The 57,671-nt window shown below is 59.5% G+C and carries 53 protein-coding genes (1 of these 53 running past the window's edge); 48 read left to right on the top strand and 5 right to left on the bottom strand.

Going from position 1 to position 57,671, the window contains the following annotated elements; translation table 11 throughout:
• The 18 genes from AADX97_RS22815 to AADX97_RS22730 all read left to right on the top strand — a co-directional run.
• On the top strand, window positions 1-845 hold the 3' portion of the coding sequence (locus tag AADX97_RS22815; RefSeq protein ID WP_374236347.1) for a putative sugar O-methyltransferase. It extends 223 nt beyond the left edge of the window; the window shows 845 of its 1,068 coding nt (coding positions 224-1,068); its start codon lies beyond the left edge, outside the window; it ends in the stop codon at window positions 843-845.
• An 8-nt stretch (window positions 846-853) separates the two neighbouring features.
• The gene (gene pseF, locus AADX97_RS22810) at window positions 854-1,561 is read left to right on the top strand and encodes a pseudaminic acid cytidylyltransferase (RefSeq protein ID WP_374236399.1); all 708 of its coding nucleotides are present in this window, start codon (window positions 854-856) and stop codon (window positions 1,559-1,561) included.
• Entirely contained in the window at window positions 1,558-2,586 is a 1,029-nt protein-coding gene (pseG, locus tag AADX97_RS22805) for a UDP-2,4-diacetamido-2,4,6-trideoxy-beta-L-altropyranose hydrolase (protein WP_374236348.1), read from the top strand. The genes pseF and pseG overlap by 4 nt, the downstream gene beginning before the upstream one ends.
• Window positions 2,587-2,618: 32 nt before the next feature.
• Window positions 2,619-3,515 carry a DapH/DapD/GlmU-related protein gene (locus AADX97_RS22800; RefSeq protein ID WP_374236349.1) on the top strand — a complete coding sequence of 299 codons (897 nt, stop codon included), beginning with the start codon at window positions 2,619-2,621 and terminating at the stop codon, window positions 3,513-3,515.
• 59 nt (window positions 3,516-3,574) lie between these two features.
• Window positions 3,575-4,360: a phosphoadenosine phosphosulfate reductase family protein gene (locus tag AADX97_RS22795; RefSeq protein ID WP_374236350.1), complete on the top strand. Its 786-nt coding sequence runs from the start codon at window positions 3,575-3,577 to the stop codon at window positions 4,358-4,360.
• On the top strand, window positions 4,357-4,941 hold the full coding sequence (locus tag AADX97_RS22790; RefSeq protein WP_374236351.1) for a hypothetical protein: 585 nt from the start codon (window positions 4,357-4,359) through the stop codon (window positions 4,939-4,941). The genes AADX97_RS22795 and AADX97_RS22790 overlap by 4 nt, the downstream gene beginning before the upstream one ends.
• Complete coding sequence (locus tag AADX97_RS22785) at window positions 4,938-5,873, top strand: ketoacyl-ACP synthase III (RefSeq protein WP_374236352.1); 936 nt, start codon at window positions 4,938-4,940, stop codon at window positions 5,871-5,873. The genes AADX97_RS22790 and AADX97_RS22785 overlap by 4 nt, the downstream gene beginning before the upstream one ends.
• Entirely contained in the window at window positions 5,866-6,090 is a 225-nt protein-coding gene (locus AADX97_RS22780; RefSeq protein ID WP_374236353.1) for an acyl carrier protein, read from the top strand. Before AADX97_RS22785 ends, AADX97_RS22780 begins: the two co-directional genes overlap by 8 nt.
• A gap of 16 nt (window positions 6,091-6,106) precedes the next feature.
• Window positions 6,107-7,228, top strand: a complete 1,122-nt coding sequence (gene pseI / locus AADX97_RS22775; protein WP_374236354.1) for a pseudaminic acid synthase — start codon at window positions 6,107-6,109, stop codon at window positions 7,226-7,228.
• A 156-nt stretch (window positions 7,229-7,384) separates the two neighbouring features.
• Window positions 7,385-7,780 (top strand): hypothetical protein, encoded by a 396-nt coding sequence (locus AADX97_RS22770; protein WP_374236355.1) that lies wholly within the window; start codon window positions 7,385-7,387, stop codon window positions 7,778-7,780.
• Between the two features lie 100 nt (window positions 7,781-7,880).
• On the top strand, window positions 7,881-8,339 hold the full coding sequence (locus tag AADX97_RS22765) for a hypothetical protein (RefSeq protein ID WP_374236356.1): 459 nt from the start codon (window positions 7,881-7,883) through the stop codon (window positions 8,337-8,339).
• A gap of 3 nt (window positions 8,340-8,342) precedes the next feature.
• A complete protein-coding gene (locus AADX97_RS22760; protein WP_374236357.1) occupies window positions 8,343-9,485 on the top strand; it encodes an N-acetyl sugar amidotransferase in 1,143 nt (380 codons plus the stop codon).
• On the top strand, window positions 9,478-10,098 hold the full coding sequence (gene hisH, locus AADX97_RS22755; RefSeq protein WP_374236358.1) for an imidazole glycerol phosphate synthase subunit HisH: 621 nt from the start codon (window positions 9,478-9,480) through the stop codon (window positions 10,096-10,098). Before AADX97_RS22760 ends, hisH begins: the two co-directional genes overlap by 8 nt.
• 13 nt (window positions 10,099-10,111) lie before the next feature.
• Window positions 10,112-10,867 carry a HisA/HisF-related TIM barrel protein gene (locus tag AADX97_RS22750; protein WP_374236359.1) on the top strand — a complete coding sequence of 252 codons (756 nt, stop codon included), beginning with the start codon at window positions 10,112-10,114 and terminating at the stop codon, window positions 10,865-10,867.
• Window positions 10,864-12,096: an N-acetyl sugar amidotransferase gene (locus AADX97_RS22745; RefSeq protein WP_374236360.1), complete on the top strand. Its 1,233-nt coding sequence runs from the start codon at window positions 10,864-10,866 to the stop codon at window positions 12,094-12,096. The genes AADX97_RS22750 and AADX97_RS22745 overlap by 4 nt, the downstream gene beginning before the upstream one ends.
• Window positions 12,097-12,515: 419 nt before the next feature.
• Entirely contained in the window at window positions 12,516-12,809 is a 294-nt protein-coding gene (locus AADX97_RS22740; protein ID WP_374236361.1) for a hypothetical protein, read from the top strand.
• Between the two features lie 6 nt (window positions 12,810-12,815).
• Entirely contained in the window at window positions 12,816-13,118 is a 303-nt protein-coding gene (locus AADX97_RS22735; protein WP_374236362.1) for a hypothetical protein, read from the top strand.
• A 798-nt stretch (window positions 13,119-13,916) separates the two neighbouring features.
• Window positions 13,917-14,927 (top strand): hypothetical protein, encoded by a 1,011-nt coding sequence (locus AADX97_RS22730; RefSeq protein WP_374236363.1) that lies wholly within the window; start codon window positions 13,917-13,919, stop codon window positions 14,925-14,927.
• A 134-nt stretch (window positions 14,928-15,061) separates the two neighbouring features.
• Here the strand turns inward: AADX97_RS22730 and AADX97_RS22725 are convergent, their stop codons facing one another.
• Window positions 15,062-16,393 carry an IS4 family transposase gene (locus tag AADX97_RS22725; protein ID WP_374236364.1) on the bottom strand — a complete coding sequence of 444 codons (1,332 nt, stop codon included), beginning with the start codon at window positions 16,391-16,393 and terminating at the stop codon, window positions 15,062-15,064.
• 149 nt (window positions 16,394-16,542) lie between these two features.
• On the opposite strand from AADX97_RS22725, the gene AADX97_RS22720 reads away from it, so the two are divergent.
• From AADX97_RS22720 to AADX97_RS22605, 24 genes are all read left to right on the top strand, one after another.
• Window positions 16,543-17,499 carry an IS1595 family transposase gene (locus AADX97_RS22720; RefSeq protein WP_374236365.1) on the top strand — a complete coding sequence of 319 codons (957 nt, stop codon included), beginning with the start codon at window positions 16,543-16,545 and terminating at the stop codon, window positions 17,497-17,499.
• A 49-nt stretch (window positions 17,500-17,548) separates the two neighbouring features.
• The gene (locus tag AADX97_RS22715; protein ID WP_374239325.1) at window positions 17,549-17,752 is read left to right on the top strand and encodes a hypothetical protein; all 204 of its coding nucleotides are present in this window, start codon (window positions 17,549-17,551) and stop codon (window positions 17,750-17,752) included.
• A 378-nt stretch (window positions 17,753-18,130) separates the two neighbouring features.
• Window positions 18,131-19,069, top strand: a complete 939-nt coding sequence (locus AADX97_RS22710; RefSeq protein ID WP_374236367.1) for a methyltransferase domain-containing protein — start codon at window positions 18,131-18,133, stop codon at window positions 19,067-19,069.
• 436 nt (window positions 19,070-19,505) lie between these two features.
• Window positions 19,506-21,320 (top strand): ABC transporter ATP-binding protein, encoded by a 1,815-nt coding sequence (locus tag AADX97_RS22705; RefSeq protein WP_374236368.1) that lies wholly within the window; start codon window positions 19,506-19,508, stop codon window positions 21,318-21,320.
• Between the two features lie 1,749 nt (window positions 21,321-23,069).
• Window positions 23,070-24,011, top strand: a complete 942-nt coding sequence (locus AADX97_RS22700; RefSeq protein ID WP_374236369.1) for a methyltransferase domain-containing protein — start codon at window positions 23,070-23,072, stop codon at window positions 24,009-24,011.
• Between the two features lie 41 nt (window positions 24,012-24,052).
• The gene (locus AADX97_RS22695; protein WP_374238855.1) at window positions 24,053-25,321 is read left to right on the top strand and encodes a glycosyltransferase family 4 protein; all 1,269 of its coding nucleotides are present in this window, start codon (window positions 24,053-24,055) and stop codon (window positions 25,319-25,321) included.
• Window positions 25,322-25,522: 201 nt separating this feature from the next.
• The gene (locus AADX97_RS22690; RefSeq protein WP_374236371.1) at window positions 25,523-26,248 is read left to right on the top strand and encodes a glycosyltransferase family 2 protein; all 726 of its coding nucleotides are present in this window, start codon (window positions 25,523-25,525) and stop codon (window positions 26,246-26,248) included.
• Window positions 26,249-26,278: 30 nt separating this feature from the next.
• Complete coding sequence (locus tag AADX97_RS22685; RefSeq protein ID WP_374236372.1) at window positions 26,279-27,232, top strand: glycosyltransferase family 2 protein; 954 nt, start codon at window positions 26,279-26,281, stop codon at window positions 27,230-27,232.
• Between the two features lie 23 nt (window positions 27,233-27,255).
• Window positions 27,256-28,641 carry a glycosyltransferase family 4 protein gene (locus AADX97_RS22680; RefSeq protein WP_374236373.1) on the top strand — a complete coding sequence of 462 codons (1,386 nt, stop codon included), beginning with the start codon at window positions 27,256-27,258 and terminating at the stop codon, window positions 28,639-28,641.
• A 58-nt stretch (window positions 28,642-28,699) separates the two neighbouring features.
• Window positions 28,700-29,755 (top strand): glycosyltransferase, encoded by a 1,056-nt coding sequence (locus AADX97_RS22675; protein WP_374236374.1) that lies wholly within the window; start codon window positions 28,700-28,702, stop codon window positions 29,753-29,755.
• Complete coding sequence (locus AADX97_RS22670; protein WP_374236375.1) at window positions 29,746-31,110, top strand: glycosyltransferase; 1,365 nt, start codon at window positions 29,746-29,748, stop codon at window positions 31,108-31,110. The genes AADX97_RS22675 and AADX97_RS22670 overlap by 10 nt, the downstream gene beginning before the upstream one ends.
• Window positions 31,111-31,128: 18 nt before the next feature.
• Window positions 31,129-31,968: an FkbM family methyltransferase gene (locus tag AADX97_RS22665; RefSeq protein WP_374236376.1), complete on the top strand. Its 840-nt coding sequence runs from the start codon at window positions 31,129-31,131 to the stop codon at window positions 31,966-31,968.
• 1 nt (window position 31,969) lies between these two features.
• On the top strand, window positions 31,970-33,100 hold the full coding sequence (locus AADX97_RS22660; RefSeq protein WP_374236377.1) for a glycosyltransferase family 4 protein: 1,131 nt from the start codon (window positions 31,970-31,972) through the stop codon (window positions 33,098-33,100).
• Window positions 33,101-33,112: 12 nt separating this feature from the next.
• Window positions 33,113-34,414, top strand: a complete 1,302-nt coding sequence (locus tag AADX97_RS22655) for a hypothetical protein (RefSeq protein WP_374236378.1) — start codon at window positions 33,113-33,115, stop codon at window positions 34,412-34,414.
• 156 nt (window positions 34,415-34,570) lie between these two features.
• Window positions 34,571-35,620 carry a glycosyltransferase family 4 protein gene (locus tag AADX97_RS22650; protein WP_374238641.1) on the top strand — a complete coding sequence of 350 codons (1,050 nt, stop codon included), beginning with the start codon at window positions 34,571-34,573 and terminating at the stop codon, window positions 35,618-35,620.
• Window positions 35,617-36,294, top strand: coding sequence for a class I SAM-dependent methyltransferase (locus AADX97_RS22645; protein WP_374236380.1), 678 nt, complete (start codon window positions 35,617-35,619; stop codon window positions 36,292-36,294). Before AADX97_RS22650 ends, AADX97_RS22645 begins: the two co-directional genes overlap by 4 nt.
• Entirely contained in the window at window positions 36,249-37,514 is a 1,266-nt protein-coding gene (locus AADX97_RS22640) for a glycosyltransferase (protein ID WP_374236381.1), read from the top strand. Before AADX97_RS22645 ends, AADX97_RS22640 begins: the two co-directional genes overlap by 46 nt.
• An 86-nt stretch (window positions 37,515-37,600) precedes the next feature.
• Window positions 37,601-38,686 (top strand): glycosyltransferase, encoded by a 1,086-nt coding sequence (locus AADX97_RS22635; protein ID WP_374236382.1) that lies wholly within the window; start codon window positions 37,601-37,603, stop codon window positions 38,684-38,686.
• Window positions 38,687-38,713: 27 nt separating this feature from the next.
• A complete protein-coding gene (locus AADX97_RS22630; protein ID WP_374236383.1) occupies window positions 38,714-39,289 on the top strand; it encodes a putative colanic acid biosynthesis acetyltransferase in 576 nt (191 codons plus the stop codon).
• The gene (locus tag AADX97_RS22625) at window positions 39,286-39,918 is read left to right on the top strand and encodes a class I SAM-dependent methyltransferase (RefSeq protein ID WP_374236384.1); all 633 of its coding nucleotides are present in this window, start codon (window positions 39,286-39,288) and stop codon (window positions 39,916-39,918) included. The genes AADX97_RS22630 and AADX97_RS22625 overlap by 4 nt, the downstream gene beginning before the upstream one ends.
• Window positions 39,919-39,931: 13 nt before the next feature.
• Window positions 39,932-40,558 carry a hypothetical protein gene (locus tag AADX97_RS22620; protein WP_374236385.1) on the top strand — a complete coding sequence of 209 codons (627 nt, stop codon included), beginning with the start codon at window positions 39,932-39,934 and terminating at the stop codon, window positions 40,556-40,558.
• Window positions 40,555-42,516, top strand: a complete 1,962-nt coding sequence (locus AADX97_RS22615; protein WP_374236387.1) for an acyltransferase family protein — start codon at window positions 40,555-40,557, stop codon at window positions 42,514-42,516. The genes AADX97_RS22620 and AADX97_RS22615 overlap by 4 nt, the downstream gene beginning before the upstream one ends.
• A 272-nt stretch (window positions 42,517-42,788) precedes the next feature.
• Window positions 42,789-43,643: a glycosyltransferase family 2 protein gene (locus AADX97_RS22610; protein WP_374236388.1), complete on the top strand. Its 855-nt coding sequence runs from the start codon at window positions 42,789-42,791 to the stop codon at window positions 43,641-43,643.
• A 237-nt stretch (window positions 43,644-43,880) separates the two neighbouring features.
• Window positions 43,881-44,645, top strand: coding sequence for a YdcF family protein (locus AADX97_RS22605; protein WP_374236389.1), 765 nt, complete (start codon window positions 43,881-43,883; stop codon window positions 44,643-44,645).
• Between the two features lie 618 nt (window positions 44,646-45,263).
• Here AADX97_RS22605 and AADX97_RS22600 read toward each other — a convergent pair.
• The 3 genes from AADX97_RS22600 to AADX97_RS22590 all read right to left on the bottom strand — a co-directional run bounded on the left by AADX97_RS22600 (window position 45,264) and on the right by AADX97_RS22590 (window position 48,383).
• Window positions 45,264-46,220 carry a hypothetical protein gene (locus tag AADX97_RS22600; protein ID WP_374236390.1) on the bottom strand — a complete coding sequence of 319 codons (957 nt, stop codon included), beginning with the start codon at window positions 46,218-46,220 and terminating at the stop codon, window positions 45,264-45,266.
• Between the two features lie 501 nt (window positions 46,221-46,721).
• On the bottom strand, window positions 46,722-47,237 hold the full coding sequence (locus AADX97_RS22595) for a hypothetical protein (protein ID WP_374236391.1): 516 nt from the start codon (window positions 47,235-47,237) through the stop codon (window positions 46,722-46,724).
• 213 nt (window positions 47,238-47,450) lie between these two features.
• Complete coding sequence (locus AADX97_RS22590; protein WP_374236392.1) at window positions 47,451-48,383, bottom strand: hypothetical protein; 933 nt, start codon at window positions 48,381-48,383, stop codon at window positions 47,451-47,453.
• 400 nt (window positions 48,384-48,783) lie between these two features.
• Between AADX97_RS22590 and AADX97_RS22585 the strand changes: the two genes are divergently transcribed.
• The 6 genes from AADX97_RS22585 to AADX97_RS22560 all read left to right on the top strand — a co-directional run bounded on the left by AADX97_RS22585 (window position 48,784) and on the right by AADX97_RS22560 (window position 56,941).
• Window positions 48,784-49,065 (top strand): YdcF family protein, encoded by a 282-nt coding sequence (locus AADX97_RS22585; protein WP_374236400.1) that lies wholly within the window; start codon window positions 48,784-48,786, stop codon window positions 49,063-49,065.
• Between the two features lie 442 nt (window positions 49,066-49,507).
• Window positions 49,508-50,269 carry a glycosyltransferase family 2 protein gene (locus tag AADX97_RS22580; RefSeq protein WP_374236393.1) on the top strand — a complete coding sequence of 254 codons (762 nt, stop codon included), beginning with the start codon at window positions 49,508-49,510 and terminating at the stop codon, window positions 50,267-50,269.
• A 738-nt stretch (window positions 50,270-51,007) separates the two neighbouring features.
• Entirely contained in the window at window positions 51,008-51,688 is a 681-nt protein-coding gene (locus AADX97_RS22575; RefSeq protein WP_374236394.1) for a polysaccharide biosynthesis/export family protein, read from the top strand.
• A gap of 70 nt (window positions 51,689-51,758) precedes the next feature.
• A complete protein-coding gene (locus AADX97_RS22570) occupies window positions 51,759-54,116 on the top strand; it encodes a GumC family protein (RefSeq protein WP_374236395.1) in 2,358 nt (785 codons plus the stop codon).
• Window positions 54,097-55,464 (top strand): tetratricopeptide repeat protein, encoded by a 1,368-nt coding sequence (locus tag AADX97_RS22565; RefSeq protein WP_374236396.1) that lies wholly within the window; start codon window positions 54,097-54,099, stop codon window positions 55,462-55,464. Before AADX97_RS22570 ends, AADX97_RS22565 begins: the two co-directional genes overlap by 20 nt.
• A gap of 811 nt (window positions 55,465-56,275) precedes the next feature.
• Window positions 56,276-56,941: a hypothetical protein gene (locus AADX97_RS22560; RefSeq protein ID WP_374238879.1), complete on the top strand. Its 666-nt coding sequence runs from the start codon at window positions 56,276-56,278 to the stop codon at window positions 56,939-56,941.
• Between the two features lie 12 nt (window positions 56,942-56,953).
• On the opposite strand, the gene AADX97_RS22555 is transcribed toward AADX97_RS22560, so the two are convergent.
• Window positions 56,954-57,671, bottom strand: a 718-nt coding sequence (locus AADX97_RS22555; RefSeq protein ID WP_374239324.1) for a hypothetical protein, incomplete at its 5' end; no start/stop codon positions are given.

Here is a 57,671-nt window from a genome sequence, read left to right as displayed (position 1 = left end):
TGCTCGAGGGATTCCGTAACCGCAATCCTGCGGCCGTCAAAGCGACGCTTGCCCTGGAGCAGATGCTGAGTGGGCGTACTGCAGCTCTGGCCGACCTTCGCGTGCTGCAAGCCGCGGATGACCCAAGCCGACTACCCCATCTCCATACCTTCACTGAATCCAGGGGGGGGGGGCCGTTGGAGCAGCACTCTATCGGTGAGCGGCGCTACTCTCGCTCTGCTCTCAACTACCTGCTCGGACTCGTGATGCTGAAACGGTACATAGCCAGAGAAGTCCCGAGCGAGCCGGTGCCCCGGACGGTGCTCGAGATCGGCGGCGGCTTTGGCACACTCGGCGAGATTCTGAGCCAAGCCGGCCTAACGGACTGGCGCTACATCGACATCGATATCCCGCCAACGGCGACGGTGGCGGAATGGTACCTTCGCCAAGCCGTGGGCGATGACCGGGTGCTCGGCTACTCCCAAACCAGAGATGCCGACACACTCGAGATCGGCAACCTGCCGCCGATCTCGGTATTGATGTCCTGGCAACTGCCTAGGCTCCAGGGCACCATCGATCTCTTCGTCAACTTCATCTCCTTCCAGGAAATGGAGCCCCCGGTGGCATCCAACTATCTGCGCTTGGTCTCCAACCTTGCCCCGAGTTGGGTTCTGCTGCGCAACCTGAAAGAGGGCAAACAGCGTCGCCAGCACCCGGACTCGGTTGGTGTCGATGAGCCAATCCTCGGCGATGACTATGCGGCGATGCTGCCGGAATACGCTTTGGTTGAGCGCGGCGCCATGCCCTTTGGCTATCTCACCGTGGATGGATTTCATTCCGAGCTGCTGCTTTTCAGGCGACGGTAGTGAGCGACATGACCTGCAACAACCTCTGCGTCATCCCCGCCCGCGGCGGCAGCAAGCGCATCCCGCGCAAGAACATCCGCGACTTCAGCGGCAAGCCGATGATCGCCTGGTCGATCGCGGCCGCCCAGGAATCGGGCCTGTTCGAGCACATCATCGTCTCCACCGACGATGACGAGGTTGCGGCCATCGCTGAATCCTTGGGTGCCGAGGTCCCCTTCCGTCGTCCGGCGGCGCTCGCCGACGACCACACCGCGACCCGACCCGTGATCATTCATGCCATCCGCGAGGCGGAACGCGACTTCGGACACCCCGACCACGTCTGTGTGATCTATCCGACCGCGCCCTTCATTCAGGTCGCCGATATCCAGCGCGGTCTGGCGCGGCTGATCGCCGCACATGCCGATTTCGCGTTCAGCGCTACCAGCTTCGCCTATCCGATCCAGCGCGCTTTGAGGCTGACCCCGACCGGTGGCGTCGCCATGATCCAGCCGGAGCATTGCCAGACCCGCTCGCAGGATCTGGAGCCAGCCTTTCACGATGCCGGCCAGTTCTACTGGGGCCGGACGGAGGTTTTTCTTGAAGATCGTGCGACCTTTTCGGACGGATCGGTCCCGATCATCCTGCCGAACTGGCGCGTCGTCGATGTCGACAACGAGGAGGACTGGCAGCGTGCGGAACTCCTGTTTAGGGCGTTGAAGACCCAGCCTAACCCATGACGGTCCTCTTTCGCTGCAATGCAAGTGCTACCATCGGTTTCGGCCACCTGACGCGCTGCCGCGCGCTCGCGCAGGCCTTGAGGGAGCAAGACCAGCGCTGCGTCATGGTCGGTCCAGATAGGGCTTATGCCAAGCCAACAGATCACGAGCTTTTCGAGGACTGGATTCCCGTTCCCGACTGGCCATCCGCCTTGGCGGATGCCAACAAAGTCATCGAGCTGGCTGAGGTTCACCGGGCCGATTGGCTGGTCTTGGATGACTACCGGATCGACGAGTCCTATCAGCTCAGCGTGCGCGCGGCTGGGCGGCGATGGTTGCAGTTTGACGGTACCGCGCATAAGCCGCTTTGGGCGGATCTCGTTCTGGTACCGAATATTGCGCTCGGCGAGAGTGACTATGTTCCAGTGCTTCGCAACCCGAAGACTAAGCTCTTATGCGGCCCCCGGTACGCGTTGTTGCGGTCGGAATTCCCGCCTGCCATCCTGCGGCCGAGCGAGCGACCAATCGAGCAGGTCTTGGTGACTTTCGGTGGTGGAGATGATCGCGGCGCCATCGAGTTTGTGCTCGCGAGCCTGCTCCCAAGTACACCCCCAAGCCTCCAATTCAGCGTCTTGTCGGGCGCTCACAATCCGCGCAATCAAGCGCTTACCAACTGGATTGCCCAACATGCCGATGGACGGGTCCAATTACTCATCAACCCCGATGAGTTGGCCCAGGTATTTGCGAGCTGCGATCTTGCCATTATGGCCGGAGGAACCAGTACCTTTGAGGCTGCCTGCTGTGGATTGCCGATGATCTTGGTCTCCATTGCCGACAATCAGACCAGAAACAGTGAAACCTGGGAGCAGTTCGGGGCGGCAATCTACCTCGGCGCATTTCCAGGTATAACAATGAATCTTTTGACGAAGACTTTCTTAGACCTTTTGCGCGATGGTGATCGGTGCCGAAGCATGGCCGAATCCGGTAAAACCAAGATCGACGGTCGAGGTGCCCAACGCATTGTCCAGGCCCTATTGACATCATGAAGAGTACGTTCCCAAAACCCGTTGCCCATCGCATGCCCATCGACCAGCTGTGCGAGCGAGTCGGGCACGGTGACATCGTCAGCGGTGATCCTTCAACCATGGTCGAATACGTCGCCTCGCCGGATACGGCGGCCCCGGGCAGTCTTATCTATTGCGATCGCAAAGGGGTGATGCTTGAGCAGACCGTGAAGGACAGTCGAGCCTCGGTCATCGTGATTCAGGAATCCGGCTACTCGTCCCCAGACAAGTGCATCGTGCGAGCGCCAGATGCACTTCACTGGTTCATTAAGTCACTTCACCACTTAATGGATCTCAGCGTTTCTCCGCAAATTAGCGCTATAGCACAAATCGCTGCTGACGCCATCATCGGCCGCAATGTCTCAATCGGGCCAGGTACCTTGATTGAAGAACACTGTAGCATTGGTGATGGCACCCGAATTGGGGCCAATTGTTACATCGGTCCAGGGACTCAGATTGGCGAAAACTGTTTCATCCAGAACAACAACACCATCGGCAGCGTTGGGCTGGGCTATCACTTTCCGGCATCAGGCGAGCGTGTGTTCTATCCGCATCTTGGGGCAGTCATCATCGAGCCTGATGTCATTGTGGGCTCTGGTTGCGTCATCGTGCGGGGGCAAATGAGCGATACTCGGATCGGTCGAGCCAGCAGATTGGCCAACCTCATCAATGTCGCCCACAATGTTGCCATCGGCGCGAATACTGCGATCTCGTCCAACGTTTGTATCGCTGGGGGTGCGAAGATCGGCACAGGATGTAATATTGCCGCAGGCGTCGTCATCAACGCCAAGATTCAAATAGGCGACGACAGCATGATCGGTCTTGGTAGCGTGGTCACCAAGTCTGTACCGCAGGGAAAGGCCTTTTTTGGCAACCCCGCCCGTCCATTGCCTACGATGAGAAAGTTCTAGCATGCCGAGGTGCTAAGGTATCCTGACTTTACGCTGCCACCGGCGGAGGAGGTTCACGGATGGTGACAAGACATACCGGCTCTAGCTTCCATCGGCGTGGTTGGCTTGCGACAGATGCCGGTGAGCTTACAGATAAGTTTGCGACATTGGATGCTGTCAGCCGCATACGCGCTGCTTACCGTCTCTTCGAGGGTAAGGTCTTATTGACGACCTCAGGCGGTGAGACCTCTGCCGTCATGCTCGATTTGACCGCATCCGTGATCGGTATGGAGTACCCTGTGGTCTTCGTCGATCACGGCTACCATACAGATGCTACCTACCAAATGATCGATGGATTCAGACGTAAAGGGCATGATGTCCACGTGTTCCGCAGTCGTCTCAGCCCGAGCGAGGTTGATCGGCAGTATCCCGGTTGGCGGGAACCCGGTTCGCCGCTGTTCGAACAGGTGACCCGTCTGATCAAGCACCAACCGCTGAACCAGGCCTTCACGACGTTTCGGCCCAAGGCTTGGCTGCGTGGCATCATGCGGTATGAAACGTCGGACCGTGCGCGCGCAAACTTCGTGCAGCGGCGCAACGGGCTGTTTCAGATTCACCCCATCCTCGATTGGAGTCCAAGTGACGTCAACTATTACATTGCAGAACGCCAGTTGCCTGTCAATACAGGACATTGGGATATAACAAAAGGGCGAGAACAACGGGCCGAGTGTCGAATCGGGGAGTTTTGCGGCACGGCGCCCGAGCGCGATTTACAAGTCGATGCTGCAGTCAGGGCGCAGGCAGCGTTAGCCTCTTTGGCACTGAACCAAACAGTAGCGGTTGATGCGCGCGAGGAGAAACGATGATCGACTTCCAGCTTAAATTCAAAGGCACGCGCAATTATCTTCAAGGCGGCGATATTTACAACGCGATCGCCGAGGCGCTGTCGGCGCGCTTCGGTGGGCATCTCGTGCGCCTCGCCTTCAAACACTTCGCTCGCAATCAATGTCAACTGCTGTTCCAGCACCCTGCGGAGACCGGCAAGGTGATGGGCAACGGCACTTGGCAAGCGGCAAGTGGTGAGATGCAGCGCTTCTGGCTGTGTGAGACCGACCGTCCAGTCACCGAGTCCTACCCCTTTGACGAAGACGCCATCACCGCTCCTGCGCAGCTTGAGGGTGAAGCCATCGTGGGGCATCGCTCCAACGACTACTCGGTCATCGAGAACGTGATCGCACTGACCAAGCGTCTCAACTATTCATTGTCGCCAGATGTCGACGGAAAATGGTTATTCGGTCAACTCGACCTCACTGCGGGTCTGCCTGACACCTGGCAAACGATCCGCATCGATCGTATGGTATGCGTCGGGGACAGTTTCAGCCGCAACCGCATCCTCATCGATGGGACTGACTACGGGGAAATCCGCTTCATCGGGGGGCAGCCATGATTGGCATCCGCGCCATAGCCAGCTATTTGCCTGAAACCCGCCTCGACAACCTACGTCAAGCCGAGAAGTTCGGAGAAACACCGGCCTTCATCAACGATAAGATTGGTGCGATAGCACTGCCCGTCAAGGATGCGGGGCAGGAAGCCTCGGATCTCGCGGTCAAGGCCGTTGAACGGCTGTGCAGTCAGCATGGACTTGCAAAGGTCGCTATCGATGCGCTCGTGGTGGTGACGCAAAATCCGGATGGGGCCGGCCTGCCGCATACGGCGGCGATCCTGCAGCGAAAGCTCGACTTGCCGACGACGGTCGCGGCCTTTGATATTTCGCTCGGCTGCTCTGGCTTCGTCTACGGACTCAGCATCGTCCGCGGTCTCATGGACCAGGCGGGCTTGAAGAATGGCGTACTGGTCACCGCCGACCCTTACTCGCGCGTCATCGACCGCGAAGATCGCATCACCTCGCTCCTCTTTGGCGATGCGGCGACCGCGACTTGGCTTTGCGAGGACAGTCCTTGGACCTTTGGTCGTCCACTGCTCGAGACAGATGGCAAAGGGGCCGATACGCTCTTTGTCGATCAAGGGCGGCTGCGCATGAATGGTCGTGAAGTGTTCAATTTTGCTGCAGTACGCGTTCCGCAACAGATTAGCCGCTGGTTGAGCGATAACGATCTGGAGCCAAACGACATCGACCTGTATTGCCTACACCAGGGCAGCGCGTCCATTGTCGATGCCATCTCCCGGCGCTTTCCACAGGTCCGCGACCGCTTTCTGAAAGACATCCGCGAGACGGGTAATACCGTCTCCTCATCGATCCCACTCCTGCTCGAAAAATATGTGCTCGGAAGTGCCGCAGACCGAGTGCTCATCTGCGGGTTCGGCGTGGGACTCTCCTGGGCAACAAATTTGATCCAAAAGGTGACTCAAGATGATTGATCAATCACAGCTCCTCGCACTTCTGCAAAAATCTGGTAGCGATGTCGAGCCGGCCCTGGAAGACTTCGATAAGGCTTTCAATGAGATTGGACTCGACAGTCTCGACGTCTACAACTTTCTTAGTGAAATTGAAGTCGAGCTCGGAAAAAAGGTCAGCGACGAGGACTTTCAAAGGTTCAACTCGCTGAATGACGTTTTGGCGTTCCTCAACGGCTGAGACGAAGACAGCGTCCATGAACCTTAGCACGCAGTCCATCGGCACAGGCCACCGCCCGTTTGTGATTGCCGAGATGTCCGGTAACCATAACCAGTCGCTGGATCGTGCTTTCGCCATCGTCGACGCAGCCGCCGAGGCTGGCGCGCATGCAATTAAGCTGCAAACCTACACCGCGGACTCCATGACCTTGGATCTGTCAAAGGGGGAGTTCATGATCAGCGATCCTGCATCCTTATGGGCAGGCCAATCCGCGCATACCCTGTACGGTCAGGCCTACACCCCCTGGGAATGGCACGCCCCGATCATGGCACGCGCAAAGTCAATGGGCCTGATCTGTTTCAGCTCGCCCTTCGACGAATCCGCGGTGGACTTTCTCGAAACGCTGGATGTCCCCGCCTACAAGATCGCCTCCTTCGAGTGCGTCGATCTGCCCCTGATCCGCAAGGCGGCCTCGACCGGCAAGCCACTCATCATCTCGACCGGCATGGCCACCATCCCGGAGATCGGGGAGGCGGTGGAGACAGCGCGGAGCGCGGGCTGCAAGGATCTGGTCCTGCTCAAGTGCACCAGCACCTATCCAGCCTCGCCCGAGAACAGCCATGTGCGCACCATCGCCCACATGCGCGCGCTGTTCGGCTGCGAGGTGGGGCTGTCGGACCACACCTTTGGCATCGGCGCGGCCATCGCCGCCGTGGCCTTCGGCGCGACCCTCATCGAAAAGCACTTCACGCTCTCGCGCGAGGAGGGTGGTGTTGACGCCGCCTTCTCCCTGGAGCCGCATGAGCTGGCCGCCCTTGTCACCGAGACAGAACGCGCCTGGCAGGCGATCGGCGAGATCCGCTATGGGCCGACCGAGGCCGAGGAGAAGGCCCGGCTCAGGCGGCGCTCGCTCTACATCGCGCAGGATCTCCAGTCGGGCGATGTCCTGACACCGCGAAACCTGCGACGCATCCGCCCGGGACTGGGACTAGCGCCGAAGTTCTACGACATGCTGATCGGGCAACGCGTCACCAGGGCAATCAAGGCTGGGACGCCGATGTCGTGGGCGCTTGTGCTGAGCGGAGGGCCGGAAAGAGATGGGAGCCTAGTAATCGAGGTCAAGACCGGTGGCGGAATCACCTTCGGAGGATCCACTTGACCCGTTTGCGTTAATCGATTAATGGACCGACATATGGACCTGAGTAAACCGTTCACAAATTACCAAACAATATCTTGCGAAAGAGATGCCGATCTGAAGCATTGTGAAGTTACCTATCGTTCGCACATAAAAAAAGCAATTGGTGCCTGAAATCGCATGCAACTCACAACCGAGCAATTAGGCCTGCTCATGCGGGGCATGCGTTCCGCGTTCGCTCGGGGCGAAAACGCTATGTCATATGCTCGAGAACTGTTAAGCAAGATGGGTATGGACGAAAGGGAGAATCTCCTGCAGGCGACTTTAATCGCATATGACCTCCAAAGTGGGGCCTATGTAAAGGCAGCGAAGAAAGATCCTGAAAGTAAACGCATCTGGTGTACGCAGATTGCGGGGCTAATTGAACCCTTACTCCCGCAGGGTGGGCGAGTATTGGAAGTTGGTGTCGGCGAAGCGACCACACTGGCCGGGGTGCTGAAAATATTAACCGACAAGTGCAGCGAAGCTCTAGGCTTTGACATCAGTTGGTCAAGAGTATCCGTCGCAAACTCATAGATGAGAGTGCAGGGCCAACAGGCCGACCTGTTTGTCGCAGATCTCCTGCGTATTCCTTTCGCGGCCAACAGTGTCGATGTAATTTAGAGCTCGCATTCACTTGAGCCAAAATGGTGGACGTGAATCACAAGCAATAGCGGAATGTTTACGTGTTGCTCGCCACGGTGTCGTTCTAGTCGAACCGCTCTACGAACTTGCTTCGCCAGATGCCCAATCTCGGATGCGCCATCATGGCTACGTTCGTGGATTGAGGCAGGCCGTGGAGAGTCTAGGCGCAGAAATAGTTGATTATCGTCTATTGGATTACACAGCGAGGTACAATAATCCGAGTGGTGTTCTCTCGTTACGAAAGAGTAAAAACGATATTCCCGCAGCGATACTTAAGCAAGCAATTGACAAAAGCATGATCTGGATCTGTCCTCTTACCGGGGCAGAATTGCAGCGATATGACAATTTCTTCTACGCCGCTGATATCGGGATTGCATACCCCGTTTTTCAAGACATTCCACTGATGCATGTCGATCATATGATCATTGCAAGCCAGTTAAGGGTAGGATAGCGGATGCGGTACTGTAGAAAATGTCTCGAGCCGGATACCAGGCCGAATAGTGTTTTTGACTCTGAGGGAGTATGCGTTCCCTGTTCATTTAGGGAGACTGAGGCCGAAGAAAATTATGAACAACGCCTTCTCGAGTTAAAAAGTTTGATAAAAAAGATAATGAGAAAAAAGAAAAAGCACCAAAAATGGGATTGCATAGTAGGGGTGAGTGGAGGTAAAGACAGTACAAGGCAAGCTTTGTGGGTGAGAGAAAAGCTGGAAATGAATCCGCTACTGGTATCTGTCGTCTATCCACAAAAGCAAATGACATATAATGGTGCTGACAATTTATCGAATCTCGCCAATCTAGGATTCGATGTTCTGACAATTTCGCCAGCGCCGCAGTTATCTCAAAGACTTGTACGGGAAGCTTTTCTTAAGTTCTGCAATTGGTGTAAAGCTACGGAGATGGCATTGTTTGCCGGGGTCCCAAGGGTTGCAGTAGAAAAGGGAATCCCTTTAGTCTTTTGGGGCGAAAATCCAGGACTCCAAGTCGGAGATGCTGCAGTGGTAGGGGAGTCGATCTGGGATGGCACCAAGCTGGTTAATTCTAATACGTTGGCGGGAGGGGATCTTTCATGGTTCGCTGACGTCGCTGGGGGACGTCAGCGATTGAACATGTACATGTTTCCAACGAGAGAGGAATTGAACGCAGCAGGCGTATACACGATATTTCTAGGACCAGCGTGGAAAGATTGGGGGGCCATAACTAACTCTAAGGTCGCGTTGTCGCATGGCTTGAGGTTTCGAAATGCAGATCCGAGTGATACAGGAGACCTCTTGGGCACGCGGATGGTTGACGAGGATTGGACAATTGTTAACTTTCTTTTGAAGTTCTATAAGCTCGGTTTCGCCCGGGGCACAGACCATGCCAATGGATTGATTAGGGCAGGAGTGATTTCCAGGGAAGAAGGTATTCAGTTTGCCGAATTGTACGATGAAGCGTGTGCTTCCCGATACATTGAGTCATTTTGCTCGTACATTGGAATCACTGAAGAGGAATTCTGGATTACCGTCAAAAAATTCGCTCATAAAGAGCTCTTTGATTGCTCGGGCGCTAGGCCAAAAAAATTGTTCAATCCCGGTGTTGGTGTCGGTCATGACTAGAATTAGCGTTGTGGACTATGGCAGTGGCAACACCGGAAGCTTATTGGCAGTTTTTCATTCACTTGGAATAGTCAGCCGGATATGCGACCCATGTGCCAGCAAAAGACTGCTTGATAGCGATCTTGTCGTTCTCCCAGGAGTGGGTTCTGCCGGACGTGCGATGAGCGAGATCAACAACTCGGGCCTGCGTCAGATGCTCGATCAATGTCATCAATCGGGAAAACCAATAGTCGGAATATGCCTGGGTGCACAGTTGTTTTTTTCAGAACTAGAAGAATGCACCTGCAACGGGCTGGGCTGGATTAGTGGAGCGGTGAAGTCATTTCCGCAATTCCCATTTTACAATACAGGATGGTGCGAATTAGATGTCGAGAGACTAAAGAGAGTGGGACTCGGGAGAAGTATAAGAAAACAGGCAACCTTTTATTTCAATCATAAATATCTTCTGCCAACCGCAAGCGTCTATTCCAAGGCAACTCTTTCGAGTGAAATAAAGATACCAGCTATCCTCGCTGATAAGAACCTTGTTGCTCTGCAGTTTCATCCTGAAAAGAGCCAATCTTACGGCAGAATCCTACTCAGGAACGTGATTGAGGACTATTATGGTTTATAAGAGAATAGTTGGAGTGCTGACTGTTAAGAAAGGATCCTTGGTTAAGTCGTATGGCTATAACAGTTGGCGGCCTGCCGGCTCCCTATCAACTGGTCTGCGCAACCTTGATTCATGGGGTCTCGATGAAATAATCGTCCTGGATATTTCCCGGGCCGGAGGTATTGACCCGAACGTATTGGGTCAGATTCAAAGCTCACAGATTCTGACTCCGATAGCGTATGGTGGTGGGATACGGCATGTCTCGGATGTGTTGCAACTATTGAAACATGGCTGCGACCGGTTTGTTATCGAGAGCTTATACTGGAATAACGAAAGACTTTTGCTTGAGATCGCAGAACATGTCGGTGAGCAGGCTTTGATCGCGTCGGTTCCGGTGTTCATCAATTACGACGGTGCGGCTGCTGTTAGGGCATGTTACGAGAATGATTACAGAGGCTCTTATTCGGAAGAAGGTCTCGATCACGTCCTGACTAAACTTCAGCAAGCACCGGTATCCGAACTTTTCGTTACGGACATCAAGGGTGAGGGGCACCATGGGAGATTCTCACTCTCTTGTGAGATCTTGGATAGTTTTTCCTCGTATTCTAAAGGGGTCATTTGGTTTGGTGGACTAAGTGCTGAAAGGGCAGGTGCGCTTCTACAGCATAATGTGACGGTTGGAGTTGCATTTGGGAATATTGCGCATGAGAAAGAGCTGGCGTTGTTCGATGTTAGGAATCAAATTTCGAAAGCAGCAACCGAAAGACCGGTGAGGAGGGTATATTTATGAGCTCAAGGAGCGCTGCATGCGAGCCAAGGGAGTGCATTCAGTGTTTGTATGACGGGCATCACCCTTTCGGATTGCAGTTTAACGAGGAAGGACTCTGTACGGGATGCTCTACCCACTCTGAAAAGTTTTCTCTTGATTGGGAGCAGAGGTTCTCTTTACTGGAGAAAAGGATTTCCGCGATCAAAGGCAAGAATAAGTTCTACGACTGCATCATTCCAATCAGGGGTACGCCCGAGTATTTTTATGTCGTAGATGTAGTAAAGAACAGACTAGGTCTGAATCCTCTGGCTGTCTCATACAATTCACAGTTCAACAGCCTTCTCGGAATCAAGAATTTCGCCAGGATAAAGGAAGTTTTCGATATTGATACAGTGTCGTTTAACACCAATCCGCTTGTCTACCGCAAGTTGGTTCGGGAGTCACTTGTCAGATTCGGGCACCTTAGGTGGCCGTATCTGGCTGGAGAAACCGCGTTTGCCGTTCGCGTTGCCATCGAGAAAGAAGTTCCTCTGATTATCTGGCCTCTACACCAGCCAACAGAGCAAGTGGGTATGCACTCGTATTTAGATGAGCCAGAAATGTCAAAGAGATCATGGATAGAGCACGATTTAATTCAGTATGATCCAAGCAAGCTTGCTGAAGAGAGCGAGACATTGATTCGGGCGGGAGATGTATATGACATTGTTTACCCGGAGAATCGTCTCATTGCGAAAGGGAAAATCGTAGGGATTTATCTGTCGAACTATTTGCCTTGGGACTCGAGGCGCTTTAGCGAGGAGATGGTAAGGACTCGGGGGGCTCTTTCTGCCAAGAATGCAAGAACATTCGACACATACGATCGAATCGATGATTTAACTTACATGGGCGCGCATGACCTGCTGAAGTTCGCAAACCTTGGTTATTCCCGCGTCACTGATAATCTGAACAGAGAGATCAGGTTTGGGAGGATAGACAAGTCAAGCGCGAAAGGAATTGAGACTTTCTATCAGGCTCAGTATGAGGAAAGTTATTTGACGCCATTCTTGGAATGGGTGGGTATGACCCCGGAGGCGTTTAGCTGGTTTATCAAGTTTTCAAAGTTTGGCATGTGTGATCAAAATGCGAGCGCTCCGCTAGATGCAAAACAGAGATCGTTTATTGACTCTTTCATATCGAATCATGCACCTGTGTTCGAGAGACAATGTTTTACGCTTTACGGTAAAGGCCTGGCGGTGGGCGACGAATTGTGAAGGTTATTGTGGGTCTGAGGTGATTCCTCTGTCCGCTCGACGAAGTGGTACAGAGTTGTATTTCTCCCCCCCATGACCTGCTACCTGCGTCGTCAGACGGTTTTCATACGAGGGGCGATGTCGTGCGGGTGGCTGAGGAACGACGGCAGCCCAGCGATCAGGCGAATGGCATCGTTCGAGGGGCGTGGACCCCTCGGACTTCGCCGCTTTGCCGGCGGTGCAGATCGTGGTGCCCCTGCTGGATGAAGAACAACGGGATATCGGCTCGGTCTCTAGCTTCTGCCGGGTCCTGCGTCGCCACGGGGTGGTTCGCACCGCGTCCTCGCCAAGGCCCCGAGCGCACGGGCGCGACCGACGAGTTCTATGCCAGCGAACCAAGCCCGGTCTGGTCCTGGGACTGAACCGGGCGGCCGGGACCGGTGAAAGGCACCTTCTTCTACTCGGTCATGATCATCGACCTCTTCAGGTTCAAGATCGTTGGATGGGAGGCGGTCCATAACGAGTCGGCACATCATGCCGGCCCGGTCATCGAGCGGGCGGTGCTTGCCGGGGGCTTAGTCTGTCGCCCGCTGGTCCTGCACGCCGGCAACGGCAGTCCCTTCCGGGGCGCAACCCTGCTCGAGAAGCTCCACGCGCTCAACATCACCCCGTCCCATAGCCGGCCGTGGGGCAGCAAGGACAATACCTTCGCGGGGGCGCTGTTTCGCCCCTGAAACTACGTGCCGGACTACCCCGTCGACGGCTTCGCGGACCCCCACGCCCCCCGAGCGTGGGTGCATGACGTCGCGCGTTGGTGCAACACCGAGCACTGCAACAGCGCGATCTGCTTCGTCACGCCCGATCAACGCCATCACGAGGAGGACCCGAGCATCCCAGCGCAACGCCACTCCGTCCATCAGGCGGCTCGCGACAAAAACCCGGCCCGCTGGAGCGGCAAGACCCGCAACTGGGAATCCATCGAGGTCGTGTCGCTCAGCCCGGAGCGAAAACCCGAGCGCACGCCAGCAAAAAAGGCGGCGTGAGGGAGTGGGAAATGCGACAGCATGGTTGACAACCACCGCATGCCATCGCGATCTCTTCGCTTTTGTCGTCTTCGCGACCCCAGCATGAACCCTCTGCGGCTATGGCAGGCGCGGTGCCAGTTAGCTAACCGCGCCTCCCATCGGACCTCCGGGTGGCTCTCCAGAAACCCGGAGCCTGTGCCCCGGATCGGGGATCCCGGACGGCTCAAACGCACGGCTGACGGCGAGAATGGGGTGCAGGCCCATGGCCGATTGCGCATCATCACACAGAGGACCCAGACCCGCCATCCCGTGACAAGGGACGTTCAGCACCGTGGTGTCCTGCCCACAGAGCACCACCGGATGAGACGTTCCGTCGGATCATCGGCTCGCCGTGTGGGTCCAGCAGGGGCAAGGGGTCGACGGCGATGTTGCCAAACGACCGGTGACCCCTGCGTTTGACTCGAGCCACGGCAAAACCCCAGCAGGGTTGCCGTGAACCACTCCGCCGATCAGTCCCCAGATGGATGAGCGGTGAGTTCGGCCGCGAAGCCAGCCCATGATGCCGTCGTACAAGTAAGACACCCACCAGATTACCGCTTGTCTTAATAGCGGAGTGTATTCCGCTGTCCCCAGGAGTCCCAGTACCGACCCAGGTTCGTTCCGACCGGGAGTCTCCACAGCGGACCCAACACCATCTAGCTTGCTTGCGCCATCACAGTGGCTCAGCAACTATCGGTTATCACTGGTGCCCCTTCGTTTGTCAAAAGGGCTACAGTGCACGCATCAGTCACATATCATTGCGAGGCTACGCCCGCTATGCCGTCCAGTATTGCCAAAGGTGAGTGTTCGCAGGACGTTTTGGATCACCTCGTCAAGGATCGACCCGAGCCGACGAGCGAAATATTTCGTCCAAACGCATGGTATGGGTCAGCAAGGATCCTCAAGAACTTCGCTAAATGGCCGCTTCCCCTACCCGTCGTGGTCCCTCATGGGGTATACCTAGACGATTTTCTCTGGGATGCCGAGATCACAAATGGACTACCCGCTATCTACTGTTTCGAGGCGCATCGAACGGAAATTTATCGCGCGCGTAGTGATAAAGAGATTGTTGCGGGTTGTTCCCCATGGATGTACCTTTTGCGTTGTAGAGAATCCAATGTGCGCATGAAAGTCGGAACAGTTGCTTTTCCGCCTCACTCGACTCAACACTTAGAGTCACGTTTATCTGATGAAGCGCGTTATATGGCAACGCTACAATCACTGCCGAGCTGGATGAGGCCTGTTCGCGTTTGTTTGTATTGGCGTGACATACAGTTAGGACGGCACGAAGCCTATCGAAGCGCGGGATTTGAAGTTGTGACAGCGGGTCACATGTTTGACGGGCTCTTTTTTGACAGGTTGTATGAAATCATGGACGGCTCGGAATATCTGCACACCACTGTTGTCGGCTCCCACATCTTCTACGGTGCTGCGAAAGGTTTGAAGATCGTCTTGGACAGTAGCTTTGAGCACGAAGTGGTTGCTGACGAAAGCATACTACGGCGAGATTGTCCTCCATTAGATCCTTCTCGACGGCTTATGAATTTAATCGAAAAAGCACGCTCCATCTATGGGGCGGGTGACGACGTAGAGCATCAAAAAGCCTTCGCGATCGAAATACTTGGGGGTAATAATTGGCAATCTCCTCGGGAAATGCGCCGTCTATTCTTTAGGCTCTATCTGCAAAGCCGAGCTCTGAGAGCGGCCGTGATCAGGCTAGCGCTGCATTCGCTTGGGGCGTCCATGCGTCGCCGTGCTTGCGCCCCGCTTTTTCCCCCTGAACGCTAGGCTGTTTTGTCGTCATGCCCAAGCAAGACTTGTTGGTCCGTACAGCATAAAGCCCTGCTTCTCGATGTAGCTACAGCTTTTCGGAGAGTCGGGCCCACTTCGTATTGGCTCTAATCCACCTCATTGCACACATCTCACGGGTCCTGAAGGGCATGGGCGTACTTGAGTCCGACGACGACGTCCATCACCCGCTGCAGGCCGAGCCAGAGCGTCTTCACACCGGGCTCGCCATCGCCCTTGCGCCCGAGGAGTCCGCCCATGCGGGCCATCAGGCGAATGACCTCGTTGAGTCGCGCGGCTCCCGTGGGCAACAGCGTCTTGGTCAGGATGTCGGCCGCCTTGATCTCATAGGCATTGAGCAGCAGTTCGGCGTCCAGATCGGGCAGGGTCCGCCCCAGACGCATCAACTGCATGATGCGCCAGGCGATGACCAGGTGCAGCATCAAGGCCCGCACGATGCGCTCGATACGCCCCAGTTGCAGCGCTTCGACGCGGCAACCCTCCTTGAGCGTGAAGAACAGCCCCTCGATGTCCCAACGCGCGCGGGACCAGTCGATCCGCTCGGCGGCGTCCTCCAAGCTCGACACCGAACGGCTGGTCAGCAGCCGCCAGACGATCGGCTTGACACCCGGCGGGGCATCGATCTCCTGGGCGATGAGGCAGGTCGCGCTGACCTTGCCGCCACCGCGGCGCCCGTCGGGGAAGCGCACGGACTGAGCGTAGAGCACCTGGCGCACCGTGCGGGCCTTGCGCCCACGGCCAGCGGGCAAGGTGAAGGTGACCTCGCCCAGGGGTTCGCTGGCCTGAACGCTGGACCACAGCCGCTGGCCCTTGGGCAGCACCCGGTTGTGGCGGGCGCGCACCAAATAGTCAGCGGGATGGCCGAGATCCCGTGCTATGACCATCAGTTCGCGCATGTCGGCTTCGCGGTCGCCGACATAGACCAAGCGGGTGTCTGGCAGACGCGCGGCCAGCTCAGCGACCCGTTCGTTCCCCTCGACCCAGCGCGTGCTCTCGAGGATGCCGGGGCGTATGCCGTCCGCATCCTTGAACGCGCTTGCCCACATCCAGGCATCGAGGATCCCCAGCAGCTCGCGGGCCGGGCTGACCGCCAATGTCGGATGCAGGGACATCCCCCGCTGCGCCTCATCGCTTAGCGGCCCCAGGCCCGCGATCGCCCGACCATTAAAGTTCAGCTCCGTGGTGTCCTGCAGACAGAGCAGCACCGGATGGGCCGTCATGCGCTGGATCGTCGACGCGCGGTGCGGCTCCACCAGGGCCAGCGGCGCCACGGCGTCGTTGCCCAACAACAAACCGGCCCCCTGGGTGTCCCCCCAGCCCTGGCACGCCCCCGGCAGGCTCGCCGTGGGCCGCTCAGCCAGTCGCTCCACCAGATGGATGACCCGCCGGTTGCGCCGCGCGTCGCACAGATCCAGGGCCTCAAACTCCGCCTCTGCCCAGCCCATGATGACCGCTCCCGAATCAGGAAGGCAGCATCTTTTCAAGGTGATTAGCGTCGTACCTCAGCTGGTGATTTTCGAGCCGGCAGGCTCACGGATTGAGCCACCACCGGGGGCACACTGCCACCATCTCCACCCGCAGCGAGGCGACGGCGATGCCACAGAACCCGATTCAATTTCAGCCGGGGATGTCCCTGGACGACTTTTTCGCCCGCTACGGCACCGAGACCCAGTGCGCCGCGGCCTTGGAGGCGTCGCGCTGGCCGCAGGGCTTCGCCTGTCCGCAGTGCGGGGCCACGACACACGGCCGATTCCACGCCGATGGCCGGGAGTATTGGCAGTGCGCGCAGTGCCGGGCGCAGACCTCGCTGACCTGCGGGACCCTGTTCGAGAGCACCAAACTGCCATTGACGACGTGGTTTCAAGCCTTTTACCTGGTGACCCAGAACAAAAACGATCTCCCGGCACTGTCGCTGAAGCGCCACCTCGGTGTCTGCGACCGCACCGCGTGGCGGCTCAAGCAGAAACTCCTCGAAGTGATGGCCGAGCGCGCGTCCGATCGTCTGCTCACCGGCATGGTCGTGGCCGACGACGCCGTGGTCGGGGGCACGCGCAGTGGCGGCAAGCGCGGACGCGGCGCCGAAGGCAAGGCGGTGTTCATCGCCGTGGTGGAGCTGGACGAGGACGGCCATCCGCAGCACGTGCGCTTCGATCCACTGCCCGATCTGAAGGGTGACACGTTGCGCCTTTGGGTGCGCACGGCGCTGGATCCGACCGCGCACCTGGTCACCGATGCCTACGCGAGCCTCGCCTGCGCCGGTGCGGAGGTCGCCTCCTACGCGCCGATCGTGGTCAGCCCACGTCAATCCAGCGAGATCGATGCCTTCCGCTGGGTCAACACCGTGATCTCCAACCTCAAGACCGCGATCCGAGGGACATACCACCACATCAAGGTCCACAAGTATTTGGCGCGCTATCTCGCCGCGGCGCAGTATCGCCTCGACCGCCGCTTCGATCTGCCGTTGCTGGTCGGGCGACTCCTGCATGCCAGCGTGCGCACCCCGCCCAGCCCCGAGACCTTGCTGCGCCTTGGCGCCGTGCGCACAGCGTGAAATGCTTCAGCTGAGGGACGACGCTAATCACCTCGAAGATAAGGCACAGTTGCGCCGCCGCTCGCTGCACATCGCCGAGGATCTGGCGCCCGGCGACCTACTGACCCCGCAGAACCTTCGGCGCATTCGACCCGGCCACGTTCTGGAGCCGAAATATTTCGACACCCTGCTCGGGAATCAGGTCAGACCGGCAGTGATTGCCGAAACCCCGATGGGGGGTCCCGAGATGTTGGAGGTTGGGCTGCTCGCCTGAGACGAGATCGCGAGTGAACGTCGATCTGCTGTGTTCGTCATTATCTGCTACGCCACTGCAGTGAGCGGCACAGATCTGCCGTCCGCCCTTACCTGCGACTTGTTCCGGTGACCACCTCGAATCTGTGGGGCGTTCGAGAACCTGCTTGGCCCGCTCTTCTCCTGGGCGCCTCACGGTTGTTATGAGCGCGTTCTCACGCATCTCCTCTGCCGGGCTCGCGACGGCATTGATTTGGTCGCACCCCTAGATTCCGCTTTGGGACCTGCGACCGCTTGCAGATACAGTTTCTTCTTCAATACGTTTCGACAGAGGCGAAGCTGCCATCGCGGCGCTTCCAGCCGATCCCTTTTTCAACGATCAAGCCAAAAGGAGGCGTCGATGTCTCGTGAATCAGAGCATCTTCGAAACCTGATTACCGGAATGCGTGATGCCTTTCAGCGTGGTGATAACGCAATGGCCTTCGCACGCGCGCAGTTCTCGGATGAAGCTTCGTCAGCGCTTTACGCGGGGAACCTATTGGCCGCAACTTTGATCGCTTACGATCTGCAGGCAGGTTCCTATACGGCAGCCGCGCGCGCTCATCCGAAAGCCAAGGCCCAATGGTGTGAGCAAATCGGCGCGTTGATTGCTCTAGTGCTGCCTGACGGAGGCTCTGTACTGGAAGTCGGCGTCGGTGAAGCGACCACCTTGGCGGGTGTTATCACTGGGCTTGGATCAAGGCTATCGGCTGCGTATGGTTTCGACGTAAGTTGGTCTCGGATCGCCGAGGGACGTCGTTGGCTCGCGGAAGCCCGACAAGACGCAGACCTGTTCGTCGCCGATCTCTTTCATATTCCGCTGGCCGACGACAGCATCGACGTCGTTTACAGCTCGCATTCGCTTGAACCGAACCGCGGACGCGAGTGCGAGGCGATCGCTGAGTGTTTGCGTGTGGCCCGAACAGCGGTCGTATTGGTTGAACCCCTGTATGAGTTGGCAAGTCCGGAAGCCCAAGCTCGGATGGATAGCCACGGCTATGTCCGTGGACTACGAGAAGCGGCGATCACGCTCGGAGCGACAGTTATCGCCGAAAGACTACTGAAGCAGTGCGCGAATCCATTGAACCCAAGCGGCGTGCTGTTGCTTCATAAAGGCGACGCCGTGGAGCGCGCCGACACGGTCGATCTTTGGAAATGTCCAGTAACGGGCGCCCCGCTGATACGCGACGCCGATCTGTTTTTCGCTCCTGACGTGGGTATCGCCTATCCCGTTCTGCGTGGTATTCCCATGCTTCGGCCCGAGCATGCGATCGTTGCGTCCAGCATTGGCAGGGACTGATAGAGCTGAGTGTTGGAGATCGGCGTGTTGAGCATCGGTTGTCGAAGTTGTCGGATCTGCGCGGGTAAAGGACGCCGTTGGGCTGAAAAGTCGCCGCCGGTCCGCACAGCGGGCCCTACAGGGTTCCGTGCGAAGCGTGGTTCTTTGCCCCGCATTCCGACCGCAGGGTCTGCTGTGCGGACCGTAACTGCTGGGAACGGCGACGTCCTTGGCCGTACCACACTCACCGAACTCCCTTGTAACCACTCACCCCGCACGGTAACCTCTCGCGCCCGGTGTTCGCTTTTTGAACGCCCATGACATAGATCGAATCACTGCCTCGCCTGACCCGCAACGCGACAGGGTCGGGCGGTAGCATGCCGCGGCGGGCCGCACTGACCCACGCGCGGAAAGCCCTTGCTCGATCACTCCTCACCCGCAGGACTCACCCAGCCGCATGTCTTCCGACGTCAAGCGCGATCCCCTTCGAGACATCCCGCATTATCTGCGGGTGTTCCAGACCTATCTCGGTCGGCGGATGTATCTCATCCTTGCGCTCGGGCTCGGTGCTGCCTTGGCGGAGGGCTTCGGGATCCTAATGCTGCTGCCTTTGCTTCAAAGCATGGACGGCCCTGGCGCCGAGGCGCCGTCGGGAGTGGCCAAGGTGCTTGTCGAGATGCTCGAGGCGCTCGGGTTCGGTAATTCCACCGTGGCGGTCCTCGGCTTCATCGGCGTTGCCTTTCTGATCAAAGGGGTCTTGCTGTTTGCTTCTGGCGCTTACCGTGCCTATCTGGAAGCCCAGTTGATGCGCGAAATCAAGGGCCGGCTCTTCGACGACTACGCGCGTATGAGCTATCTCTATTACACCAGCCGTGATACAGGATACTTCGTCAATATCATCAACACCCAGGCAAACCTCTTCTATAACGCTTTCAATGCCTTGGTCGGACTGGGGGGGACCCTGATTACAACGGTGATCTATCTGGGCCTGGCTTTCGTCGTGGCCTGGCGCTTCGGCGTGATGGCGTTGGTTCTCGGTGTGATCCTGCTGCTGTTGTTTCGCTCCCTCAATCTGTATCTCCGTACCCTCTCGCGGAAAACCTCGGCGGAGCAGGGGCATCTCTCGAAGCTACTGATCCAGAGCTTGCAGGCATTCAAGTATCTCACGGCGACCGCACAGACCGCCCGTCTGCGCAGCGGTGTTATGGCGGCGATTCACCGGCTCACCGGCTATCAGGCACGTAACGGCATCGCTTACAGTTTCACCAGCGCCATCCGCGAGCCGATCTCGGTGATCTTCATTATCCTCATCGTCATCGTCCAGCTCATCGTGCTGAATCAGCCGCTGGCGCCCATCATGGTGTCCATCATCCTGTTTCACCGCGGCTTGGCGTCGATACTCGCGGTTCAAGGCAGTTGGCAGGGGATGCTAGCGAACGTCGGCGCCGTGGAGATGGTGCGAGACGAGTTCAGCGCCTTGGCGCGGCATCGCGAGCACAGCGGCGAACGGGAGCTTGAGCCTCTGAAACAGGGCATCAGACTCAGCAAGGTGCATTTTGCTTACAGCGCCGCACTCGGCGATGTCATCAATGACGTCTCGCTCGACATTCCGGCGCGCACCTCCGTCGCCTTGGTCGGAGAGTCCGGGGCGGGTAAATCGACGCTGGTCGACATCTTCACCCTCATGCTTAAGCCCACTCGCGGACAGCTGTGGATCGACGGTGTGCCGGGCGAGGCGATCCGTCTCGACTCCTGGCGCCGCCAGATCGGCTACGTCTCCCAAGAGACCGTGGTCTTCGACGACACCATCGCCAACAACATCTGTCTGTGGGACGGCGATATCACACGGGATCCAGACTTGCTCGCCCGGGTGCGCGAGACGGCGCGACAGGCCCATATCGATACCTTCATCGAATCGCTACCCGATGCCTATCAGACCCTGGTCGGCGATCGCGGCGTGCGCCTGTCCGGCGGGCAGCGCCAACGTCTTTTCATCGCCCGCGAGTTGTTCAAACAGCCGAGTCTTCTGATCCTCGACGAGGCCACCAGTGCGCTTGACTCCGAGTCCGAGCAGGCCATACAGAAGAGCATTGATGCGCTGAAGGGCCGGATCACCGTGGTGATCATTGCCCATCGCTTGTCGACCATTCGCAATGTCGATCATGTCTTTGTCTTCGATCGCGGTCGGCTTATCGAGCAGGGCCCCTATCAGGCGCTGCGCGATGCCGAGGCGTCACGGTTCGGGAAGATGGTGGCCATGCAGGCGCTTTAGAATCACTTTTAAGGCACGTTGGTATGGGAGGTATTCTGATGAAGGAATGTGTTGTACATACAATCGCATCGGACGTTGGTGTAGGGAAAGGGCCTCGACGTTCTTGCGCGAGCGCTGCCGCGCTATTCGTCGGACTTATGATCAAGGCTAAAAAATTGCTTATGACATATCTCGCTGAAGTTTGAACCTTTCTCCGTGGCGTGCCGACAGATGTAGTAGCATTTTGAGCGGGTTTGCGTAGATTGCAGCAAACCCCATAGAAATTCCTCTCACTTCCACTCCAAGAGCCAGGCGGCAGGGGATTCTCAGAATCCTGATACTTCAGATCTTTCAATACGGGTGTGTGGTTATCTGCACGCGATCAATCGTCGGCTATTTTCCATGCCGATAATCGTCAGGCCGAAACGAAAACCCTCCGCTATAGGCTGCGGAAGGCTATGGGGCCTCCAATCGGGGGCTATCAAAAGAACCCGTTACACCCTCACCCGATGCACAGCATCGACGCAGGGAGAGTTAATTTAGATTATGAGTCGCGATATTGCGTCGAGCGAATATTCCGAGGACACCCTTGATGATCTAGCCAAAGATCGAAGCGAGCCTCTGGGTGAAGTATTTCCTCCCAATTCATGGTATGGATCGGCGAGGATTCTAAAGCGTTTTGCTAAATGGCCGTTTCCTCTTCCATTCGTTGTTCCCCGCGGACCATATTTAAGCCCTAGCTTTATTCGGGATCCTGAGATTGGAACGGAGTTGCCCTACTGTATACTGTTTCCCAACATACAGGACAGCGATTTATGAAACGAATAGCAACAAAGAAGTGATTGCCGGCTGTTCTCCTTGGATGTACTTGTTGCCTAATGAGGAATCTGGCTTTCGGCTAAGGAATGGTACGGTCGCTTTCCCGCCACACTCATCGCATCATGTGGAGTCGCGGCTATCTGATGAAAAACTTTACTTGGAAAAGCTGCGAGCTCTGCCGAGCTGCATGCAACCGATTCGAATTTGTATGTATTGGCGAGATATACAGTTGGGACGGCACAACGCATATCTAACGTCTGGATTTCCGGTTGTAACAGCCGGTCATATTTTCGACGAGCTTTTCTTTGATCGATTGTTTAGAATCATGGACGGAGCAGAATATCTCCACACACCAGTCGTAGGATCTCACATATTCTACGGTGCTGCGAACGGGTTGAAGATTATATTGGACCGTAGTTTGGAGACTTCAATTGTCGCTGATCGGGTTATCCTTGCGCGCGATACGAGTAAACCAGAGGTGAATTTTCTGGAAGAAGTTTTTTCAGTTTACGAGACGCTCGATGATGTAGCCCGCCAGAAAGCCGTCGCGGTCGAAATGCTTGGGGGAAGGAACCGACAGTCTCCTAGGCAATTGAGGGGCCTTTTCCTGAGGCTTTATTTTAAGGACGGACGGATGGCCAGATCTCTGATCAAGATGACCTGGAAATACATTCGAGCGCAAATTGGCGCACATTTCCGATGTTGGGGTCTGCGGATCAATCGCTCGAATAATGACGCTTGATTTCCAATTGTCGATGCTAAAGTTTATAGAATCCTTTTTTATTAATAAAATACTTCTGATGCTGGGCGATTACGAGTAACCCTTAATCGGTTATATAATCGTGCTTTAGTAACTTTCGTTTTAGAAATTGTAAGATCTCGCAGATCTTTAGTTTCGGAGAATGTTGAGATGGGCCGAATCCGCGTGGATCTGCAGGTGTTACTGTAATCATGACTGTCCAAGAGAATCCGTACCGCTCCGTGGCAGCCGTCGAGCGGAGGCAGTCGATTCATCATCACCTAGCCCAGCCGTACGTCAATCTCGCGTGCGGGTCGACCTTTGTCGAAGGTGATCCCTGGATCAATCTCGACTACGCGCCGTCAAGTGTTATGGTTCAGAGCGCGGATCTCCTTGCGCCATTGCCCTTCGCGAATGACTCGGTCGCGGTCATCTATTCTTCGCACTTCCTTGAGCATGTGCCTCGCTCACGGGTGCCGGGTCTGCTTGCGGAGTGTTTCCGGGTGTTGCGTCCCGGAGGCGTGCTGCGTTTAGTCATGCCTGACCTGGAAGAGATGTGCCGTGAATATCTGGCGCGACGTGATGCCGGCGATCATGAGAAAGCGGACCTTGTTGTCGTCGAGATGATCGATCAGTGTGTGCGTCTGACCGGTGGAGGTGAGCTGGGCGCGCTTTATCGGACCTACAGCGGGGATCCCGGTCGCTATGCAACCATGATGGACTACCTGAACTGGCGCAACGGTGAGAATCTCCGGCCAGTCTCGACGGGGCAGGCCGCAGACAGGGGCCAGGCAGTGACTGCTCCCCGTCCGACTCGATCGAGGCCGTTCCTGGAGCGGATCACAACACTGCCGAGTCGTGTCCGCAAGCGAGCGCAGAATGCCTGGTTTGCCTGGTTGCTGCAGCGTCTGCCCGCGGCATTTCGAGAGCAAAACGTCAGTTTGGCCAGTGTCGGGGAGCGGCATCATTGGCTTTGGGATCGACACCAGCTCACAGAGGCGTTGCGTGCGGCTGGGTTCGAACACATCGAGCGTTGCACATGCGACACCGGGCGTATTGATGGCTTCCCGTTCTTTCCGCTTGATGTCGACGACGATGGGCGGGCTCGTAAGGGTGCTGAATCCATGTATGTCGAGGCAAGCAAGCCATGTTGAGTCCATTGAACAGCCAATCCGAGCTTGAGCGTTGTCCCTCAATGCACATCCTCCACGTCAACCATTCTGACCTCCTCGGCGGCGCCGCCCGTGCGGCGCATCGCATCCACCGCAGTCTGATCGGAGCCGGGGTCGACTCGCGGATGCGGGTCATCCACCAAACCGCCAGTGACGATCGCGTGCAGGGCGGGCCGCCAGCGGGGATCGGGCCGATCGCGAGACGGGTACGTGCGCGTCTGGCAGGGCTGCCCATGCGGGGCTTCACGACTGCGAATCCCATTCTTCATTCGCCCGCTTGGCCGGACACCGGCTTGGGCCGTGAATTGAACGCGGGCAACGCGGACCTGCTGAACCTCCATTGGCTGGGGACCGGCACGCTTTCCGTCGAGGAGGTGGGTCGGCTGAACAAGCCGGTGGTCTGGACCCTGCACGACATGTGGGCCTTCTGCGGGGCAGAGCATTATGCCGATGAGCCGGCAGACACCCGTTTCCGCGTCGGCTATCGTGCGGACAACTGCCCCCTGGGCGAGCGCGGCAAGGATCTGAATCGCGCGACCTGGAACCGCAAGCGTAAACACTGGGCGCGGCCGATGCAGATTGTCTGCCCGAGCCGTTGGCTCGCATCCTTGGCGCGCGAGAGCGCCCTGTTCCGGGACTGGCCGGTTGACGTGATCCCGTATCCGATCGACCAAGCTGTCTGGCGGCCCATCCCCAAACCGGTCGCAAGGGGCGCCCTTGGTTTGGATCCGGACGCCCGCCTCGTCTTGGTCGGCGCCCCCGGCGGTCTGAGCGATCCGCGCAAAGGCGGCGATCTTGCCCTTGCCGCGCTCGCACGTCTGGCTGACGGTCCGAACGCACCGGACGCCCTGCTGGTCTTCGGCCAGTCGGCCCCGGCCGATCAACCCGCGCTGCCGCTGCCGACGCGATTCCTCGGGCGCCTGCAGGACGACCTCAGCCTGGTGCTGGCCTACAGCGCGGCCGATGTCTTCGTCGTGCCCTCGCGTCAGGACAATCTACCCAACACGGTGATCGAGTCCCTGGCCTGCGGTACCCCGGTCGTCGGGTTCGACATCGGCGGTCTACCCGATATGATCGACCACCGCCGGAACGGGTGGTTGGCACCGCCTTTCGACATCGATTCCCTTGCCAACGGTATCGCCTGGGTGCTGGGGGATGAGGCCCGCTGCGGGCACCTCGGCACCGCGGCGCGGGAGACCGCGGAAACGCGCTTCAGCGAAGCGGTCGTGGCCAAACAGTATGTCGCGCTGTACGCGGAGTTGCTTGCCGGCAGCCGACCTATTTCATCGTGATGGCCTGGGCCCCAAGGCTCTCCGTCGTGGTGCTGTCATGCGTAAGTGGTTGCGATTTGACGCGAGCTATCCAGGCGCTGGTCCCAAATGCAGCGGCTTTGACGCCGTAAACTGCAAGGTGTTGTCTCTCGGCACCCTTTCAATCCTTTGCTGTTCTGAAAGACTCGAAATCGGTGATTCAAGGTTGATTGCTTTCAAGATATGAAATTTACCATCATCACGGTTTGCCGGAACAGCGAAAAGACGATTCGTCGAACCATTGAATCCGTCTTGTCGCAGTCTTTTATGGATTATGAATATCTGATCGTCGACGGGGCATCCACCGATCACACGCTGGACATCATCAAAGAGTATAGCTCCGCTTTCGACGGACGCTTGCACTGGTGGTCTGCCCCCGACAAAGGTATTTATGATGCAATGAATAAAGGTTTGGAGATGGCGCGAGGGGATTATATCGGCATCTTGAATAGCGACGATTTCTATGAACCAGGCGCGTTCGGGTGCGTCAATGCCAGTCTGGAACAGCAGCCGGTTGCAGACGTCGTTTACGGTATCACGCGCTATTTGAGTGCGGATGGCGATGAAATGTTTTTGGCCAGAGGTGGTCATCGCTTCATTGTAGAGCAAGCCCCGAATCATGAAAGTGCATTCATATCGAGGCATGCCTATGAGAAGTGTGGTTTCTATGACTTGAATTATAGTTTGACTGCCGACTACGACCATATGTTACGGATGAAAAAATCCGGCATGACTTTTCGTGCTCTGGATGAAATTGTATTGAATTTCGTCATAGGTGGTAGCAGTTCTGTTTATCGCGCAAGATGGCAGGAAGAGCTGTTACGGATCAGATTCCGGCACGGTTATATCAGCCGTTTATCCTATTGGAAGGCTACGTTAAGATACCGAATCAAGACCCTTTTAGTTTAGCAATCCGAAATCGCCGAGCGGTGTGAATAGATGAAGATCAGCGTTGGCATACCTTGTAGGACTCCTGACCATTATGTCCTGGAGGCCATTGCAAGTGCATCAACCCAGACTGTCGCGCCCGACGAAATTTTGGTCTATGCCCATGGAAGTTTTGATCCGACCACTGAAATCCAGGATCTTTTTCCTGAAGTCAAAGTTTTCTATGACAAAGATCCCCGTATGATCGGCGATTCTTGGAATAAGATATACGAGCTTTCATGTTCTGAATGGGTCATGATGCTGCATGCGGATGATCTTCTTCAACCTAATGCGATAGAATTGCTCTATGATTATTTGGTCGGTGGGCAATATGATTTGGTCGTTGGCCTCACCGCAGTCTTTTCCGGGACAAGTGACGAGATTTTGGTTTCCCGGAGAACGATCGAAACGGCTATGCGGGATTTTCGGAAGGCTGTTATGATGGGTTATTTGCCAAATTTGAGCGGCATGGCCGCAAGACGCGATGTCGTCTTGCGTGATCCATTTCGCACGGATTTGCGGATCATATTGGATGTTGAATTTTTCGTCCGCTGGGCCAACAGGTATCGCTGCGTTCTGATGCCGAAGCTCGTTTCGAGATATCGAGTTCACGCTTGCAACACCCATCATAGTTCAACCGATGCTCAAGAGCTGGATCTTGTTACGCTAAGAAGGCTTCTTTGCGCCGGTTCAGTGCCAGAAGATATTAAGCTTCCGATGGCCAGAATCTATAATAAAATCGTATTTAAGTACTCGGAAAACGCAATTAGAAATAACGACAAGCGCAGTCTTGAAAGATACTACAAGCTGATCTTTTTGGGTGCAGGAATGTCTGTCCGTACCAGAGTGATCGTGACGTTACTTCGTTGGCGGGGCGGTTTTTTCTTGGTAAGAGGTTTGCTCGTGCTTCGTAATTATCATCAACGTAACTTGAATCGCCTTCGTCTATTTTTTCAGGTCAAATGAGTTCGTTTTGCGTAGCAATCCTTTTGGAATACCTCGAAGCAGGTGTAGATCAATTAGTCGTATTTATTATGCCCTTTTATATGTTTCACGGGCAAACACGTTTTAGAGCAAGCGGGAACAGCAAGCGCTGGGCAAGCGTTACCATCCTTAGAGACCGTGTCAGCATCGGTATCGTTATGAATCGTTTCCTCGTAGCTCAGGTCGGGCCGCGCCGACGTTATGCTGTTGCCGCCGGTCTTGAACGGGCGGGGATGCTTGATGGGCTTTACACTGATCTGTGTGCAGACCTGAATCCCGGTCGGGCGATCTGTAGCCTTGGCGGCGCGTTGAAAACGCAAGCAATCCACCGGCTGCGCGGACGCCGGGTTCCACCATCGGTCGTGGGCACGACGCGGTCGTTCGGCTGGCCCGCCGTGCGTTATGAGCTGGATAAACGGCTAGCGGGGGCCGATCCCCACCGGCAGGCGCGGGCGCTCTCAAGCTTTGGGGGCCGCCTGGGGCGGGCTATGGCGCGAGCTGGCTTTGGTAAGGCCACTCATCTTTATACTCTGCTCGGCGATGTCACACCCCTGCTTGAGGCTGCCCGGTCGCGTCGTTTGGTGACTGTCACCGAGATCTACGTGATTCTGACCGCGGAGTTGATCGTGGCGCGGGAACGCCGACGCTATCCCGGCTTCGAGACCGATCCTCCGGCCGACCTCCTGGCCGAAGCATTCGAGTGGCTGCGTCGGGTCATCGCGTTGAGCGACTGGCTAGTCGTCCCATCCGAGGCCGTAAAAGATGACCTGGTGCAAAACTTCGGGGTGGAGTCAGAGCGCTGTCTGCTCGTACCCTACGCCGCTGACGATCGTTGGTTCGAGGTCCGCAACCAGGGGGTGCCGGGACGCCTCCTGTTTGTCGGTACCGCCGGTCTGCGCAAGGGCATCCACACGCTGGGGCAGGCGGCGCAGATTCTGGGTCAAGACCCGTTCCATTACCGTATCGCTGGCGGAGTGGATGAGGCTGTGCGTGAGCATCCGCTGACCCGGCCGTTGACCTTTCTGGGCCGGATTCCGCGGCTGGATGTGGTGCGGGAGTACGAAGGCGCCGATGTCTTCGTACTCCCAAGCCTTGCCGAAGGTTCGGCCGAGGTGACCTACGAGGCTCTGGCAGCCGGCATTCCGGTGGTGACCACGGCCGAGGCAGGGTCAGTGGTGCGGGATGGCATCGAGGGGTTCATTGTCCCAGCTTCCGACCCGGATGCCCTTGCGATGCGGGTGCGGCAGATCGTGGACAACCGCGATCTACGCGAACGCATGGGGGCGGCAGCGCGCGCGCGCGCAAGCGAGTTTACCTGGATCAGGTATAGTGAACGGCTGGCCGAGGCGCTGAGCAAGTTGCCGGCGACGGCCAGCCAGGTTTCGGACTGAATGCAGGGAACGGGCCGATGAAAATGAATGCAAGCGCTGTGCAGATGGTGTTTCTCCCATGAGGCCGACGATTACGATCACCATGCCGGTCTATAACGGCGAGCGCTTTCTGGAACGGGCGATTGCGAGTGCGCTCGCTCAAGCCGATCCACCCGATGAAATTCTGGTAATCGACGACCATTCGCAGGATTCCAGCTCTACCATCGTCAAAGATTATCTAAGCTCCTCGTTTCGGTATCTGCGGAACGATGTCAATGTCGGGATCGCGAAGAACTGGAATCGCTGTCTGCAGCAGGCGACCGGCGATTTCGTCATGTTCCTGCATCAGGATGATGAGTTGTTCCCCGATGCGGTCCGATTGACCCGTCAGGTTTTGTCCGACCACCCGCAGGTCGATCACGTCTTTGGCCAGGTCTGGCATTATGACGGAGCCCGTGCTTTTCCGGGTCCAGGCGAACAGTTCGGCTTGCTCAGTGCAAAGGAGTATTTTCTGCGAAGTTGCGGCAGTTTCTATGAGTGGGACAGCGGCTCGACCACCCGTCGTGACTTGGCATTGCAGATCGGCGGCTACGACGAGACGACCCGCCATGTGACGGATGTCGATTTTTGGATCCGCCTGGGATTACAACTTGGAGCGGCCTACGCCATCGATGCCCCCATTGCCACCTTCCGAGTTCATCAAGGCAATCTTCACAAGCGGTTGAATACGGAGGACGTGGCGGATTGGGAGTACCTGACCTTGCTTCGGAAGATCGCGCAGACGTTCGAGATCCCGGCGCACCTTCGCCCGTCGGCCATGCGTGCGCTGTTCCCCGTCTTGTCGAGGAGCGTCACCGCCGCCTTGCGACAGGGTCGCCTTGACCATGCCCGGGCGCTGGCGACTCAAACGCAGGCTCTTGTTCAGGAGCTCGATGGCTCACTGATTTCCGCCGCGAGCGCCCCGTCGAGGCTGCTGCTGAGACTAACCCGCGAGTCCGCTCTGGGTGCCGGTCTCGCGTGGTTGTTGGTTCGCATCTGGGAGTTGGGACGTAACGCGGGATTGGGCTTGACCCGACCCGCCCCATCCGAATACACCCTGGAGCAATTGATCGAGCGGGTCCAGCGGTGCGGGTAGCCCTGGTCACGCCTTACGACACCGGCCTGCGTGCCGGCGGTGGGGCGGTCATCATTCGCTATCTGATCGCCGCACTGGAGGCCAATGGTCTGGACGTGGCTCTCTGGTTGTGCCGGGATACCCCGTCGCCCATCGGCATCACCCCGCTCACAGGCGAGTCGGGACGGCATGATTGGGAGATTCGCGGCCTGCCGCCGCAAATGGCCTTCAGTCTGGCACGTCATGCCCCGCAATCCTTCGCCGCCCTGGTCGGCCAAGCCCGAGCCATGCAGGTCCTGCGTCCGGTCGATGCGGTGATCGTTTTCAACGCCGTGACCCCCGGGCTCTGGGCGATGGAGCTCGCGGCGGCGCTGGGTGTGCCCTATTACCTGATGCTGCTGGACTACAGTTTTCTCTGCCCGGTGTTCAGCAGGCTGCACACCAGCGGCGTCTTTTGCGAGGGTTCGATCTCGGAGGCGCATTGTCTGAGTTGCGCCGTTGCACGGCTGCCGTCTGCCAAGCGCCAGGTTTTCCGTGCGCTGCGTGCGCTGCCTTACCCGGTTACTCTGGCGCTTGGGCGCCTGCTCCCCGCCTTGTTTCCGGCCAGCGGGCGGCATCATGTCGCTGGCGCAGGGGTACGAGAGACGCGACGGGTGGACCTCGAGCGGTACTTCAGCGCTGCGGCTGGGGTCATCTATCAAAGCCGCACGATGCAAGCCCAGGTCCATGCCGCTGGTCTACAGAACGCGGCGGAAACGATCGCGTGCTATGGTGTGCCGGAGCCGGAATGCCATGGGAAAAAGGTATGTGCCGATGACACAACCGTCGAGTTCGTTTATCTCTCCCGACCGACTTCCGAGTGGGGACTGGATCTCCTGTTGGCGGTTTGGGCGGAGCACTGTACTGGTTATGCCGACCGGCGGCTCACGGTGCTCAGTCCAGGTATCGACGCCTGGCTCGAGCAGCATCCGCAATGGCGCGGACTCCCGAATGTGGTCTTCTCCGGGGAGACGATCCAGGGCCAGGTGGCGGCGTTTCACAGTCGGTTCCATGTGTTGATCCTGCCGGCGCAATGGCCAGGTATCGTTGCTCTTACGGCGCTGGAGGCCCTCGCGCACGGAACCGCCGTGATCGAGCCCCACCTCGGCGGTCTCGCCGATTTTGTGGGTCCGTTTGCGATGGGCAGAGGCGTAATGCCTTACCGGTATCGTGACGGACGATCGCTGGCACTCTGTATCGATAGGCTGTGTGCCGATCGCGCGGCATTAGCTGCACTAATGAGTTATGCGCAACCTATTTGTACCCTGGCCGATTGGGGGAAGGCTTGCCGTGACCTCATGTTCGGTCCCAATCCTGCGAACCGATCCACGGCTTGAGAGGCTGCACAACAACGTATGAATCCACTTGAAACGCTTGCAGCCCGGCTGCGTGATCATACGAAGCTTCGCGATTTTCCGCTTTGGGGGCATCTGCGACGTTTGTATCCATTTGGCCTTCGGGTCGCCACGTTCAATCGCGGTCTATCGCGAACCCTCTATCCAGGGGTGGTGGCAAGGGTAAGTTATGCATCCAGGCAGACCATGGAGGCGAATTTCAACGTGACCCTTAAATGGGACGTGCCCTGCCTGGACCTGATCCACCGCTGGATCGAAGCGAACCGGGATATCTGTTTCTTCGACGTCGGGGCGAATCATGGGCAGTTCGCTCTGGTTGTCAGCCGTTGGCTGGATACTGACTCAACGCGGATCGTTGCCTTCGAGCCGCATCCCGGAAACCGCCAGGTGCTGGCAGAGAACCTCGCCCGCAACGGATGCAAAAATGTCGAGGTGGTGAATTGTGCGCTGGCCGCCGAGGCAGGCACGATGACGTTGTACGGGGCGTCGGTTTCCGCGTCACTGCAGCCCGACCTTCTGAGAGAAGGGACCCAAGTCAACGTCGATACCCTGGATGGATTCTGCGCGCGCACAGGTTTGGAACCGATGGTTGTCAAGATCGATGTCGAGGGTTTCGAGCTCGAGGTTCTGCGCGGTGCTGTCGAGACGCTGAGCCGTTATCGGGACAGCATTAAGATTATCTGCGAAATGCACACGTTCATGTGGGAAGAACCGGATTACGATCTGCGGTTGATCGAGTTGGTTGAATCCTGTGGCCTCTTGGTTTTCGGAATGGATGGAAGGAGAGTCAACCGAATCAACGACTACGGTCACTACGTCCTGGCAAGACACTTCGCCTAAGATGAGTCAAGTTCGACTTCCGCGGGTCATTCATGTCAACCAGCGCGATGATGCCGCGACGGGCGGTGCCTTGCGGGTGGCGTTCGAGTTGGTACGTCGCCTACCTGGACAGGGCATCGATGCCCGCATGCTCTTTCTGTATGGCTCTGAAGGGATGTGTGGCTCAATGCTGCCGATGCGCTGCGACTATCTGCAGATCAACAATTCACGCCGGATTCATCAGTTTGGTCGGCTTCGGTCTTATCTGGACCGGCAACGGCCGGATATCGTGCATTTCCATGATGATCTGCTGTGGCCGCAGTTGCTGTACCCAGGGCAGCGACCCTGGAGGACCGTCATCCATGCCCATGGCGGCGGAACCGCGGCACCGCAGCCGTGGAAGACCCAAGCGCTCTACGCGATCCAGCGCAGGCAGGCAGACCGTGTGGTGTGTATTACGGAGGAGGCCAAGTCCTCGCAGATGCGCAATGTTGGTTTTCTCCCGGACCGTCTGCAGGTGATCTACAACGGGGTGGACCGGGGGGTGTTTCGGCCGCCGACTGAGGAGATCCGGGCGCGCGCACGGCAACGTTTCGGTCTCAAGCAGGACGCCATCGTCGTCGGTTTCGTTGGACGCCTGCATGATGCCATGAAGGGTTGCCTGGACTTCGTCGAGCTTCTGGCGCGTCTCCCCGAGCGTTATGTGGGCCTGGTCGCCGGTCGCGGGCCCGACGAGGAGACCATGCGGAGACAAGGGCGTCGATTGGGTATCGACCACCGGCTTGTATTCGCTGGCTTGGTCGAGGATGTGGCGGCCACCTATCAGGCGCTGGATGTCTTTTGCTTCCTCTCGCGGCATGAACCCTTTGGCCTGACGATCGCGGAGGCGATGGCCTCCGGGGTCCCGGTCGTCGGATTCGCCTGTCCCGGCGGCTCTGGCGAGCTGCTGACCAACGAGACCGGGCACGTCATTCTGAACCGCGATCTCAATGCCATGGCCAGCGAGGTGCAGCGAGCGGCCCGCCGGTCAAACCCTTGGCCGGAACGGATCAGCACGGCTGCCGCATGCCTAGAACAGCAACATGACTGGGACCGTGCCGCCGTCCAACTCACTGCAACCTATCGCGGTCTTGCAGGCGCTCATCACACTTGAGCCCGATCATCGATGCAAGACCTGTCTTTTTACCTCTTTGTTGGGACCTGTGCCGCGCTACTGCTTTGGGGGCTCAGAACGCCAAGTCGGATCTATCAGTATCCTTTCCTGATGGGCGGTATGTTCACCGCGTTTCTGGTTCCACAGGCCATTGGACTTCTGAATAACCCTGGCATGGTCCCGCTGGAGAGTGTCGCGCAGGCGTTGTTGATGGGGTGCCTGTGCATGGCCATGGCCTGGGCCGGGTACCGACGGCGGCCGCTCCACTGGGTCCTGCGGGTTGAGATCAGCCCGTTGCGTATCGAGCGGGTCTATATCGTTGGGTTTGTCATTTCGCTTGTGAGCTGGGCAGCGATCTTCGGAATCAATAGCATTCCCGATGAAGAGGTCCGTAGCGGCACTGGCCTTTTTACCATCCTTGCCTTTTTTTCGGGTCTGTCCGGTATCGCTTTCCCGGTCTTCCTGTCGCTGGCTATCGCAAGACCGAATCCCGGGAATGTCGCGATGGCGCTGGTGTCAGGCTACCCGCTCTATGCGCTGTTGATGGCGGGAAGACGGGCAGGGGCAGTAGCCTTCCTGATCATAATTCTATTGACCCTTTTCTTTCAGAAACGGTGGCTTGTGCCGCGATGGCTAGCCTTGGGGGGGGTGCTGGGCGTTGCCTACATGATCCCGGTGATCGCCGAAATGCGGGGAGAATTCTGGTCTGATCTGTTAAGCGGCAATTTTTCTGCCATCGATTGGGCTGCACCCTTTTCCAAATTGCTCGATGGCGACACCACCCTGGAGCTGCGAAACGCTGCCGCGATTGTGTGGGGCACCTCGGTGACTGGCATTTATGGCTTAGGGACAGGATATTGGGATGCCTTTATCTTTCAGCATGTACCGGGACAGCTTGTGGGCCGAGACTTGAAGGATGCGTTGATGTTTTCTTGGACTACTTCTGTCTGGTCAGAGGTTGGCTATCAGGCCACCGTTGGCTCTACGTTGACTGCGATGGGGGACACTTATCTTGAATTCTGGTATTTTGGATGTCTGTTCTTCTTCTTCCAAGGCTACCTCTTCAAGAATATCTGGTACTTGGCGGTCTACCGCAACTCTTTGATCGCTCAGTTGCTTTATATGGGCCTGATGCCGGTCACATTGGTTTCCGTTTCGCATGGGACATATTGGTTTATACGCGGTGCTCCGCTCGTTTTTGTAGCAATTCTTGCGATTCATTTTTTCGCGAAGTCTCGACCAGGCGGGAAACGATTGCGACACGCGAGGATCCCGCTGGGATTGTCGACGCCATCACCGAAGCGCGTGAATTGAGATTTTTCGTCTGGCTCGTGCCGGTTTTGGGGGAGAGCGGTGGTCAAAAAGCGCGTATTGGCTGCAGTCGGGGATGTCCAAGACATCAATTGTTGGAGCAACATTCCTTACTATTTTTTTCAGGCTGGCCGTCAAGCGGGTTTCTTCGACGCAGGCTTGTCGGTCGATTTACAGCGGCTGCGTTTGCCCCGACTCGCGTGGAATTCGCTGGCCCTGCTCCGCGGAGAACGTTATGGCGGCTTTCAGTATACCCGTCTGGGTAACGAAACGATGGCGCGGCAGATCGATTGGGATGCGGTCGGAGAGGTGATCAGCCATGCGCAGCATTTTCCGCCTTGGGAGCTGATGGTGAAGAATGGGATTGGATTCTCTCACTACATTGATTTTCCGCTGCCCGACCTGTTTGACGATTATGAGATCGCGAAGACGATCGGTGCGCGCACGGCGCGCAATGCCCTGGCGCGCGAGCGGGACCAATATGCCGCGGCCCGCTATGTCGTCTGCATGTCGCCCTGGGCGGTGAAGCAGGTGATCGAGCGCTGCGGGACGCCTGGAGAGAAGGTTCATGCGATTATCCCTGGGGCCAACCTGCCGGAGGAGCTGTTCTCCACGGTGGTGCCGTCACCGGAGACCGAGCCGCCTGACGGCAGGACGATCCCGCTCAAGATTGCCTTTGTTGGTAAGATCCCGCTTCGCAAGGGATTGGATCGATTGGTGGAGGGCCTTCGCATCCTGCGGGGACGCGGGCTGCGGAGTCAGGTACGGGTCATCGGTCCATCGCAGAACCTGTTCCCAAACGATCCGGAGGTCGAGCATCTCGGTTTCATCAACAAGCAGCAGGAACCGAATCGTCTGGTCGCCGAGCTGCGCGACTGTCACCTGGGTGCATTGCCGTCTTATCAGGAAGCCTTTGGTATCGCGGCCCTCGAATATCTTCGCTGCGGTCTGCCGGCGCTGATCACCCGTACCGGTGGTCTTGCGGACAGCCTGCCCACCGACTGCCGGGTGCTGCTGGAGCAGGACTGCACCGGCGGCGACATCGCCGATGCCTTGGAGCACCTGCTGCGCAACCCCGATGTCTTCGCCGATTTGCAGCGCAACGCCCGGGCGAAAGCGGACTATGCCTCGTGGAACCGGTGCGTGCGCGAGTTTCAGGCGCTTTGGGGGCTCACACCAGCGGCGTTGCAGAAGGAGGTCGCGGGATGATCCGGTCGGACTTGCGCGGCTTGCGGCTGGTGGACCGGACCGACTTTCTGCGACAAATCTGCGGCGGGCGACGTCTGCTGCACTTGGGCGCGACCGACGCTCCGGAGACCGCGGCGGCCATTCGCGAGGGCCGCTTTTTGCATGAGCAGTTGCGACAGGTCGCGTCCTCGGTGGTCGGCATGGACAACAACGAAGCGATGATCGACTTCTTGCGCCAACACCACGGCATTGAGGATATCCGGTTCGGCGACATCGAGATCGCGGAGGATTACCCTGCCGAGGCTTTCGACCTGGTGGTTGCCGGCGAGATTTTGGAGCACCTGAGCAACCCCGGCCGGGCGCTGGATGCCCTGCGCGCCCGCCTGGGACCTGAGACGCTGCTGATCGTGACCGTCCCCAACGCTTATTCCTTGAAGGGCTTTCTGCGCGCGCTTGCCGGTCTTGAGTGGATTCATCCGGATCATGTGCTTCACCACTCCCTGCGGACCCTGTCGGCGCTGCTGAGCCGGCATGGTTTCGCGGTGGAGCAGTCTTTTGGATTCGTCAATGCCGGCGCTGGCTTGGCCGCGGGACTGGCCAATCGCCTGCTGCGGCTTGTCCCCCAATTGGCCGAGGGTGTCGGGGTGGTGTGCCGGCCCAGCCCTGGTTGGGGCGGGTCGACCAAACCGCCATGAGGATCCTGGCCGCGACTCCGGTCACCGGCCCCTATGTTGTGGCCCGCTATCGGCGTTTCGCCGAGACCCACCCGCAGCATGAACTGACCCTGCTTGAGTTCGGTCGGGTGTCCCGTGACTATGCCTGGCTCCCTTCGGATGATGTGGTGCCCTATCAGCGGGTGGTGCTCTCCGAAGGGCCGGTTAACGGGCTTAGGCCAGCCGAGCGTGTTCGCCTGATTCAGGGCGCCCTGGCCCGGTTGCGGCCGGAGGTGCTGGTGGTGTGTGGCTACGGGGTCACCGGCATGGCCTGTGCGCTGCGTCGGGCGCGGGTTATGGCCCCGGGTGTGCCGGTGGTGCTGCTCTCGGACAGCACCTCAGATGACCGCGCGCGCGTGCCCTGGTTGGAAGCGATCAAGCGGCGCCTGGTGGGTCAATGCAGCGCCGCGCTGGTTGCTGGACGGATCCATGCGGACTACCTGGCCGGGTTGGGGATGCCGCGTGACAGCATCCTGCTTGGCTATGATGTCGTGGACAACGCCTACTTTGCCGATGGCGCGGAGGCGGCGCGCCGGGACGCTTCAGCCCTGCGCGCCCGTTTGGGTTTGCCCCCACGCTACTTTCTCACTGTGGCCCGGTTCATCCGCGCTGATGGGGGGGTGGACCGGGTCAAAAACCTGCATCGCCTGATCGCGGCCTACGACGCCTTCCGGTCAGGGGCGGCTGCAGCTGCTTGGGGATTGGTGATCCTGGGAGATGGCGAGTTACGGCCCGAGCTGGAAGCGCAGATCGATCGCCTCGGCCTGCATGGTCAGGTGCTGCTGCCGGGTTTTCGGCAGTACCCGGAGTTACCTCCGTACTACGGGCTGGCGAGCGCCTTCGTCATGCCCAGCCTTAAGGAGACTTGGGGGCTGGTGGTCAACGAAGCGATGGCAGCTGGTTTGCCCGTGCTCGTCTCCAGGCGCTGCGGCTGTGCGGCGGAGCTGGTGGAGGATGGCCGGAATGGCTGGACCTTCGACCCGCTCGATGTGGCGGGCCTGACGGATCTGATGCGTCGAATCGCCGCTGACGAGGCTGGGTCGGCAACCATGGGGCAAGCCAGTCGGAAGATCATTGACCAATGGACGCCGGATACTTTTGCCCGCAATCTGGGGCGGGCCGTGGAGGTGGCCCGGCGCGTGCCGGCGGCAGCGCCAGGTTTGATTGACGAGTTGATTTTATGGACCATGCAGTACCGCTAGTTGCTGGCTCTGTCGTCGGTTCAGTCTCCCGGAACGCCGGTGGTCTGTTTCAGGCCGTCCTGTGTCTGAATCTGGCTTTAGCGGAAATGCCGGGGCTTAAAATCAAGATCCTGAGTCTGCGGGATGAGTACACCGCGGAGGACCTGCCTGCATGGAATCCGCTGCCCGTGACCGTCAGCGACATTCTGGGTCCGCGCCGCTTCGGCTTTGCCCCGCGGCTCTACCCGGAGCTCGTTGTGGCCGGGCTGGATATCCTGCACGTTCATGGCATTTGGCAGTACCCTTCCCTGGCGACCCTGTTCTGGTCGAGGCGGACCCGTCAGCCGTATCTGATATCGACCCACGGTATGCTGGACCCTTGGGCGGTGAGCCATGCCCGCTGGAAAAAGCGATTGGTTTACGGGTTGTACGAAGGCCTGCACCTGCGGGGGGCAGCCTGTTTGCATGCGCTCTGTGACGCGGAGGCACGAGCGATGCGCGACTTTGGTTTGCGCAACCCGATCTGTGTCATTCCCAACGGCATCGCATTACCCGATGCCGGTGTGACCGGAGAGCCGGCCTGGCGGTCATCCCTGCCACCCGACGCCCAGGTGCTCTTCTATCTGGGTCGGCTCCATCCCAAAAAGAATCTCGCCCGGCTGGTCGATGCCTGGGCCGTCACCCCTCGACGGCAGGGTCGGCGGGATGACTGGCATCTGGTTATCGCGGGCTGGGACGAGGGTGGCTACGAGGCGACGTTGAAGGCGCAGGTCAAGGCACGAGGACTGGGTCCGCGGGTCCACTTCGTAGGTCCTCTGTTCGAGCGTGCCAAGGCGGAAGCACTGCGCTGTGTCGATGCCTTCGTGTTGCCATCGCTCAGCGAGGGCTTGCCGATGGTCGTGCTGGAGGCCTGGGCCTATGGTTTGCCGGTGCTGATGACCGACGCCTGCAACCTGCCGGAAGGTTTCCAGGACGAAGCCGCCATCCGCTTGCCCCTGGACCCCGATGGCATGGCGGCGACCCTGGCGGACGTCATGGCTCTGGATCCGCAAACCCTGAGCGCGATGGGGGCCAGGGGCCGCCGGTTGGTCGAACGGCGCTTCACTTGGGGGCGAATCGGTGGCGATATGGCGGAGGTGTACCGCTGGGTACTGGGTGGCGGGCCACCTCCGGCGACGGTTGTTACGGACTGAGCCCCCAAAGACCTGCGGTGCGCACCCATGTCCATAGAACTTGAAATCGAACATTGCCGGGGTTCGCGGCCCTACAGCCGACGGGAATACGTTGGACGGGTGCTCTGGATGCTGGTGACGCCGCTTTTTCGCTACAGTCCCCGGCCGCTTTTCGGCTGGCGGCGGTTCTTGCTGCGGCTGTTCGGCGCCCGCGTCGGTCGTCAGGCGCATGTCTACCCCAGCGCACGCGTTTATCTGCCCTGGAATCTGACCCTGGGTGCCGAGGCCAGCATCGGCGAGTGGGCCTTGGTCTACAACCTTGGTCCTGTGGAGATCGGTGCGCAAGCCACGGTGTCGCATCGCGCCCATCTCTGCGCCGGCACCCACGATTATCGCGACCCGGCCTTGCCGTTGCTGCGCCTGCCGATCGTGATCGGTTCCCAAGCCTGGATCTGCGCGGATGCCTTTATCGGGCCGAATGTACGGGTGGGGGAAGGGGCTATCATCGGCGCGGCAGCAGTGGTGGTGCGCGACGTGCCGCCTTGGCGCATCGTTGCCGGGAATCCGGCACGGGTCATCAAGACCCGTGAATTGACCGAAAGCGGCCAAGGCAACCAGGGATGACAGCGATCGAGATCTCGGGTTATCGCTATGATGGGGCCATGCTTGGGCATTCGCATGGCTATCTGCTGCCCAGCGTCTTGCGTGCGCTCAATGCGTTGAATCTGCCGACCGACAAGCGCCGGCTATTCGAGCTTGGCTGCGGGAACGGAAGCGTGGCCAGTGTGCTGAGTCAACGCGGCTGGGATGTCACCGGTGTCGACCCCTCGGTGGAGGGCATTGCCCAAGCCCGCCTTGCCTATCCGGCTCTGAAGCTCGACGAGGGTTCGGCCTATGACGACCTAGCGGCCCGGTATGGCCGGTTCCCGGTGGTGCTGAGCCTGGAGGTGGTCGAGCATGTCTACGCTCCTCGGCACTATGCCCGAACCCTTCTTGACTTATTGTGTCCGGGGGGGGTAGCGATTATCTCCACACCCTATCATGGTTACTGGAAGAATCTGGCACTGGCCTTGAGCGGGCGGATGGATGCTCATTACACGGCGCTATGGGACCATGGGCATATCAAGTTTTGGTCGATCAAGACGCTGGGTGCGCTGCTGCGGGAGGCTGGATTCGTCGATATCAGATTCGAGCGGGTCGGGCGGGTTCCGGGGTTGGCGAAATCGATGATTGCGGTAGGGCGTAGAGCATAAACGTTGGACAGATATGGTTAAACTCAATTTTGGTTGCGGCCTGTCGAGCGGAAGGGATTGGAAAAACTGCGATGCATCGCCGACGCTACGGCTGCAGTGCTTTCCGCTCGTTGGTCTGATCGCAAAACGGATTCTCAAGCCGTTATTTCCTGATGAGGTCCGCTACGGGGATGTGACCAGGGGGCTGCCTGAAGCATGGTCCTACGCCGATTTGTTTTATTGCTCGCACGTACTTGAGCATTTGTCGCTGTCCGATTTTTGGTTGACCCTCAAAGAGGTGTTGGGTGTTCTCAAGCCTGAGGTTGTCTTTCGGGGCGTGCTACCGGATCTTGAGGCGGAGGCGATCAAGTATCGATCAGATCCTTCCGCCGAAGCCTGTTCCACGTTCATGCGGGCGACCTCCCTCGGTCTGGAGATGCGTCCGAAGAGTTTCGTCTCGCGTTTGCGGGCCCTGCTTGGCAACAATCAGCACCTGTGGATGTGGGATTATAAGGGGCTTGAGGCTGAACTGGCCTCGGCTGGGTTCGTAGGAATCCATAGGGCAAAATACAACGACAGTGTCCATCCTGAATTTGCGACCGTCGAAGATCCTGCTCGCTGGGATGGGTGTCTGGGGTTCGAATGCCGGAAGGCCGTGTGAAAGTGCGGCCATCGCAGCATCGGGGCTTTACCTACCGCCCCGATGTCGATGGCCTGCGGGCGGTCGCCGTCATCGCCGTGATGCTGTATCACGCTGGGCTGACATTGACACCGGGTGGCTTTGTCGGTGTCGACGTCTTCTTCGTGATCTCGGGGTTCGTAATCGCCAGCGTCGTTCAGGCCGACCTGGCACGCGGGCGCTTCACCCTGCGCGGTTTCTACGAGCGACGGATCCGGCGTATCTTCCCGGCCTTGTTCGCGATGATCGCCGTCACCCTGGTGATCGGCTGGTTCGTGATGATGGCCGACGACTACAAGCGGCTGGGTCAGAGTGCTGCCGCCAATGCCCTATTCCTATCAAATTTCTATTTCATGAAGGATAGCGGCTATTTCGGCGTGACGGCGGCCGCGAAGCCGCTGTTGCACACTTGGTCATTGGCCGTGGAGGAACAGTTCTATCTGTTATTGCCCCTGTATTTGCTGTTGATTAAGCGCTGGACGCTGGCGAGTCTGCGCTGGGTGACGCTCGGGATCGGTCTGGCGAGTCTGGCGCTCGCGATCTGGGTGACACCTCACGAGCCCTATGCGAGCTTTTTCATGCTGCCGACACGGGCTTGGGAACTGCTCATGGGCGTTTTGCTGGCGCATGGTTTCATGACGGCACCGCCACACCGACGGGCTGCCCAAGCGCGCGCTTTGCTCGGGATCGGCTTGATTCTGTTCGCCGTGGTGGTCTATTCGGAAGAGACCACCTTTCCTGGGCTCGCAGCGTTGCCGCCTGTCATGGGAACTGCCTTGCTGATCTCGGCCGGTGCCGGCGGCGGCTGGACGACCGCCTGGCTGGCAAGCAGGCCGATGGTGTTCGTGGGGCAGATCTCGTATCCGTTGTATCTCTGGCACTTCCCGTTGCTCGGTTTCGCCAGCTATCTGAGCCTAACGGGCCTGACGCTGGTCGATACCCTGGTGGTGAATCTTGTGATCGTTGTCTGCGCGGTGCTGTCCTGGCAGGTCATCGAGCGGCCTGTACGTGAGCGGCGCGTGCTGAAGACCCAGCGCTCGGTCTTCGTGTTCGCTCTGTTTTGCATGGCCGCGACCTTGGTGGCGGGACTGGTGATTAACCTTGAACGTGGTATCGAGTCGCGCTTTGATGGGATGCAGCTGCGCATCGTGCAGGGCATGACCGATCGGATCGGCGGTGCCCGGAATCCCTGTATGGCGCTTTCGCCTGCGCAGATCGCGGACGGGGCCTTCTGCGTGCTGGGGGACACGGCATCTCGGTTCGCGCCGGATGCGTTGGTCTGGGGCGATTCGCATGCCGAGGCACTGGCGCCGGGCATCGGGGAGGTTGCGGCACGGGCGGGTCGCGCGGTCTTCTTTGCCGGCGCGCAGGGTTGCCCTATCGGCAGCCACCTGCGCGACGTCAGCTGGCTGGAGCGGGACTGCGCGGCCTTCGATCGGGCGATGTTGGACTCGCTGCGGCGGCGGCCCGAAATCAGCCAGGTCATCCTGGTCTCGCGCTGGGTGCCGCTGCGTGTGCCCGAGCCGGCGGGCGAGGGCAGCAGTGCCGGAGTGAACGGGCTGGGCGCGGCGGACAGTCTGGGCGAGGTGGTGCGGGCGCTCACTGCGGCCGGTAAGCGGGTCTGGTTGGTGGGGCCGGTGCCCGATGTCGGCACCCTGGTCCCGCGGGCGCTCTATCTACAATCACTCGGCTTCGCACGGGATGTCGAGACTCGCCCGAGCGAGGCGTCATTCTACGACGCACAGGAACGGACCCTGGCCGTGCTCGGCGAGCTGGCGAGGCAACCGGGAGTGTCTTTGGTGCTGCCGCACGAGCGGTTTTGCTCGGATGGCTGGTGCGAGGTCATTCGCGATGGGTATCCGCTGTATTTCGACGATAACCATCTAACGACGGTCGGTGCGAAATCGGCGGCTCAGGTCTTGGAGCCGGTCTTTCGTTGAGCTGATGGCGTGCGATCTGGCTTGGTCTCATGCGCCGAGAGTGAGCCAATCTTGCCGTGCGCACGAAAATGCGGCTAGCGGTCGGTCTTCGGCCATGTGGCCGGCGGTTTTCCGAGGCTTTGCTCGGCGAGCCAGGTGTCATCCTGGCCTTGATGGATTCACCGTCTTGTTGTGTCACAGCCTGCAAGGCGACGCGCGATGGACATCCCTTAGAGTAGCAATCGTGGGCTGAAGCCGAGCAATCGTTATGGCGTCCCACAAGGACTTATCCCTTGAGTATTTCAATCCTTCTACTGACCTTAAATGAGGAAGCGAACCTGCCTGGATGCTTCGCATCGGTTTCATGGTCGGATGATGTAGTCGTACTCGATTCTTTCAGTCAGGACAATACGGTGGCTGTTGCGGAGCTCTATGGGGCGAGGGTCTATCAGCGCCTATTCGATAGCTTTGCGAGTCAACGAAACTATGCGCTGGACCAGATTGATTTTAAGCACGACTGGATTCTGCATTTGGACGCCGACGAGATTGTCACGGCTAAGCTGCATGAGGAGATGCTGAAGGCCATACAGAGCGAGCAGTACGACGCCTATCGCATCCCGTCAAAGATGATGTTTCTTGGCCGCTGGCTCCGCTATGCAGGTTTGTACCCAAGTTACCAGGTTCGACTCGGGCGTCGTGGTCGGTTCCGCTTTAAACAGGTCGGTCATGGGCAGCGTGAAGATTTGGCGCCTGAGCGTGTCGGGACACTGACGGAGCCTTATCTGCATTATTCGTTTTCCAAAGGACTCACCGATTGGTTCGAAAAGCACAATCGGTACGCGAGCGCTGAGGCGTGCGAAGCGGTACGACTGATTGGCGAAGGTCGCGATGTCGAATGGCGTGGAATTGTGTCGCGCGATCGAGTTTACCGTCGCCGCGCACTCAAGGAGATTTCGTACCGCCTTCCGTTCCGCCCGCTCTTGAGATTTCTCTATATGTATCTGGTGCGCAGGGGGTTCCTCGATGGTTATGCGGGGCTGACCTACTGCCGTTTGCTATCCGTCTATGAGTTCATGATCGTGCTTAAGATGCGGGAACTGATGAAGGATTCAGAGGATCGCCCCGTAATTCCGGGCCGCCCGAATTAGGGTTCAGTAGGTGCGGTCCGCCGTGGGGACCGGCGGCTGGTGCGGACCGCGGAGGTTTTGGGGCGGTGTGGTCGAGGCGATCAAACAGGTTTCGTACGTCAGGGTGAACCGATGATTGATCCGAAGACGTGGGCTGTGCGCCGGACGGTCTCGCGCCTTAGAGCGGCCATACATAACTTGCGGGGCTCGTGAGCGAGGCACATCAAACCTTCGATCCGGCATCGGCGGTTTGAAGCGATGGATTGGTTTCAATTTCGGGGGCTGCTGACCGGACTCATCATGCCGTTGTCCGTCGGGCTTGGTCTGGGCGTGGTTGGTCTGGTGCTTGTCGGCATGTCTCGCTCGCTTCGACTGGGAGTGGCGGCCGTCGCTGCTGGACTCCTGCTGATCGCGGTGGCCTCCATGCCGAGGGTCGCCGGGGCGTTGCTGGCGGGACTGGAAGACGCCTACCCGCCGCGTGTCGCGCCGGCTTGCCAGCGGGCCGACGCCATCCTGGTGTTGGGGGGTGCGGTGCAGCCGCTGGTCGAGGGGGATCTGTATCCGCGTCTCCATCGTGGCTCGGATCGGGTGTGGGAGGCTGCCCGGCTCTATCATGCCGGCTGTGCTCCGCGCATGGTGGTGAGCGCGGGGGGCAGCATCGGGCCGCCGTTGCTGGCACCTGAATCCGTTGCGATCGAGACCTTTCTGGTCGATTTGGGTGTGCCGCGGTCGGCGATCCTTTCCGAATCGCAGAGTCGGAACACGCGCGGCAACGCCGAAGCGAGTCGGGCGCTTGTGGAGCCGTTGGGCATCGACCGGGTGCTGCTGGTGACCTCCGCCTGGCATCTGCGACGGGCCGTTCCCTTGTTTGAGCGCGTCGGTTTCGAGGTGATTCCGGTCGGGGCGGATTATCGCGCGCTCGGTACTTGCACCGGAGCGACCTGTTGGCTGCCGAGCTTCGATGCGTTGGGGCTGACGTCCATGGCGTGGAAGGAGTATTTGGGGGCGTTCGTGGGGCGGTGATCCGGGTGGGGGCGGTCGGGCGATGCGGTCGAGGTCGGGTCCGATGTGCGGACCGGCGGGGGTGCGGGCCCGTACTCGCTGGCGCGCTCCCAGGCTCCGCGTGGACGTGTAGCCCCGACGCTCTGCGTCACGAGCCAGAGACCGAGGACCTCGGCGGGTGACGTGCGTTTTCTGGCCATCATGGCCTGATCCTAACAGGGCTGGATGCCGTGACGACGTTTGGCACGCGCGGGTCTTGATCAGTGTTTCGGCCTGGGTCCGCCGACTTTAGTCGGCTTCTGGGGTGGGCGACTTTAGTCGCCCGAGTGCGCCTGGGCGGCGGACTGAAGTCCGCGTCCCCAGTTGCCGACCTGTTCTTTCTCAACGACCACGGAGCCGGCGCACCCGACCGACGCGATCGGCGCCTCGGTCGACACCGTTGGGGAATACTTGAACAGTCGCTCAGCTTGGGAGGCTGGTCCAGGAAGCTCCGCTTGTCGTGGCTAAGCGATGTCTGTCGAGGTGCTGCCGGGGTTCGCAAAGCAGAGCTTTGCGGGCCGCATTCCCAAGCAGAGCTTGGGAACGAGGGCAACGAGGGGAATCGCCGGGACATCGCCGAGTCCGGGGCTTGGCAGGGGCTCAGTGAAAGAGGGCATCCGGGGTGTCGGCGGTGAGGATGCGCACGGACCAGCGGCGCAGGCTGTCGTTGTCGGCCGATTCGATCCGTTCGCGCAGGGCCTCGGCGGCGTCGGCACCGAATTTGTTTTCGATCTGCCAGAGCAGGATGTTGGCCTCGCCTTTCTGGACGCCAATGCGCTGGCCTTTCTCGATTCCGAAACGCTCGGCACTGGTGACGTATGGCATCTGTTTGGTCTCCTCGTAGGTGTAGAGCTCTTGAAGGAAGGAGTCCTCCAGGGTTCTGGGCAGTCGGATCATCCAATCGATGACGCGAAACAGCTCCATGATGTCCTTGCGCGCGTAGCCGCGATCATACATCAGGCGGATGAGTCGAAACTTCCAGGCCTTGCGGGTTTCGGGATCCTTGGTGGCCTTGGCGCGGATCTGGGCCATGACGACCAGGGCGAAGGGGTTGTCGCTGGCCTCCAGTACGGGCCAGCGCTCGGGGGTGTCCCAGTCGATGAGCTTGACCATCGGGAAGCGAAAGGTGATGGAACAGCCCCAGAGGTCATCGGAGTAGTGCTCGGGACGAAAGCGCGGATCGGTGTCGGCGAGCACGGCGAGGCTGGCGACGGGCACGCTATGAGCGTCACGGATCTTGTGGTTGTAGACGAACATGCGCTCGGCGAAGGCTGTTTCGGGCTCGCCCTGCACCTCCACATGCACCAGCACCCAAGCGGGCTGGCCGTCGAGACGGTGCAGACCGACGAGCTTGTCGGCGTAGCGGCGACCGGTGTCGGCGTCGCGGACGATCTGTTGGAACTCCTTGTCGAGGAATCGGTAGCCGAGAGACCAGTCGATGTCGGCGTGGATGCGTGGAAAGAGCAGCGCGAGGAATTCCGGAAAGTAGCCCTCCAGCGCCTCCTTCCAAGGGCTGTCGTGGTCGCTGCGGGGCGTGGGCTCGGCGGTGTCGGTCATGCGGGGCTCCTGTGACGGGCGATCGTCGCAGTTTAGTCCCCTGCAGGGTTTGATGAACACTCAACGTGCCATCCCGTGGCGCTTGAGGACGGATGGTCCCCACAGCAGACGGCCTTGGACATCCTTTCCTTCAGGCCTCGTGGGGTTCCCGATCGGGCGCGAGATTCCGGCCGCACGCTGGGTCCGCCGACTTCAGTCGGCTCCTGGGGCGGGCGACTTGAGTCGCCCGAGTGCGCCCGGGCGGCGGACTGAAGTCCGCCTCCCCAGTTGCCGACCTGTTCTTTTCTCAACGACCACGGAGCCGGCGCACCCGACCGACGCGATCGGCGCCTCGGTCGACACCGCTGGGGAATACTTGGACAGTCGCTCAGCTTGGGAGGCTGGTCCAGGAAGCTTCGCTGCTCGTGGCTAAGCGATGTCTGTCGAGGGGCCGCATTCCCAAGCAGAGCTTGGGAACGAGGGGAACGAGGGGAATCGCCGGATCCGAGGCTGGGCAGCGGCTCACTGAAAGAGCGCATCCGGGGTGTCGGCGGTAAGGATGCGCACGGACCAGCGGCGCAGGCTGTCGTTGTCGGCCGATTCAATCCGTTTGCGCAGGGCCTCGGCAGAGTCGACACCGAATTTGTTTTCGATCTGCCAGAGCAGGAGGTTGGCCTCTCCTTGGCGTTGGCCTTTCTCGATTCCGGCGCGCTCAACGGTGGTGACGTAGGGCATCTGTTTGCTCTCCTCGTCGGTGAAGATCTCTTGGCGGAAGGTGGTTTCCAGTGTGCTGGGCAGTCGGATCATCCAATCGATGACGCGGAACAGCTCCAGGATGTCCTTGCGGCCATAGCCGCGATCATACATCAGGCGGATGAGGCGAAACTTCCAGGCCTTGCGGGTTTCGGCATCCTGGGTGGCCTTGGCGCGGATCTGGGCCATGACGACCAGGGCGAAGGGGTTGTCGCTGGCCTCCAGCGCGGGCCAGGCTTCGGGGGTGTCCCAGTCGATGAGCTTGACCATCGGGAAGCGAAGCACGCTGGGTCCGCCGACTTCAGTCGGCTTCTGGGGCGGGCGACTTTAGTCGCCCGAGTGCGCCCGGGCGGCGGACTGAAGTCCGCCTCCCCAGTTGCCGACTGAAGTCGGCGTACCCAGGGTTCGCAAAGCAGAGCTTTGCGGGCCGCATTCCCAAGCAGAGCTTGGGAACGAGGGGAACGAGGGGAATCGCCGAGTCCGAGGCTGGGCAATGGCTCAATGAAAGAGCGCATCCGGGGTGTCGGCGGTAAGGATGCGTTCGGACCACAGACGCAAGGTGTCGCTGTCGGCGGACGCGACGCGCTCGCGCAGGGCGTTGGCAGAGGTCTCGCCGAATTTCTTTTCGATTTGCCAGAGCAGGAGGTCGGCCTCGCCTCTGTGGTAACCGGCACGCTCGGCACTGGTGACGTATGGCATCTGTTTGGTCTCCTCGTAGGTGTAGAGTTCTTGGAGGAAGGAGTCCTCAAGGGTTCTGGGCAAACTGATCATCCAATCGATGACGCGGAACAGTTCCAGGATGTCCTTCCTCGCGTAACCGCGATCATACATCAGGCGAATCAAGCGAAACTTCCAGGCTTTGCGGGTTTCCGCATCCTTGGTGGCCTTGGCGCGGATCTGGGCCATGACGACCAGGGCGAAGGGATTGTCGCTGGTCTCCAGCGCGGGCCAGCGCTCGGGGGTGTCCCAGTCGATGAGCTTGACCATCGGGAAGCGAAAGTCGACCGAACAGCCCCAGAGGTCGTCGGAGTAGTGCTCGGGACGAAAGCGCGGATCGGTGTCGGCGAGCACGGCGAGGCTGGCGACGGGTACGCCGTGGGCGTCGCGGATCTTGTGGTTGTCGACGAACATGCGCTCGGCGAAGGCTGTTTCGGGCTCACCCTGCACCTCCACATGCACCAGCACCCAGGCCGGCTGGCCGTCGAGACGGTGCAGACCGACGAGCTTGTCGGCGTAGCGGCGACCGATGTCGGCATCGCGGACGATCTGCTGGAATTCCTTATCGAGGAACCGGTAGCCGAGGGACCAGTCGATGCCGGCATGGATGCGTGGAAAGAGCAGCGCGAGGAACTCCGGGAAATAGCCCTCCAGCGCCTCCTTCCAAGGGCTGTCGTGGTCGCTGCGCGGGGTGGGCTCGGCGGTGTCGGTCATGCGGGGCTCCTGTGACGGGCGATGGTCGGAGTTTAGTCCCCTGCAGGGTTTGATGAACACGCGACGCGCCGTCCCGGGGTGCTCGAGTGGATTTCGGTTGATGTAGGGTCCGCTGTGCGGACCGACGGCATCGTCCCGGGGCGACGGTGGTTTGTCGGGCGGATGGTCCGCACAGCGGACCCCTACGGGTCCGGTCGATGCGGGACCGTTGAGATGTGAAGCGATGGATTGGTTCCTACCGGACTGATCATGCCGCTGTCCGTCGGGCTTGGTCTCGGCGTGGTTGGTCTGGTGCTTGTCGGCATGTCTCGCTCGCGTCGCCTGGGTGTGAAGGCCGTCGCTGCCGGGCTTCTGCTGATCGCGGTCGCATCGTCAGGGTGCCGTCGCCCAAGAAGAGGCACTGGTCCGTCGCTGCCGGGCTTCTGCTGATCGCGGTCGCCTCCCTACCAAGGCGAGTCGGGCGCTTGTGGTGCCGTTGGGCATCGACCGGGTGCTGCTGGTGACCTCCGCCTGGCATCTGCGGCGGGCCGTTCCCTTGTTTGAGCGTGTCGGTTTTGAGGTGATTCCTGTCGGAGCCGACTATCGCGCACTTGGCACCTGCAGCGGACCGGCCTGCTGGCTGCCGAGCTTCGAGGCGTTGGGGCTGACGTCCATGGCGTGGAAGGAGTATTCGGGGGCGTAGGTGGGGCGGTGATCCGGGTCGGCGAATCGGGCGGGGATTTCCGTTTGTCTTGTTACCGTGTTCTATACCGACTGCGAGCCGGTGCATCGGAGGAACAGTCGAGCCAAGTTGCGACGCGGCAACGTGCGGCAGGTCAGACCTCCTCTTGCTCGGGTTGCGGGATCCGGCGCGCCGGCAGCGGGCGCTCGAGGCGTTATCGATACCTCTGCTGTCTCGCCCGTTGCTGCGGTTTCTCTAGGGCAAAGTCCGCGCCGGGTTCTGGACGGACACGCCAATCTGGCCTACTGACGGCTGCTGGCGATTTACACGTGCATGATCCTGTTATAGATAGGCGAGTTGGCGGCTAGGCGGGAGAGATTGGGGGGCCGTCTTTCAGGCAGAGGCAGGGTAAGAGCATTATCTACGCTGGACTTATGGATGCGACACGGATGGTAATGGTGCGATGAAGATCTCGGTGGTGACGACGACCTGCTGTTGTGCGGAGACCATCGGCGATTGCCTGGCGTCTGTCGCGAGCCAGACCTATTCGAATCGAGAGCATGTCGTGATCGATGCGGCAAGCCGGGACGGGACCTTGGAGATCTTGCGGGGGCATCGCGACCAGCTTGCCGTGCTGGTCAGCGAGCCCGATGGGGGCATTTATGACGGTTTGAACAAGGGGATCGACAGGGCGAGCGGGGAGGTGGTGGGTTTCCTGCATGCCGACGATGTGTTCGCCGGCCCGGATGTCTTGACGCGCGTCGCCGACGCATTTTCCGCTCCCGGTGTGGATGCTGTTTACGGGGACTTGGTGTATGTCGCTCGCGAGGACACTCTACGTGTCATTCGGTACTGGCGCTCCGGGGAGTATCGTCGCAGCCGGTTGCGTTGGGGCTGGGCGCCTCCGCATCCCACGCTCTATCTGCGCCGCTCGCTGTACGAGCGTTTCGGTGGCTTCGACCTTCGTTATGGCATTGCCGGGGATTACGACCTCATGCTGCGGATGCTGATGCAGTTGTCCGGTCGGGTGGTCTATGTGCCGGAGGTGCTGGTTCGGATGCGGGTCGGGGGGGTCAGCAACCGGTCGCTCAAGCACCTGCTGCAAAAATCTCGGGAAGACTATCGTATCCTTCGCGCCAACGCGGTTGGCGGCCTCGGTTCGTTGGCTTGGAAAAACCTGTCCAAGGTGCCGCAGTTTATAGTTGCGAAAGGTCGAAGAGTCTGACCGGTTTCGCGATGACGTTGATTATGTGCCGCTTTCTTGTCGTTCTTGGAAGATGTTGGGCCGTTGGATCCGGCTGCGTCGGCTCGGCTGGCGGGTGGGGGTCTTTGCGATCGGTTGGGTGAGGGGGCGGTTCGTGATACTCGTAACTTTGTCCATCGTGGCACGTGGCGCGGAGCGCCAGGGGCACGCGTGACATCGCAGAGCGGTTTCACGAGAGAGGAGCGGGTGTCACGAGAGAGGAGCGGGTGTCACGAGCGAGTGACCCTTGTGTGCTCGGATACGCTGGGCCGACGATCTGGTAAGCTTCCGGCGATTCAGTAGGGTAGTTTTGTTTGTCGGGTGAATCACATGTCTTTGTTGAAAGCCGTCGAGCTTTGTCGGGGTGCCGTGGATCGAAGACCACACGGAACGCATTGCGTGGATGGCGGTTGCGTCATGAGTCGACGGTCGGATTCTGATCGAAGGGACGGGCCTCGCTCATTAGGCCGGCCACCCAACCTTCAAGGATGCGTGACACCGCTCCGCGGTGTCACGCATCCCCCTGGCGCTCTGCGCCACGTACCGCGATGGCCGGAATTACGAGCAAGGCCAAGGGACGTTTGTCTGAGGAAAACGGCGGTCCCGGCGGTCTGGATTGCGATCTTTCTGCTCGCCCTGTCACTCACCGGGTGCGGGGGGGCGGTTCCTCGGGGGATTGGCTCCGATGTCGCTGAAACCGCGACGACAGGCGGAAATCCGTTGAGCGGAGATGCGGCGCAGCAGTATCCGACCGCACCGGCCGATGTGGAGACGGTTCCGGTGACGATCGGGCCTCCGCCGGACCCCAGCTTGGAGGATCTGGTCTATCGCATCGGCCCCTACGATCGGTTGCGGGTCGATGTCTTCGGCGTCGAGGAGATGTCCTCGGCCGGTCGGGTGAATTTTCAGGGCTACTATACGATGCCGTTGGTCGGGTCCATCTCCCTCAACGGCTTGACGACGGACGAGGCCGAGACCGAGATCGAGCGGCTTATGGGGAGCCGTTATCTGCGTAACCCGAGCGTCTCCGTCCACATCGAGGAGACGGCGAACATGAGCATCACGCTCTCGGGCAAAATGAACGGGACTCAGCAGATCACGGGGCGAACCACGCTGGGACAGGTTCTTGCTGCCTCGGGCGGCGTTCCGGCTGTCGGTAAAAAGCACCAGATCGTGATTTTCCGTGCGACTGACGAGACGCGCCAGACCCCGAACCCAGAGTTGCGTGCCTATGTGGTCGATTACCAGTCCATCTTGGAGGGCAAGTTGCGTGATCCACTGTTGGTGGGAAACGATCGAATCTATGTGCCGCCGTCGGCTCTCGCGATCTTTTTCGATCCTTGGCTTGGTGTCCTCAGGACGTACAATCCGATCGAGCTCGAGAAGACGGTGGCCTGGTGACTTGCCGATTGCTCAGATGGTGCTTTAGACAATTCATGACTCCCAACCCGAAACAGACTCGGATCGACGCGTGAGCGATTTTTCAAACTCGACCTATCCTCGACTCCCGCCGCCCGGCGGTGGGCCGATGGTTGCCGGGCCAGGCCCGGGCGCTCTCGACTATCCGCGGGGCGCGGGGGTTCAGGACCTCGGCGACGAGGACGAGGGTCTGGATCTCAAGCGCTATCTGGCGATCCTGCTCTATCGCAAGTGGCTGCTTATTTTCGCCGTGCTGCTGGCCTTGATCGCCGGGCTCTTTTATACGGTCCGTGAGCCGCCGGTCTATCGCGCCACGGCGACGGTTCAGGCGACGCCCCCTTCGGGAAGCCCGTTCGGCTTCACCGATCTTTCGGCCATCTCAGCGGCGCGCAACTTCACCGGCGACCAACTGCAACTCCTGCGCAGCACCGTTTTGGCCGAGCGTGCCGCGCAGACCTTGAGCTTGGATCTCGCGCCTGAACCCAAACGGGACGACGCCGCGCTGACCTTCTTCGACGAGCTGCAACAACAGTTGACGCAATGGTGGCATGCACGTCAAGGACGTGCGGAACCGACGGAGCTGGACGATCAGCGCGACCGTCTTCTGGACGATCCGTTGGCGTCCAATCAGGCCGTCGTTGCGACGCGGATCAGAAGCACCCTGGTGGCCACCCCGGTGCGCGACACCAATCTTATTCAATTGAGCATGGAGGGGGAGGATCCACGGGCCATTACGGCCATGTTGAACGCGGTTGCCAAGACCTTTGTCAGTTTTCAAACCGAGCGTCGGAGCGATGACGCCACCTCGACCCAGACCTTTTACGAGCAGCAGATCCAGCGCACCCGCGTGCAGTTGGAGGATGCCGAGCGTCAATTGACGGCCTATGCGCGCAGCAAGGATCTGGTCCATGTCGATAACCTGCTCGAGCATTCGCAGAAGGAGTTCGGAGCACTGCGCGAGCGGCTCGGCGAGGCGGAGCGAAACCTCTTTCAGGCCGAAGCCAAGATGCGCGCGATGAACGAGATCGATGCGCAAGGCAGCTCGGACTTTCTGGGGAGCGAGGTCATTCAGTCGCTGAAGACCCGGCGCGGCGAGCTTCAGGATGAATATCAGCGCAAGCTCGAGGTCTTTCTGCCGGATTATCCGGCGATGGTGCAGCTTCGCAGTCAGATCGAGGCGATCGACGGACAGATTGCGGCCGAGGTCGATTCGATCTCGCGTAGCCTTCGTATCGAATACGAAACCAGCCTCAAGGAGCGCCAGCTCCTCGCCGACCGCGCCGAAGAGGCTCGGTTGGAGCTCTTGAAGCTCCGAGACGAGACGGTCGATTACAACGCACTGGCCCGCTCGCGCGATACGCTCCAGGCCATGTACAACGGGCTACTGTCGCGAGTGACGGAGGCGGAGCTGGTCTCCGGCATCGTGCAGGACAACATCCGCATCGTCGATCTCGCGACGGTACCGGCGAAGCCCTTCAAGCCGGATCTCAGCAAGAATCTTATGGTTTCGGCGTTCCTGGGTCTGGTACTGGGCGTGCTGCTGATCCTATTGCTCGAGCATCTCGACGACTCCTACAAGTCCAACGACGAGGTCGAGAAGGAGACCGGGAGACCGGTGCTCGGCAGCCTGCCGTTCATCGATACCTCGACGGGAGTGCAATCCTCCGCCAACCTGGCCCTCAGTGTCGCGAACGATCCGAAGGGACCCTTGGCCGAGGCCAGTCGCTCGCTTCGGACCTCGCTGATGTTCTCCACCGCGGAGGGTGCGCCGCGGGTGCTGCACTTCACCAGTGCCTCGCCTGGCGAAGGCAAGTCCTTCAGTTGTGTCAGCGTCGCGGCGTCCTTCACGCAGAGCGGCAGTACCGTGCTGTGCATCGACTGCGATCTGCGTAACCCGTCGCTGCACGGGATCTTCGATGTCCCCAACGACGTGGGTCTGACCAATTATCTCGCCGCGGAGATTACTCCGGCCGAGATCGCGCAGCCGACGAGCGTCGAGGGTCTCTTTTTGATCTCGAGCGGACCCATGCCGCCGAATCCGGTCGAGCTGCTGTCCAGCGGCAAGATGATGAATTTACTCAAGCTTGCGGCCGAGCGTTTCGATTATGTGTTGCTCGATGGCCCGCCGGTGATCGGTCTCGCGGATGCCTTGGTGCTCTCGCGCATGGCCGGAGCGTGCCTGTTGGTGATCGATACGGGCAAGAGTACGCGCACCACCGTGAAGGAGAGTTTGAAACGCCTGCAGGGCAGTCAGGCGCGGATCATCGGTGTCGTGATGCAAAAGGTGGGTCAGCCTGGGCAGCGCGGATACGGATACGGATACGGATACGGATACGGATACGGATATCGGTATCAATACCAGTACCTCTATGGTTATGGACAGGAACACAATGAGCGCCCACAGGTCTAGCGGCCCGAGCGGGGTAGGGGAATCGGGTTCGCGCATTCGGGGTCTGGTCTGGCGTATCGGGTTTACCCTGATCTGCGTGGTTCTGGCCTGGCGGGTCGGATCGCTCGGGGTGGCGCGACTCTACGAGGCAGGACTCGACGAGAAGGGTGCGGACGCGGCTCGCCAGGTACTCGATTGGCATGGGGGGCAGCCGGAGGCGCTCTACCGGCTGGGTCTCTCGTTGTTGGGCCGAGATCCGGAGACGGCTCGGGCCTTGCTGACGGAGGCGTATCGGCTGAATCCGAGCCGGGCGCAGCCCTTGCTTGCTCTGGGCGGATTGGCCGTGGCCGAGGACGATCAGGCGCGCGCGGAGGGGTTGGTCGCCGCCGCGGCCGCGCTGGCGCCCGTCAGTGCTCGGGTGCAGGAGGACATCGCCGCCTATTGGGCCGGGCGGGGGCGGTTGGACTTGGCCTTGACGCACTGGTCGCGTGCGATCGAGGCCGGCTCGCCGCGCACGCGGAACATCTTCGAGACCTTTCGCCGGTTGCTGAGTACGCCGGAGGGCGTCGCCGCCTTTCGTGACCTCGCGCGTGAGCCGCCGACGTGGTGGGAGACGTTCTTTGTCGAGACTGCGCAGGGCAAATCGGAGCTTGGACTGGTGCGGCAGCTCTATGCGATGCGGCGGGTGCCGGGGGTTGCGCCGCTGTCGGCGGAGGAGCGCAAGAGCTATGTCGCGCGACTGCTGCGCGAGAAAGAGTTCGAGGCGGCTTATCTGGCGTGGGTCAACAGCCTCCTTCCGGCTCAGCGACAGCAGTCGGGGCTTCTGTTCAACGGTGGATTCGAGCTGCCGTTCACCGGCTTCGGTTTCGACTGGCATGTGGTCAAACACGACCGGGCGAGCGTCTCGCGGGCGCCGGTCGAGGGATCTCAGGGGCAGGCGCTGCGGATCCTGTTTCGCTTCTCGCGGACGCGGTTCGATCATTTTTTCCAGCCTTTGTATCTGGCCCCCGGGGCCTATCGGGTGTCCGGGCGATATCGCAGCGACAAGCTGTATTCGGAGTCCGGTCTGCGGTGGGTCGTCAACTGTCGCGCGCCCGAGAGTGGTGCCCTTGGCGAGAGTACGCGGATCTTGGGGAGCGAGGAGTGGACGGACTTCAGCTTCGAGGTGGAGATCCCGGAGACCTGTCGACATCAAGAGGTGCGTTTGGCGAGCGCCGACATCCTTCGGCTCGACGAGGCGATCGACGGGACGCTTTGGTTCGATGATTTGGTTATTGTTCGGATCGAGGCCATGTCGCCGCTGGAGCGTGCGCGCTCGGCGGCGCGTTTGTCGGCGGATGAGGCCGGGGAGGGGAAGGAGGCGGAGTGATCGGATGTCGGAGTGCGTGAGGCAGGATTCGTGCTCGAGGTAATTTCCGAACAGCTCGATGCGTGTAGGTTGTGCTGACGGCAGGAAGCACAACAGCCGGCGGCGGCGGCGGTTGGTTGTGCCTCGCGGGCTCGGCACAACCTACGGGGCGGCGGTGGCTGGTTGTGCCTCGCGGGCTCGGCGCAACCTACGGGGCTGCGGAGGCTGGTTGTGCCTCGCGGGCTCGGCACAACCTACGGGGCTGCGGCGGTTGGTTGTGCCTCGCGGGCTCGGCACAACCTATGGGGCGGCGGTGGCTGGATCGCTCGGGACGCCTGTACTTGGGTGCAGCGACTGTCTACTATATAGGGCACATGGGGTGTAATGGGATTTCCGGGGGAGTCTTGGGTGCGGTTCGGAAGTGGGTGGGATCTATGATGCGTCGGCGTCGGGTTACGCTGCGCTAACCCGACCTACAGAGGCGGAGGTTGGTTTCGAGCCGTTGCTGTCGTGCGCGGGATACATGATGCGCCTTGGCCTCGCGACGATTCGGAAACCAGGTGAACTCCCTGATTAACGCGTAGGATGGGTAGAGCGACAGCGAAACCCATCCTCCAAACTACCGAGTTGCCGGTTTTTCTCTCATGCCCATGGCGCGGGCGCCATACCGCTGCGTTGCCGGATTTCGGTATGATGCCTTTGGCGCGGGTCGGATGGGTTTCGCTGGCGCTCTTCCCTTCCTACATGTTTCATGGGTTTTGACTGGCGGCGTGAATTCTGTATTTTTCTGTGTCGGGCGCTTACGGAGATTGATATGGCACATGAGCGTTTCATGAAGCAAGCGACTGCGGCGGCTGTTCTGTTCTTGTCTGCCGGGGTTGTGGTGGCGACGGAGCCGACGGGGCGCATCGTCTCGATCGACGGAACGGCGATGGTGTCGCAGGGCGGCCGCTATGTGACGGGTAGCGAGGGTCGGACGATTCAACTCGGTGATCGGCTCATGATGCTCGAAGGGGGCCGCGCGGCGATTTGGTACGGCGACACCTGCGAGTATTTCCTGCTCGACGACGAGGTTCTGGACATCACCGAAAGCAGCCCCTGCGCGACCGGGCGCGGCGGTCAACTGCGGCCCGAGATCGCCGAGATGGGCGCTGTCGAGGCGACGGGTGCGGCGACCGATGCCGTGCGTTTCAGATTGGCGCAGCTCGGTCTTGATTCGCCCATCGACGACGATGAAGAGGCTGCTTTGCTGGAATCCGGATCCGGAACCGGAACCGGAACCGGAACCGGAACCGGAACCGGAACCGGAACCGGAACCGGAATCGGAACCGGAACCGGAATCGGAACCGGAATCGGGGCGACCGCCGGAGCAACGACCGCCACCTTGACGACCGTGCTGACGACCGGAGCGATCCTGGCTGCCGGGGGACTTTTAGTCGAACTCGCCGGGTCGGGAAGCAGCAGCGGTGGCCAGCAACCGATCAGCCCCATCCAATGATGTCTGGCTGCGTTACTCCCTGATGGTTCGATAGAAGAGCTGGTTCGCGTCGAGGCGCCGCACCCTGGGGCGCGCTTTACGGAGTGAAAGGGGTAGTGCTTCGAGCGCTTGCCCGGCGGCTGCGGCTTCTCCGAAGAAGCCGAGCAGGACGACGTCGAAGGTCTCCGTCGACTCCACGAAAAGTCGTGACGGCGCCAGAGGCGAGGTGTCGAGAAAGCGCCTGAGTGCCGCGGGATCCCGCAACGACGCCAGTTGGACGGCGTAAGCCGGTTCTTCCAAGACGACCGGCTGGAGTCCATGTCTCGCTGTCGCGTCCGAGTGTCGACGGGCGAGCGAGGCATCCGCCAATACGCCGACGTCGACCGAAGGATCGAGCGGGCGCGGCCTGATCATCGTGCTGACCGCGGTTACGACCTGCGTGGCCGCGCCATCTGTCGGCCCGACGCCTGTATCTGCCGAATCGAGCCGATTCGGCGGCGTTGCATCCTCCTCCCCCCGATCCGCCATGGCAGGACCGTCATCCCGAGTCGGCATGATCTGGGCTGTGCGGTCGGCCTCTGTCGGCGAGACGGCGCCGCTGCGCTGTCCGGCGCCTGCGTCCTCCATCCCCTGCGTATTCTCTGCAGTCGCCGCTACGACCCTCTCCGCGCCGATGCGTTCGCCCCCCTTTCCCAACCCTCCCCCGTCAAGGGGGGATGGAGTGCCTTCGATCAAGGGTTTGGCGTCTCCC

Origin of the sequence: Thiocapsa sp. C2-2m (assembly GCF_041903745.1) — a bacterium.
Lineage (GTDB): Bacteria > Pseudomonadota > Gammaproteobacteria > Chromatiales > Chromatiaceae > Thiocapsa > Thiocapsa roseilacustris.
Note: the sequence above shows the minus strand (reverse complement) of the source record. Positions and strands in the feature narration are given on the sequence as shown.

What these genes read in the sequence shown, in the direction of transcription:
- AADX97_RS22675 (WP_374236374.1), top strand. Translation starts at nt 28,700, where the DNA reads ATGAGGCCGACGATTACGATCACCATGCCGGTCTATAACGGCGAGCGC.
- hisH (WP_374236358.1), top strand. Translation starts at nt 9,478, where the DNA reads ATGACTAGAATTAGCGTTGTGGACTATGGCAGTGGCAACACCGGAAGC.
- AADX97_RS22590 (WP_374236392.1), bottom strand. Translation starts at nt 48,383, where the DNA reads ATGACCGACACCGCCGAGCCCACCCCGCGCAGCGACCACGACAGCCCT.
- pseG (WP_374236348.1), top strand. Translation starts at nt 1,558, where the DNA reads ATGACGGTCCTCTTTCGCTGCAATGCAAGTGCTACCATCGGTTTCGGC.
- AADX97_RS22630 (WP_374236383.1), top strand. Translation starts at nt 38,714, where the DNA reads ATGTCCATAGAACTTGAAATCGAACATTGCCGGGGTTCGCGGCCCTAC.
- AADX97_RS22560 (WP_374238879.1), top strand. Translation starts at nt 56,276, where the DNA reads ATGAAGCAAGCGACTGCGGCGGCTGTTCTGTTCTTGTCTGCCGGGGTT.
- AADX97_RS22700 (WP_374236369.1), top strand. Translation starts at nt 23,070, where the DNA reads ATGACTGTCCAAGAGAATCCGTACCGCTCCGTGGCAGCCGTCGAGCGG.
- AADX97_RS22605 (WP_374236389.1), top strand. Translation starts at nt 43,881, where the DNA reads ATGGATTGGTTTCAATTTCGGGGGCTGCTGACCGGACTCATCATGCCG.
- AADX97_RS22785 (WP_374236352.1), top strand. Translation starts at nt 4,938, where the DNA reads ATGATTGGCATCCGCGCCATAGCCAGCTATTTGCCTGAAACCCGCCTC.
- AADX97_RS22705 (WP_374236368.1), top strand. Translation starts at nt 19,506, where the DNA reads ATGTCTTCCGACGTCAAGCGCGATCCCCTTCGAGACATCCCGCATTAT.
- AADX97_RS22790 (WP_374236351.1), top strand. Translation starts at nt 4,357, where the DNA reads ATGATCGACTTCCAGCTTAAATTCAAAGGCACGCGCAATTATCTTCAA.
- AADX97_RS22720 (WP_374236365.1), top strand. Translation starts at nt 16,543, where the DNA reads ATGCCACAGAACCCGATTCAATTTCAGCCGGGGATGTCCCTGGACGAC.
- AADX97_RS22695 (WP_374238855.1), top strand. Translation starts at nt 24,053, where the DNA reads ATGCACATCCTCCACGTCAACCATTCTGACCTCCTCGGCGGCGCCGCC.
- AADX97_RS22660 (WP_374236377.1), top strand. Translation starts at nt 31,970, where the DNA reads ATGAGTCAAGTTCGACTTCCGCGGGTCATTCATGTCAACCAGCGCGAT.
- AADX97_RS22725 (WP_374236364.1), bottom strand. Translation starts at nt 16,393, where the DNA reads ATGGGCTGGGCAGAGGCGGAGTTTGAGGCCCTGGATCTGTGCGACGCG.
- AADX97_RS22620 (WP_374236385.1), top strand. Translation starts at nt 39,932, where the DNA reads ATGGTTAAACTCAATTTTGGTTGCGGCCTGTCGAGCGGAAGGGATTGG.
- AADX97_RS22625 (WP_374236384.1), top strand. Translation starts at nt 39,286, where the DNA reads ATGACAGCGATCGAGATCTCGGGTTATCGCTATGATGGGGCCATGCTT.
- pseF (WP_374236399.1), top strand. Translation starts at nt 854, where the DNA reads ATGACCTGCAACAACCTCTGCGTCATCCCCGCCCGCGGCGGCAGCAAG.
- AADX97_RS22690 (WP_374236371.1), top strand. Translation starts at nt 25,523, where the DNA reads ATGAAATTTACCATCATCACGGTTTGCCGGAACAGCGAAAAGACGATT.
- AADX97_RS22600 (WP_374236390.1), bottom strand. Translation starts at nt 46,220, where the DNA reads ATGACCGACACCGCCGAGCCCACGCCCCGCAGCGACCACGACAGCCCT.
- AADX97_RS22780 (WP_374236353.1), top strand. Translation starts at nt 5,866, where the DNA reads ATGATTGATCAATCACAGCTCCTCGCACTTCTGCAAAAATCTGGTAGC.
- AADX97_RS22730 (WP_374236363.1), top strand. Translation starts at nt 13,917, where the DNA reads ATGCCGTCCAGTATTGCCAAAGGTGAGTGTTCGCAGGACGTTTTGGAT.
- AADX97_RS22710 (WP_374236367.1), top strand. Translation starts at nt 18,131, where the DNA reads ATGTCTCGTGAATCAGAGCATCTTCGAAACCTGATTACCGGAATGCGT.
- AADX97_RS22760 (WP_374236357.1), top strand. Translation starts at nt 8,343, where the DNA reads ATGCGGTACTGTAGAAAATGTCTCGAGCCGGATACCAGGCCGAATAGT.
- AADX97_RS22645 (WP_374236380.1), top strand. Translation starts at nt 35,617, where the DNA reads ATGATCCGGTCGGACTTGCGCGGCTTGCGGCTGGTGGACCGGACCGAC.
- AADX97_RS22665 (WP_374236376.1), top strand. Translation starts at nt 31,129, where the DNA reads ATGAATCCACTTGAAACGCTTGCAGCCCGGCTGCGTGATCATACGAAG.
- AADX97_RS22685 (WP_374236372.1), top strand. Translation starts at nt 26,279, where the DNA reads ATGAAGATCAGCGTTGGCATACCTTGTAGGACTCCTGACCATTATGTC.
- pseI (WP_374236354.1), top strand. Translation starts at nt 6,107, where the DNA reads ATGAACCTTAGCACGCAGTCCATCGGCACAGGCCACCGCCCGTTTGTG.
- AADX97_RS22635 (WP_374236382.1), top strand. Translation starts at nt 37,601, where the DNA reads ATGCCGGGGCTTAAAATCAAGATCCTGAGTCTGCGGGATGAGTACACC.
- AADX97_RS22795 (WP_374236350.1), top strand. Translation starts at nt 3,575, where the DNA reads ATGGTGACAAGACATACCGGCTCTAGCTTCCATCGGCGTGGTTGGCTT.
- AADX97_RS22580 (WP_374236393.1), top strand. Translation starts at nt 49,508, where the DNA reads ATGAAGATCTCGGTGGTGACGACGACCTGCTGTTGTGCGGAGACCATC.
- AADX97_RS22745 (WP_374236360.1), top strand. Translation starts at nt 10,864, where the DNA reads ATGAGCTCAAGGAGCGCTGCATGCGAGCCAAGGGAGTGCATTCAGTGT.
- AADX97_RS22565 (WP_374236396.1), top strand. Translation starts at nt 54,097, where the DNA reads ATGAGCGCCCACAGGTCTAGCGGCCCGAGCGGGGTAGGGGAATCGGGT.
- AADX97_RS22770 (WP_374236355.1), top strand. Translation starts at nt 7,385, where the DNA reads ATGCAACTCACAACCGAGCAATTAGGCCTGCTCATGCGGGGCATGCGT.
- AADX97_RS22655 (WP_374236378.1), top strand. Translation starts at nt 33,113, where the DNA reads ATGCAAGACCTGTCTTTTTACCTCTTTGTTGGGACCTGTGCCGCGCTA.
- AADX97_RS22800 (WP_374236349.1), top strand. Translation starts at nt 2,619, where the DNA reads ATGCCCATCGACCAGCTGTGCGAGCGAGTCGGGCACGGTGACATCGTC.